At 70.1% G+C, this 56,435-nt stretch carries 48 protein-coding genes (1 of these 48 running past the window's edge); 21 read left to right on the top strand and 27 right to left on the bottom strand.

Annotation, left to right across the window (positions count from 1 at the left end; all coding sequences use genetic code 11):
* Together OCT48_RS19535 and OCT48_RS19530 are read right to left on the bottom strand one after the other, a co-directional pair.
* Window positions 1-366, bottom strand: the 5' end (the start) of a protein-coding gene (locus tag OCT48_RS19535; RefSeq protein ID WP_318152500.1) for a cellulose binding domain-containing protein. 1,827 nt of this gene lie to the left of the window's left edge; only the first 366 of its 2,193 coding nucleotides appear in the window; it begins with the start codon at window positions 364-366; the stop codon falls past the left edge of the window.
* A 544-nt stretch (window positions 367-910) separates the two neighbouring features.
* The gene (locus tag OCT48_RS19530; RefSeq protein ID WP_318152499.1) at window positions 911-2,779 is read right to left on the bottom strand and encodes a cellulose binding domain-containing protein; all 1,869 of its coding nucleotides are present in this window, start codon (window positions 2,777-2,779) and stop codon (window positions 911-913) included.
* Between the two features lie 331 nt (window positions 2,780-3,110).
* Here OCT48_RS19530 and OCT48_RS12695 point away from each other — a divergent pair, with 331 nt between their 5' ends.
* Window positions 3,111-4,847, top strand: a complete 1,737-nt coding sequence (locus OCT48_RS12695) for a type I secretion system permease/ATPase (protein ID WP_263589502.1) — start codon at window positions 3,111-3,113, stop codon at window positions 4,845-4,847.
* Entirely contained in the window at window positions 4,844-6,166 is a 1,323-nt protein-coding gene (locus OCT48_RS12690; RefSeq protein WP_263589501.1) for an HlyD family type I secretion periplasmic adaptor subunit, read from the top strand. Before OCT48_RS12695 ends, OCT48_RS12690 begins: the two co-directional genes overlap by 4 nt.
* Before the next feature lie 12 nt (window positions 6,167-6,178).
* Here the strand turns inward: OCT48_RS12690 and OCT48_RS12685 are convergent, their stop codons facing one another.
* The 3 genes from OCT48_RS12685 to OCT48_RS12675 all read right to left on the bottom strand — a co-directional run bounded on the left by OCT48_RS12685 (window position 6,179) and on the right by OCT48_RS12675 (window position 10,420).
* Complete coding sequence (locus tag OCT48_RS12685) at window positions 6,179-7,201, bottom strand: lysylphosphatidylglycerol synthase transmembrane domain-containing protein (protein ID WP_263589500.1); 1,023 nt, start codon at window positions 7,199-7,201, stop codon at window positions 6,179-6,181.
* Entirely contained in the window at window positions 7,194-8,312 is a 1,119-nt protein-coding gene (locus tag OCT48_RS12680; RefSeq protein WP_263589499.1) for a glycosyltransferase, read from the bottom strand. The genes OCT48_RS12685 and OCT48_RS12680 overlap by 8 nt, the downstream gene beginning before the upstream one ends.
* 167 nt (window positions 8,313-8,479) lie before the next feature.
* Complete coding sequence (locus OCT48_RS12675) at window positions 8,480-10,420, bottom strand: exoribonuclease II (RefSeq protein ID WP_263589498.1); 1,941 nt, start codon at window positions 10,418-10,420, stop codon at window positions 8,480-8,482.
* Window positions 10,421-10,676: 256 nt separating this feature from the next.
* Between OCT48_RS12675 and OCT48_RS12670 the strand changes: the two genes are divergently transcribed.
* From OCT48_RS12670 to OCT48_RS12640, 7 genes are all read left to right on the top strand, one after another.
* Window positions 10,677-11,411 (top strand): GntR family transcriptional regulator, encoded by a 735-nt coding sequence (locus tag OCT48_RS12670; protein ID WP_263589497.1) that lies wholly within the window; start codon window positions 10,677-10,679, stop codon window positions 11,409-11,411.
* Window positions 11,412-11,422: 11 nt separating this feature from the next.
* Complete coding sequence (nagA, locus tag OCT48_RS12665; RefSeq protein ID WP_263589496.1) at window positions 11,423-12,541, top strand: N-acetylglucosamine-6-phosphate deacetylase; 1,119 nt, start codon at window positions 11,423-11,425, stop codon at window positions 12,539-12,541.
* Complete coding sequence (locus OCT48_RS12660) at window positions 12,525-13,544, top strand: SIS domain-containing protein (RefSeq protein ID WP_263589495.1); 1,020 nt, start codon at window positions 12,525-12,527, stop codon at window positions 13,542-13,544. The genes nagA and OCT48_RS12660 overlap by 17 nt, the downstream gene beginning before the upstream one ends.
* 333 nt (window positions 13,545-13,877) lie before the next feature.
* Window positions 13,878-16,415, top strand: a complete 2,538-nt coding sequence (gene ptsP / locus OCT48_RS12655) for a phosphoenolpyruvate--protein phosphotransferase (RefSeq protein WP_263589494.1) — start codon at window positions 13,878-13,880, stop codon at window positions 16,413-16,415.
* Window positions 16,412-18,109, top strand: a complete 1,698-nt coding sequence (gene nagE / locus OCT48_RS12650; RefSeq protein WP_263589493.1) for an N-acetylglucosamine-specific PTS transporter subunit IIBC — start codon at window positions 16,412-16,414, stop codon at window positions 18,107-18,109. Before ptsP ends, nagE begins: the two co-directional genes overlap by 4 nt.
* 350 nt (window positions 18,110-18,459) lie before the next feature.
* Complete coding sequence (locus tag OCT48_RS12645) at window positions 18,460-19,257, top strand: HAD family hydrolase (protein ID WP_263589492.1); 798 nt, start codon at window positions 18,460-18,462, stop codon at window positions 19,255-19,257.
* 193 nt (window positions 19,258-19,450) lie between these two features.
* Window positions 19,451-20,638, top strand: coding sequence for an AGE family epimerase/isomerase (locus OCT48_RS12640; protein ID WP_263589491.1), 1,188 nt, complete (start codon window positions 19,451-19,453; stop codon window positions 20,636-20,638).
* 11 nt (window positions 20,639-20,649) lie between these two features.
* Here the strand turns inward: OCT48_RS12640 and OCT48_RS12635 are convergent, their stop codons facing one another.
* The 7 genes from OCT48_RS12635 to OCT48_RS12605 all read right to left on the bottom strand — a co-directional run bounded on the left by OCT48_RS12635 (window position 20,650) and on the right by OCT48_RS12605 (window position 27,422).
* A complete protein-coding gene (locus OCT48_RS12635) occupies window positions 20,650-21,090 on the bottom strand; it encodes a universal stress protein (protein ID WP_263589490.1) in 441 nt (146 codons plus the stop codon).
* Between the two features lie 87 nt (window positions 21,091-21,177).
* Window positions 21,178-21,618 (bottom strand): universal stress protein, encoded by a 441-nt coding sequence (locus OCT48_RS12630; RefSeq protein WP_263589489.1) that lies wholly within the window; start codon window positions 21,616-21,618, stop codon window positions 21,178-21,180.
* A 73-nt stretch (window positions 21,619-21,691) separates the two neighbouring features.
* Complete coding sequence (locus tag OCT48_RS12625) at window positions 21,692-22,741, bottom strand: TIGR01620 family protein (protein WP_263589488.1); 1,050 nt, start codon at window positions 22,739-22,741, stop codon at window positions 21,692-21,694.
* Window positions 22,738-24,126: a YcjX family protein gene (locus OCT48_RS12620; protein WP_263589487.1), complete on the bottom strand. Its 1,389-nt coding sequence runs from the start codon at window positions 24,124-24,126 to the stop codon at window positions 22,738-22,740. Before OCT48_RS12620 ends, OCT48_RS12625 begins: the two co-directional genes overlap by 4 nt.
* A gap of 22 nt (window positions 24,127-24,148) precedes the next feature.
* Window positions 24,149-25,330, bottom strand: a complete 1,182-nt coding sequence (locus OCT48_RS12615) for an MFS transporter (RefSeq protein ID WP_263589486.1) — start codon at window positions 25,328-25,330, stop codon at window positions 24,149-24,151.
* A 142-nt stretch (window positions 25,331-25,472) separates the two neighbouring features.
* Window positions 25,473-27,068 (bottom strand): solute:sodium symporter family transporter, encoded by a 1,596-nt coding sequence (locus tag OCT48_RS12610; RefSeq protein ID WP_263589485.1) that lies wholly within the window; start codon window positions 27,066-27,068, stop codon window positions 25,473-25,475.
* A gap of 135 nt (window positions 27,069-27,203) precedes the next feature.
* Window positions 27,204-27,422 carry a hypothetical protein gene (locus tag OCT48_RS12605; RefSeq protein ID WP_263589484.1) on the bottom strand — a complete coding sequence of 73 codons (219 nt, stop codon included), beginning with the start codon at window positions 27,420-27,422 and terminating at the stop codon, window positions 27,204-27,206.
* A 106-nt stretch (window positions 27,423-27,528) separates the two neighbouring features.
* On the opposite strand from OCT48_RS12605, the gene OCT48_RS12600 reads away from it, so the two are divergent.
* From OCT48_RS12600 to OCT48_RS12590, 3 genes are all read left to right on the top strand, one after another.
* Entirely contained in the window at window positions 27,529-28,077 is a 549-nt protein-coding gene (locus OCT48_RS12600; RefSeq protein ID WP_263589483.1) for a DUF924 family protein, read from the top strand.
* 50 nt (window positions 28,078-28,127) lie between these two features.
* Window positions 28,128-28,370, top strand: coding sequence for a GlsB/YeaQ/YmgE family stress response membrane protein (locus tag OCT48_RS12595; RefSeq protein ID WP_263589482.1), 243 nt, complete (start codon window positions 28,128-28,130; stop codon window positions 28,368-28,370).
* Between the two features lie 92 nt (window positions 28,371-28,462).
* Entirely contained in the window at window positions 28,463-29,536 is a 1,074-nt protein-coding gene (locus tag OCT48_RS12590; RefSeq protein WP_263589481.1) for an ion channel, read from the top strand.
* Window positions 29,537-29,587: 51 nt separating this feature from the next.
* Here OCT48_RS12590 and gabT read toward each other — a convergent pair whose 3' ends face one another.
* Together gabT and OCT48_RS12580 are read right to left on the bottom strand one after the other, a co-directional pair.
* Window positions 29,588-30,886, bottom strand: coding sequence for a 4-aminobutyrate--2-oxoglutarate transaminase (gene gabT / locus OCT48_RS12585; RefSeq protein ID WP_263589480.1), 1,299 nt, complete (start codon window positions 30,884-30,886; stop codon window positions 29,588-29,590).
* 35 nt (window positions 30,887-30,921) lie between these two features.
* Complete coding sequence (locus tag OCT48_RS12580; protein WP_263589479.1) at window positions 30,922-32,367, bottom strand: NAD-dependent succinate-semialdehyde dehydrogenase; 1,446 nt, start codon at window positions 32,365-32,367, stop codon at window positions 30,922-30,924.
* A gap of 230 nt (window positions 32,368-32,597) precedes the next feature.
* Here OCT48_RS12580 and OCT48_RS12575 point away from each other — a divergent pair, with 230 nt between their 5' ends.
* Together OCT48_RS12575 and OCT48_RS12570 are read left to right on the top strand one after the other, a co-directional pair.
* Window positions 32,598-35,057: a DUF1266 domain-containing protein gene (locus tag OCT48_RS12575; RefSeq protein ID WP_263589478.1), complete on the top strand. Its 2,460-nt coding sequence runs from the start codon at window positions 32,598-32,600 to the stop codon at window positions 35,055-35,057.
* Window positions 35,058-35,161: 104 nt separating this feature from the next.
* Window positions 35,162-35,788, top strand: coding sequence for a C40 family peptidase (locus tag OCT48_RS12570; RefSeq protein WP_263589477.1), 627 nt, complete (start codon window positions 35,162-35,164; stop codon window positions 35,786-35,788).
* 10 nt (window positions 35,789-35,798) lie between these two features.
* Here OCT48_RS12570 and OCT48_RS12565 read toward each other — a convergent pair whose 3' ends face one another.
* Window positions 35,799-36,677, bottom strand: a complete 879-nt coding sequence (locus OCT48_RS12565) for a LysR family transcriptional regulator (protein WP_263589476.1) — start codon at window positions 36,675-36,677, stop codon at window positions 35,799-35,801.
* Between the two features lie 87 nt (window positions 36,678-36,764).
* Here OCT48_RS12565 and OCT48_RS12560 point away from each other — a divergent pair, with 87 nt between their 5' ends.
* Window positions 36,765-37,976 (top strand): MFS transporter, encoded by a 1,212-nt coding sequence (locus OCT48_RS12560; RefSeq protein WP_263589475.1) that lies wholly within the window; start codon window positions 36,765-36,767, stop codon window positions 37,974-37,976.
* Window positions 37,977-37,984: 8 nt separating this feature from the next.
* On the opposite strand, the gene msrA is transcribed toward OCT48_RS12560, so the two are convergent.
* Entirely contained in the window at window positions 37,985-38,602 is a 618-nt protein-coding gene (msrA, locus tag OCT48_RS12555) for a peptide-methionine (S)-S-oxide reductase MsrA (protein ID WP_263589474.1), read from the bottom strand.
* A 146-nt stretch (window positions 38,603-38,748) separates the two neighbouring features.
* Between msrA and OCT48_RS12550 the strand changes: the two genes are divergently transcribed.
* Window positions 38,749-40,947, top strand: a complete 2,199-nt coding sequence (locus tag OCT48_RS12550; protein WP_263589473.1) for an FAD-dependent oxidoreductase — start codon at window positions 38,749-38,751, stop codon at window positions 40,945-40,947.
* Window positions 40,947-41,597: a CDP-alcohol phosphatidyltransferase family protein gene (locus tag OCT48_RS12545; RefSeq protein WP_263589472.1), complete on the top strand. Its 651-nt coding sequence runs from the start codon at window positions 40,947-40,949 to the stop codon at window positions 41,595-41,597. The genes OCT48_RS12550 and OCT48_RS12545 overlap by 1 nt, the downstream gene beginning before the upstream one ends.
* 78 nt (window positions 41,598-41,675) lie before the next feature.
* Here the strand turns inward: OCT48_RS12545 and OCT48_RS12540 are convergent, their stop codons facing one another.
* Entirely contained in the window at window positions 41,676-42,158 is a 483-nt protein-coding gene (locus OCT48_RS12540) for an FKBP-type peptidyl-prolyl cis-trans isomerase (protein WP_263589471.1), read from the bottom strand.
* A gap of 208 nt (window positions 42,159-42,366) precedes the next feature.
* Between OCT48_RS12540 and OCT48_RS12535 the strand changes: the two genes are divergently transcribed.
* Window positions 42,367-42,648, top strand: coding sequence for a hypothetical protein (locus OCT48_RS12535; protein WP_263589470.1), 282 nt, complete (start codon window positions 42,367-42,369; stop codon window positions 42,646-42,648).
* Window positions 42,649-42,787: 139 nt separating this feature from the next.
* Here the strand turns inward: OCT48_RS12535 and OCT48_RS12530 are convergent, their stop codons facing one another.
* The 9 genes from OCT48_RS12530 to OCT48_RS12490 form a co-directional block, all read right to left on the bottom strand.
* On the bottom strand, window positions 42,788-43,255 hold the full coding sequence (locus tag OCT48_RS12530) for a glycine zipper 2TM domain-containing protein (protein WP_183381884.1): 468 nt from the start codon (window positions 43,253-43,255) through the stop codon (window positions 42,788-42,790).
* A 182-nt stretch (window positions 43,256-43,437) separates the two neighbouring features.
* Window positions 43,438-45,036 (bottom strand): isocitrate lyase, encoded by a 1,599-nt coding sequence (locus OCT48_RS12525; protein WP_263589469.1) that lies wholly within the window; start codon window positions 45,034-45,036, stop codon window positions 43,438-43,440.
* 383 nt (window positions 45,037-45,419) lie between these two features.
* On the bottom strand, window positions 45,420-45,851 hold the full coding sequence (locus OCT48_RS12520; RefSeq protein WP_263589468.1) for a GNAT family N-acetyltransferase: 432 nt from the start codon (window positions 45,849-45,851) through the stop codon (window positions 45,420-45,422).
* Between the two features lie 4 nt (window positions 45,852-45,855).
* Complete coding sequence (locus OCT48_RS12515) at window positions 45,856-47,031, bottom strand: cupin domain-containing protein (protein ID WP_263589467.1); 1,176 nt, start codon at window positions 47,029-47,031, stop codon at window positions 45,856-45,858.
* 305 nt (window positions 47,032-47,336) lie between these two features.
* Complete coding sequence (gene purB, locus OCT48_RS12510) at window positions 47,337-48,716, bottom strand: adenylosuccinate lyase (RefSeq protein WP_263589466.1); 1,380 nt, start codon at window positions 48,714-48,716, stop codon at window positions 47,337-47,339.
* A gap of 35 nt (window positions 48,717-48,751) precedes the next feature.
* Window positions 48,752-49,393: a high frequency lysogenization protein HflD gene (gene hflD, locus OCT48_RS12505; RefSeq protein ID WP_263589465.1), complete on the bottom strand. Its 642-nt coding sequence runs from the start codon at window positions 49,391-49,393 to the stop codon at window positions 48,752-48,754.
* Complete coding sequence (gene mnmA, locus OCT48_RS12500) at window positions 49,390-50,520, bottom strand: tRNA 2-thiouridine(34) synthase MnmA (protein ID WP_263589464.1); 1,131 nt, start codon at window positions 50,518-50,520, stop codon at window positions 49,390-49,392. The genes hflD and mnmA overlap by 4 nt, the downstream gene beginning before the upstream one ends.
* Window positions 50,521-50,718: 198 nt before the next feature.
* Window positions 50,719-51,168: an NUDIX domain-containing protein gene (locus OCT48_RS12495; RefSeq protein ID WP_263589463.1), complete on the bottom strand. Its 450-nt coding sequence runs from the start codon at window positions 51,166-51,168 to the stop codon at window positions 50,719-50,721.
* Entirely contained in the window at window positions 51,165-51,770 is a 606-nt protein-coding gene (locus OCT48_RS12490; protein WP_263589462.1) for a pseudouridine synthase, read from the bottom strand. Before OCT48_RS12490 ends, OCT48_RS12495 begins: the two co-directional genes overlap by 4 nt.
* A 118-nt stretch (window positions 51,771-51,888) precedes the next feature.
* On the opposite strand from OCT48_RS12490, the gene icd reads away from it, so the two are divergent.
* The 3 genes from icd to clpA all read left to right on the top strand — a co-directional run bounded on the left by icd (window position 51,889) and on the right by clpA (window position 56,099).
* Window positions 51,889-53,145, top strand: a complete 1,257-nt coding sequence (gene icd, locus OCT48_RS12485; protein ID WP_263589461.1) for an NADP-dependent isocitrate dehydrogenase — start codon at window positions 51,889-51,891, stop codon at window positions 53,143-53,145.
* Window positions 53,146-53,324: 179 nt separating this feature from the next.
* Window positions 53,325-53,687: an ATP-dependent Clp protease adapter ClpS gene (clpS, locus tag OCT48_RS12480; RefSeq protein ID WP_183381894.1), complete on the top strand. Its 363-nt coding sequence runs from the start codon at window positions 53,325-53,327 to the stop codon at window positions 53,685-53,687.
* Between the two features lie 135 nt (window positions 53,688-53,822).
* Complete coding sequence (clpA, locus tag OCT48_RS12475) at window positions 53,823-56,099, top strand: ATP-dependent Clp protease ATP-binding subunit ClpA (protein ID WP_183381895.1); 2,277 nt, start codon at window positions 53,823-53,825, stop codon at window positions 56,097-56,099.
* A 108-nt stretch (window positions 56,100-56,207) separates the two neighbouring features.
* On the opposite strand, the gene infA is transcribed toward clpA, so the two are convergent.
* On the bottom strand, window positions 56,208-56,426 hold the full coding sequence (gene infA, locus OCT48_RS12470) for a translation initiation factor IF-1 (RefSeq protein ID WP_013332816.1): 219 nt from the start codon (window positions 56,424-56,426) through the stop codon (window positions 56,208-56,210).
* Window positions 56,427-56,435: the final 9 nt, after the last annotated feature.

The following is a 56,435-nucleotide window of genomic DNA, read 5'->3' as shown; positions in this document are numbered from 1 at the left end:
GAAGGCGTCGTCATTGTCCTGCCAGAGGCGCAGGGTGTCGCCGGTCTGGAAGTCGTGGTCCCCCGCGAGCGTCAGCTGGCGGCTGCCCTCGCTGACGTCGGTGGCCAGCTCCCCCGTGCAGGTCTTCTCCGTCCCGTCGAGCCGAATGGCATAGTCGTTGCTCGACAGGGCCCGGTCACTGAAGGTCAGCACCGTCTCGCCGGCACCGGCGCCGACCAGGGAAACGTCGGAGCGCGAGATGAGCAGGGCATCGTCGAACTCGTAGTGGCCGGCGGCAAGGCGAAGGGTGGCTCCACTCGGCGCCTCGTCGATCAGGGTCTGCAGATCGTCGGCGGTGATCGAGGGATCGATATCGATGGTGGTCATGGGGATTGCCCTCCAAGAAGCGCCTTGAACATCGACACTGTGGTCGTGTCGAGCCAGGTGATGTGGCGGTCCGGGCCGTCATGGCCCTCACCGGACACGCGGTGGAGTGGCCGGCGCCGTGTCGCGTCTGATACCCACGACCGCCGTCCTTCTGCCGCCACGATGGCTGCGAATCCTAATTAGAGTTGTCGGTCAAGTAAAACGGCCTCGCGCCCCTTCCGATGGGCGGGCTTGCGGGCCTTTGAGGGCCATTTCCGGCGATGCCCCGTCATTGTTCTGTAAGGAATTGATGTGCGGGAGCTTTGGAGAGCCAATGAAATTACATTAGCGTTATTTCATAAAATAGTTTGTGTATCTATTGTAACAATAAAGCATGTTTTGTAGTGAAAAAGTATGAGTATCCCGGCTGTCGTCCCCGTCCGCTTTCCGATCGTGCCCGGCCTGGGGCGGGCGGGTCACCCCGACGACGCCATCGGGCGACAGGGAACGAAAAAGGGCACCCGGGGGTGCCCTTTCTTTACCTGCCCGTGCCGCACTGCCGGCCTCAGGCGGCCACTTCCTCGATGGCGGTGTTGCCCAGTCCGAGGACCTGCACGTCCAGGGTCTGACCCTCCGTATCGCTGGCCGTCATCGCGCCGGGCAGCGCGTCCTCGCCACTGGCCTTGAAGGCGAAACGCCAGGCTTCACCCGGGGCGAGGGTGTTGGCGTTGTCGTCCTGGACGCGATAGCCGTCGGTCCCTCCGGCGAGGTCGCCGTTCCACAGGGTGGCGATCTCGGCGGGCAGGTCGAAGCCCAGCTCGGGATCGACGATATCCTCATTGGAGACGTTCTCGACGAAGACCTCGGCGACATAGCCCGATGACCACTGGCTGGTGACGTTGCCGGTGACCAGCAGCTCGGCATCGTCGTCCAGCAGCGCCGGTGTCTCCCCGTCGCCGGCGAGGATCTCCTCGGCGTCGGGTGTCTCGAGGGCCGTGCCGGCGAAGGCGTTCCCCGAGGCCAGGTGCAGGGTGGTGCCGTCGCCGAAGACCGCGAACTCCATGTCGACCAGGGTGTCCTCGCTGCCCTGGCCGGTCACCACGATGCCGTCCTCGGTGAAGGCGATCTCGTGGGCGGACACGTCGCCCGTGTAGCGCGCGGTATCGACCCCCTGGCCACCGTCGAGCCGGTCGGTGCCGTCATACCAGTCATCGCCGGGCCCGCCCTGGAGGAGGTCGTTGCCCGCACCGCCCAGCAGCACGTCGTGTCCCAGGCCGCCATCCAGGTAGACACCGTCGTCCGAGCCCTGGATCTCGTCCTCGCGGCGCGAGCCGAGGACATAGTCGAAGGTCACCCGGTTGGCCTCGGCGTCGGTGGGAGCGCCGAAGCTCTCGCCGTCCTCGTTGACATACAGGGTCGGCGACAGCGCGTCGGCCTCCGGGTCTCGTTCCGAGCGCAGGACGCGGACGCTGTTGTCGTGATCCCGGCCGCCGTGGAAGTTGACGTCCCGGGTGGTGGACGCCACCTCGACGTCGTTGCCCACCGAGGACCGCCAGGAGGCGAAGACCAGGCCATGGCGCATGCCGCTGTCCTCGAGGCCGGTGAGCCGTCCGTCGTAGCTCTCGTGCAGCTCAAAGGCGTAGCCGTTGCCGCCGCTGCCCTTGTTGAAGGCGCCGTGGGCCTGCAGGTCGTCGGCCTGAAGGTCCATGGCCCGGGAGAAGCGGAAGGCCGTGGACGGGCCATCGTCGATTCGGATGTCCTCGAGGTCGCTGTTCACCGTCCCTTCCAGGTGCACCGCCCGATAGTCGGTCAGGTCGTCCTTGGTGTTCGAGAACTCGCCGGCGTCGGCCTCGCCGAGCTCGAAGTCGACGCTGAAGCCCTTCAGGCCGACGTTATCCACCGTCTCGAGTTTCTCCACCTCGGCCTGTCCCGACTGGAAATCGAAGCGGACGCCGCGATCGAGGGTGATCTCGTTGCCCTCGACGCCGGTGACCTTGGCCATGCTGGTACGCAGTTCCGCGTGCTCCACCTTGCGCCAGGAGCTGTCGCCGATCGCGTCGAGGAAGGCGTCGTCGTTGTCCTGCCAGACCCGGATGGTATCGCCGACGGCGAGCTCCTGGGTGCCGTCCAGCGTCAGGCGTCGTGCACCTTGCCCCGCGTCGGCGGCGAGTTCCCCGAGGTCGGTGTTCTCGCTGCCATCCAGGTGGATCGCGTGATCATCACTGCGCGACAGGGCCGTATCGGTGAACGTCAGTCGCGTGTCTCCGCTCCCCGCGCCTACCAGGGAGATATCGGAGCGGTCGATGGTGATGGCATTGTCGAATTCGAAGTCGCCGGCGGCGAGCTTCACGGTGGTGCCAGGGGCGGCATCCCGGATCAATGTCTGGAGTTCATCGGCGCTGGTGTCGGTATCAACCTCGATGATTGAGCTCATTCAAGGGCTCCTTTTTGTCTGAATTTGGCGACACTTTCTCTGGTCACTTTCACCCGTTTATCGCGGTTATTCCGACGATATATCGGCCCTGTGCCGTCGCCGATTGGAGACGATTTTGGCAGCTTGAAGATGGTCATGGTGCCAGGTAAGGTGCCGCACGTTCCATGATAAGACATGGCTTTTTTAGTGTTCTATATGGTGATGAAGGGCGTCAACGGCGTGGCGGGCAATGGCCAGGATCGCTCGCTTATGTCGACCGACCATCGGTTTATCTGAAGCAGGGAGGTGGGGAAGGGCTCCCGCGCGAGGGGCTGCATTCCGGATATGCGTTATGGCGTCTGACTCGAACACCACACCGCACCACGCGCTGACCGCCTGTCGGGGCTCCCTGCTCTGGGTGGCCGGGTTCAGCCTGTGTCTCAACCTGCTGATGCTGACGCCGGCCCTGTACATGCTCCAGGTCTACGACCGCGTGATCACCACCGGCAGCGAGGAGACCCTGCTGATGCTGACCCTGGTCGTGGTCTTCCTGTTCATGGTGGTCGGCGGCCTCGAATGGGTGCGGGCGGGCATCCTGGTGCGCCTCGGCAACCGCTTCGACGCCTGGGTCAGCGAGCCCCTGCATGCGGCGATGTTCCGGCGTGGCCTGCGCCACGCGGCGGGGCAATCCGCCTGGCCGCTGGACGACCTCGCGACCCTTCGCCAGGGACTGGCCGGGGGCGGGCTGCTGGCCTTCTTCGATGTCGTCTGGGTGCCGGTCTATCTCGGCCTGCTGTACCTGTTCGATCCCTGGTTCGGGGGCTTTGCCAGCCTCGCCGGTGTCATCCTGCTGGCGCTGGTGGTGGTCAGCGAGAAGGCCACTCGGGGGCTGCTGGACGAGGCGGGGCGCGAGCAGAGCGGGGCCCGGGAGCTGGCCGCCGGCAATCTGCGCAATGCCGAGGCCCTCGACGCCATGGGCATGCTGTCGAGTATCGCCGGACGCTGGCTGACGCGTCATCGGGGCGGCCTGTGGATGCAGTCACGGGCCAGCGACCGGGCCGCGATGCTCTCGAGCCTGACCCGGGCCCTGCGCCTGCTGCTGCAGTCGCTGATCCTGGGGCTGGGTGCCCTGCTGGTGCTCGAGGAGCGTATCACCCCGGGGATGATGATCGCCGGGTCGATCCTGCTGGGACGCGTGCTGTCCCCGGTGGATCAGCTGGTCGGCAGCTGGCGCGGTATCGTCGGGGCGCGGGCCGCCTACCGTCGCCTCGAGGCGCTGTTTCGCGAGCAGCCGCCGTCGCCCCCGGCCATGTCACTGCCCCGCCCCGAGGGCCGGCTGGCCCTGGAGAACGTCACGGCCGGGGCGCCGGGTGGGGCTCGCCCCATCGTGGCCGGCATCGACCTGCGCCTCGAGCCGGGCGAGCAGGTCGGCATCATCGGTCCCAGCGCCTCGGGCAAGTCGACCCTGGCGCGGCTGGTGCTGGGGGTCTGGCCGGCCTGGGACGGCTGCGTGCGCCTGGATGGGGCGGATATCGCGCGCTGGGATCGCGAGACGCTGGGGCCCCACCTCGGCTACCTGCCCCAGGACGTCGAGCTGTTCAGTGGCACCATCGGCGAGAACATCGCCCGCTTCGCTACGGTCGACAGCGACAAGGTCATCGAGGCCGCCCGTCGTGCCGGCGTGCACGAGATGATCCTGCGGCTTCCCGATGGCTATGACACCCGCATCGAGGCGAGTGGCGGCGTGCTCTCCGCCGGCCAGCGCCAGCGCATCGGCCTGGCCCGTGCGCTCTATGCCAAGCCCGCCCTGGTCGTCCTGGACGAGCCCAACAGCAATCTCGATCATCGCGGCGAGCAGGCCCTCGCCCAGGCCATGGGCGCCCTGCGGGAGGAGGGCGTCACCCTGCTGGTCATCAGCCACCGCACGGGGGTGCTGCGCCGGGTCGACCGCCTGCTGGTGCTGGAGAGCGGGCGGGTCCGGCTGTGCGGCCCGCGGGATCGCGTGCTGGCGCGGATGGCGGGCCGCGATGGCGAGGGAGGGGCTGGCAAGGTGGCCCGTCGTCGGACCAGCGATTCGGAGGCCCCATGAGTCATTCTTCCCCTGTCGCGTCCTCCCGGGTGCCGCCGGTCGGCGACCGGCTCCACCGTCGCCTGGGCCTGGCGCTGGTACTGGTCTGCCTGTTTGGCTTCGGCGGCTGGGCCGTGTCGGCCGAGTTGGCGGTCTCGGTCATCGCCCCGGGGCGGGTCATGGTCGCGTCCTCCAAGAAGACGGTGCAGCACCTCGAGGGGGGCATCGTCCGGCGTATCGAGGTCGAGGACGGCGACCGCGTCGAGGAAGGCCAGCCCCTGGTGGTGCTGGACGACACCCGGGTCGAGTCACGCCTGCAGATCGCCCGCTCGCAGTACCTGATCAATCGCGCCGCCGAGGTTCGCCTGATGGCCGAGCAGGCCGGGCAGGAGACGCTGCGTTTCCCCCCCGAACTGCGCGATCCCGAGGAGCCACGGCTCCAGCAGCTGACGGCCGTGCAGCGCGGCCTCTTCCATGCCCGCCGGGAGGCCCTCGACGGGGCCCTGGCCTCGCTGGACCAGCAGACCGAGCAGCTGCACCGGCGTATCGAGGGGCGCGAGTCGATGATCCGGGTCAGCCGCGAGCAGCTGGCCTCGCTGCGCGAGGATGCCGAGGCCTACCGCTCGCTGTTCAAGGATGGCCTGGGGGACAACCGTCGCCTGCGGGAGCTGGAGCGGGAGATCCTGCAGTATCAGGGCGAGATCGAACAGCACCGCACCGAGATGGCCCGCCTGCGCTCCCGGATCAGCGAGAACGACCTGCAGAAGCAGGTACGCATCCAGGAATTCCGTCAGGAGCTAGGGGGGCGCCTGCGCGAGACCCGGCGGGAGATCGCCGACGCCGAGGAGCGTTTGACGGCGCTGCGCGACCAGCGCCGCCGGACCTCCATCGCGGCCCCGGTGGCGGGGACGGTGGTGGGCCTGGCGGTGCACACCCGGGGGGCGGTGATCGAGCCGGGCACCACCATCCTGGAGATCGTCCCCCAGGGCGAGGCCTTCGTCGTCGAGGCGCGGGTCGCCGACAGCGACATCGACAATGTCTACCCGGGGCAGCCCGCGGAGATCCGCTTCAGTGCCTTCAACCGGGGGCGCTCGAGGGTGATCGAGGGGACCGTGCGGCGGGTCTCCGCCGACAGCTTCGAGGACGAGTCCACGGGGCGCCGCTTCTACAAGGTGCGTCTCCAGGTGAGCGAGGCGGAGCGCGAAGCGATGCCCGAGGCGATGCGCCTGATGGCCGGGATGCCGGCCGAGGTCCGCCTGCACACCGCCAGCCGGACGCTGGCCAGCTACCTGGCCAAGCCGGTCACCGACATGCTGGCGCGGGCCCTGCGCGCGGATTGAGCCGGGAGCGGGTCAGGCGGGACGCCGCGTGCTGGCCCGATCCCGCCGCCTCAGGGCCGTACCGACCATGGCCAGGAAGACCGGCGCCCCGGCCAGCAGGTAGACGTGATAGGTGACGAAGCGCCACACCACCACGGCGGCCCCCGCCGTGGCCGGGCCCACCCATGGCATCAGCAGCATGCCGGTGCCGAGTTCCGCCGCTCCCGCGCCCCCCGGCAGCAGGCTCAACTGGCCGGCGGCCATGGCCAGCATCTGCACCAGGAAGGTCCAGGCCCAGCCGACCTCGGCCCCGAGGCCGGCCAGGGCCAGGTAGAGCAGGCTGTAGCGCAACAGCCAGTGGCCGGCACAGCACAGCATGACCAGCGCCAGGGTATGGCGCGGCAGGCGCAGGGTGGCCAGCAGGGCGTGACGGAAGCGCAGCAGGCGTCGCGTCAGCCAGGGTCCCCGGTGACACGGCGCGCGACGCAGCGGCGCCCGACGCAACAACCCCGACAGGCGGTGGATCAGCAGTGCCAGGCCCGCCAGCAGCACGGCCAGGCCGGCGATGGCCGCCCCCAGCAGCCCCGGATGGGGCCAGCTCGCGGCCTGCCACAGCGATCCCGCGGCCAGCCCGACCAGGGCCAGCAGGAAGAACAGCAGGTCGCAGCACTGGTCGGCCATGAACACCGCCGAGCCCCGGGCGGGGGGCAGCCCGCGCCGGGCCAGCAGCACCAGCAGCGTCGCCGGGCCGCCACTGCCGCCGGGCGTGGCGCAGAGCGCGAACTCGCTGGCCATCACCATGCCCAGCGCCCGGCGCTGGCCCAGGCGCCCGGCCCGCCCGGCGAGCAGCAGGCGCAGGCGCAGGGCATTGAGGTTCCAGCCCAGCGCGACCATGCCCAGCATCAGGGCCAGCAGTGGGGCGGGGAAGACGCGCAGCGCCGTCAGGCTCTCGGGGCCGCCGATCAGCACGGGCACCACCAGCGCCAGGACCAGGGCCAGTGCCAGCCATCCCGCGCGCGCCCCGAGGCGCGTCGGCCGCGGGAACCCCTCAGCCATGCCGCGCCTGGCCGGCGGTCGCCACTGCCGGGGTCAGCTCACCATAGTGGTCCAGCAGGCCATCGATGACCGTGTCCCAGCGGAAGCGCCGCTCGACGTGGCGCCGGGCGTGGCGCCCGCTGGCCGCCACGTCGTTGAGGAACAGCTCCTCCACGGCGCGCGCCATGTCCTCCGCCGCGAGGGGCTCGCAGAGCCGCCCGGCGCCCAACGGCACGTTCTCGATCAGCGCCCCGGCCCGGGCCGCCACCACCGGCAGGCCACAGGCCATGGCCTCCAGTACCACCAGGCCGAAGGTTTCGCGGGTCCCGGCATGCAGCATGGCGTCGGCGCTGGCCAACGCCCGGGCCACTTCCCGCCGGTCGCAGTAGCGCGATACCACGCTGACGTTGTCGGGCACCCGGGCGGGCATGCCCGGACCCATCAGCAGCAGGTGGTAGGGCCGGCCCAGGCGCTGCATCACCCGTAGCAGCACGTCCACGTGCTTCTCCCGGGAGTTGCGTCCGGCGAAGACCAGCAACCGGGTGTTCTCGGCGAGCCCCAGCGAGGCCCGCCACGCCGGGTCGGCACGGTCGGGGTGGAAGGTCGTGAGGTCGACGCCCAGCGGCTGCACCCGCACCCGCTCGACGCCCCAGCCGGCGAGCCGTTCGGCCAGGGTTCGGCAGGGGGCCAGCACGCTGTCGAAGCGGCCGTAGAGATCGGCCACGTAGCGCTGCAGGCGGCGGCGCACGCCGGCGCCGAAGCGGTCGCCCATCAGCCGCGGCAGGTCGGAATGGTAGAAGCCCACCACCGGCACGCCCAGGGCCTGGCCGGCGTCCAGGGCCGCCCAGGCGGTGACGTAGGGGTCGCCGGCCTCGATCAGGTCGGGGGCGAGCCCGACCAGGGCCTCGCGCCAGGGGGCGCGACGCAGCGGGAAACGGTAGCCCTGGCCCAGCGGCAGCCGCAGGGCGGGCAAGGCAAGCATGTCGCCCAGGCTGTCGCGCTCGGCGCCGGGAACCAGCAGGCTGGTGCGCAGGCCGGGCCGGCTGGCGAGGCTTTGCTGCTTGGCCTGGAGGTAGGTGCGCACGCCGCCGCTCGAGGGGGCGTGGAACATGGTGACGTCGGCGATATGCAAGGGGTCCCTCCCGCGCGGGCCGGTGGTTCAGCCACCAGGCTACGCTCCCTTTGCGACAGTTCGACGACAGCCCGAACGCAAGACGGCGGCCCGCCGGCCGCCGTTCATGGAGTGACAAGCTGTCTCGGGGACAGGCCCCGAGGCTCGACTCGCCGGATGCTTCAGGTTCAGTCGACCGGGCGGCCGACCAGCGAGCGGGTCGCCTCGCGGGCCTCGGTCAGCGCGACCCGCAGGTGATCGCCGAGCTTGAAGCGCTCCTCGCCCTCGATCTGGATGCGGCCTTCCTTGTCGTCGATCACCACCTTGTCGCGGTCGCTGTGCATCAGCGGCGCCGGGATGAAGGCGGTGGCGCCGTTGGCGGTCAGGCGGACCCGCATGCCGCCGCGATTGATGGCGATGATCTCGGCATCGAAGGCCTCGCCGGCCTCGGCGGACGGGCTCAGGTAGCGCACATAGAGCCAGTCCTTGACGTCGCGCTCGGCCATGCGGTTGAGCCGCCGGCGTTCGGTGAGCTGCTCGGTGAGCGCCTGGCTGGCCTCGGCCGGGGCCTGTTCGCCCTTGAGTACCCGCTTGATCAGCCGGTGGTTGACCATGTCGCCGTACTTGCGGATCGGCGAGGTCCAGGTGGCGTAGGCCTCGAGGCCCAGGCCGAAGTGGGGGCCGGGGCGCGCGGACATGCTGGTGAAGCCCTGGAAGCGGCGCAGGCGCGCGTCCAGCCAGGCGTCATCGCGCCCCTCGAGCTCGCGCTTGAGCTCCCGGTAGCGGGGCAGCTCGGTGAGCGCCTCGGGGGCCACCGCGATGTCCTGGGCGGTGAGGAACTCGTGGGCGGCCTCGGCCTTCTCCGGCTCGAAGGCGCGGTGGACGTTGAAGATGCCGTGGCCCACGTGCTCGGCCAGCAGGTGCGCGCAGCAGGCGTTGGCCGCGATCATCGACTCCTCGATCATGCGGTTGGCGATGCGCCGCTCCTCGGTACGGATGTCCAGCACGTTGCCCGCCTCGTCCAGGTCGAAGACATAGTCGGGACGGTCCTTGAACACCAGGGCGTGCCGGGCCCGCCAGTCGGCCCTGGCCTCGGTGAGCGCGGCCAGGGCCTTGAGCTGCTCGCCGACGGCGTCGCTCGGCGCCCAGTCGCCCTGGCCCTCGAGCCAGTCGGAGACGCGGTCATAGACCAGCTTGGCATGCGAGCGGGCGGTGGCGGCGAAGAAGCGGTAGTCGCCGAGGCCGCCATCGGCCTCGATGTCCAGGCGGCAGGCCAGCACCGGGCGGTCCCGGTCCTCCCACAGCGAGCAGAGGTCGTCGGCCAGCTGCTCGGGCAGCATGGTCACGTTCTGGCCCGGCAGGTAGACGGTGAAGGCGCGGGTGCGGGCCTCCAGGTCGGCGGCGTGGCCTTCCTCCACATAGGCGGTGGGGTCGGCGATGGCCACGGTCAGGCGCCAGCCGCCCTCGGCGCGCGGCTCGATGCGCAGGGCATCGTCCATGTCCCGGGTCTTCTCGCCGTCGATGGTGAAGAAGGGCTCGGCGGTCAGGTCCTCGCGCTCGAGACCCTCGTCGCGCAGCGGCCAGTCATCGCCGGCATCGGGGCATTCCTGCTCCAGGGCATGGCGGGCCAGGGTCACGCGCCACGGCACGGCCGGGTCGTCGGTCTTGGCCACCAGCTCGTCGATCTGGGTGAAGAAGGCGCGGTCGTCGGGCTTGAGGGGATGGCGCACCAGTCGGGCCACCACCCAGTCGCCCTCGCCGATGCTCGCCTCGTCGAGGCTGCGCTTGATGCGCGCCTTGAGGACGTTGTTCACCGAGGGGTGGTCGGGGATCACCGCCAGGCGCCCGTCGCGCTTCTGCACGCGGGCGATGAAGCGTTCCATGCCGGTCTCGACCAGGGTGTCGGGCTCCACCGACGTCTTCTCGCCTTCCTCGTGGAGGACGGCCCCGACGCGGTCGCCGTGGAGGACCTGCTTCATGGCGGGGGGCGGCACGAAGTAGGACTCGCCGTCGTCGGTCTCGAGGAAACCGAAGCCGCGGTCGGTGGCCTTGATGACTCCCTCGACGCGGGGCGTGTTGTCGCGGATCTGTTGCTTGAGCTGAGCAAGCACCGAGTTGTTCTGCAGCATGGTCACGATCGATTGGCGGAGTAGGGGGGCCACTATACGGATTCCGCCAGCCTGCGCCAATCGGGGGACGCGCCCGTTTCGTCAGCCCCCGTCACCCCGTCACCCCGGCGCCCCGGGACGTCGCGGATGTCGATTCCGGCGATGGTCGGGCCGCGCCCGACGCTGCCCTTCGACCAAGGTCGAGGCTAATTGGTATTTGATTGGTATTTCATGTGGTCTATATTGGTATTGTCACGATCCTGGAAGAGGTTCCCCGATGGATGATCGCCTGCAGCAGCTGCGTCTCGACGCCACCCTCTCCACGCCGCTCTACCACCAGTTGGCCAGCCGGCTGGAGCAGGCCATCGAGGCCGGGGCCTGGCAGGCGGGGGAGGCGCTGCCCTCCGAGCGCGCCCTGGCCGAGACCCTGGACGTCTCGCGGATCACCGCCCGCAAGGCCCTGGACCGGCTGGCGGAGTTGGGCCTGATCCGCCGGACACGGGGCTCGGGCACCTTCATCACGCCGCGGCTCAACCAGCCGCTCACCCGCCTGGTCAGCTTCACCGAGATGCTCACCCAGCGCGGCTTCACGCCACGCTCGCACTGGCTGTCACGGCGCCTGGCCGCGCCCACCGCCGAGGAGAGCCTGCGCCTGGGGCTCGGCGGCGACGCCCGCGTCGCCCGGCTCAAGCGACTGCGCCTGGCCGATGGGGTGGTGATGGCGGTGGAGGAGAGCTGCCTGCCCGAGACGATCCTCGGCGATCCCGAGGCGGTGGAGGCCTCGCTCTACGCGACGCTCGAGGCCATCGGCCGGCCGATCGCCCGGGCCCTGCAGCATGTCAGCGCGGTCAATGCCGGCGTCGAGCTGGCGCGGCTGGCCGAGGTGCCCGAGGGCCAGGCGCTGCTCGAGGTCACCCGCCTGGGGTACCTGGCCGACGGCACCCCGGCGGAGCTGACCGTCACCTACTGCCGCACCGACTACTACGACTTCATCGTCGAGCTCACCCGTTAGACGGAGGCCCCATGCTCCACGGCAACATCCTCACTCCCGACGGCTGGCGGCACGGCGAGCTCAAGTGCCGCGACGGCCATATCACGGCGCTGCCCGATGCGCCGGTGGATCCCGCCGACAACGACGCGCCGTGCATCCTGCCCGGTTTCATCGACCTGCACGTCCACGGCGGCGGCGGGGCCGACGTCATGGAGGGCGGCGAGGCCCTGGCCACCGTGGCCCGCACCCACGCGCGCTTCGGCACCACCAGCCTGCTGGCGACCACCATGACCGCGCCGGACGCCGAGATCCGCCGCGTGCTCGGCGAGATCGGCGCCTACCTCGAGGCGCCCGAGGCGCTGGCCAGCCGGGTGCTGGGCGTCCACCTGGAGGGGCCCTACCTCAACCCCGGCAAGCTCGGCGCCCAGCCGTCCCATGCCCGGCCCGGGGGAATCGAGGAGGTCGAGGCCCTGAGTCGCCTGGCCCCGATCCGCCTGCTCACCCTGGCCCCGGAGCTGGCCGGCCACCACGCGTTGATCCGCTGGCTCAGCGACCGGGGCGTGCGGGTGCAGCTCGGCCACACCCTGGGCAGCTACGAGGACGGGGTGGCGGCACTGGAGCATGGCGCCTGCGGCTTCACCCACCTGTTCAACGCCATGACCGGGTTGCATCACCGCAAGCCCGGCATGGTCGGGGCGGCCCTGGCTCACGCCGAGTATGCCGAGCTGATCCCCGACCTGCTGCACGTGCATCCCGGCGCGATCCGCACCGCGCTGCGCTGCATCCCCCGGCTGTATGCCGTGACCGATTCCACCGCGGCGGCGGGCATGCCCGACGGCGAGTACCGCCTCGGCGAGCAGGCCGTCACCAAGTGCCTGGGCGGCGTGCGCCTGGCCGACGGCACCCTGGCCGGCAGCACCCTGACCATGGACCAGGCGCTGCGCAACCTGGTGAGCCTCGGCCTGACGCTGGCCGAGGCCTCCGACCGACTGTCGCGCTTCCCCGCCGACTTCCTGGGGCGGCAGGACATCGGGCGGCTGGCGCCGGGCGCGCGCGCCGACCTGGTGGTGCTGGACCCTGACCTCAACCTGCGGGCCGTGCATGTGGCAGGCCGACGCGTCGAAGGAGATTCCCATGTCACTGATGCTTGAAGAGGCACGCAATGCCCCGGAGCGAATCCGCGGCCAGCTGCAGCGCAACGCCGAGGCCCTGGCGGCCCTCGGTGCCCGCCTGCGCGAGGCGCCCCCCCACGGCGCCATGACCGTGGCCCGGGGCAGTTCCGACCATGCGGCGACCTATCTGGCCTATCTGGTCATGAAGCACCTGGGCATCCCGGTCGCCTCCCTGCCGCCGTCGCTCGCCACCCTGGCCGAGGCCCCCTGGCGGCTGGCCGGGCAGCTGGCGGTGGCGATTTCCCAGTCGGGGCAGAGCCCGGACCTGGTCGCCGCCCAGCGTGCCCTGGCCGGCGGCGGGGCCCGGACCCTGGCGCTGGTCAACACCCCCGAGTCGCCGCTGGGCGCGGCCAGCGACGACGAGCTGCCGCTCTACGCCGGCGAGGAGCGCAGCGTGGCGGCCACCAAGAGCTACCTGGCCACGCTGTCCGCCGCCGCCCAGCTGGTCGCCGGCTGGGGGCCCGACCGCGCCCTGGGCGAGGCCCTGGCGGGGCTGCCCGAACGCCTGACCCGGGCCGGGGAGCAGGACTGGTCGCCGGCCATCGAGGCGCTGGTCGGGGTCGAGCGGATGATGGTGATCGGCCGCGGCGCGGGCCTGGCGGTGGCCCAGGAGGCGGCCCTCAAGTTCAAGGAAACCTGTGCCATCCAGGCCGAGCCGTTCAGCGGCGCCGAGGTCCGCCACGGTCCCATGGCGCTGATCGAGGCCGGCTACCCGGTGCTGGTGTTCGCGCCGCCTGGCGCCGAGCAGGCGGGCCTGCTCGAGCTGGCCGACTGGCTGGAAGGCATCGGGGCGAGAGTGCTGCTGGCCGCCGATGCAGGCGTCGCCAAGCGCCGGCTGACCCTGACCGATGCCGGTCACGACGACCTGCAGCCGCTGTCGGTGATCCAGAGCTTCTACGGCATGGCGGCGGGGCTGGCCGAGGCCCGGGGCAGCGACCCGGACCGGCCGCGCCACCTGCGCAAGGTCACCCGCACCCTCTAGAAGTTCCTTTCCAAGTGCCGGCGATGATGAGCGCCGGGGGCAAGACGAAGCGAGGGGCTTTTGCCATGGACGAGGCGGAAGGAGAAGAACATCCAGCGAATGTTCTTCCCGCCGAGCGGGTTGGCCAGGATGGCCAACCCAGGTCCTGCAAGCGGCGCAGGATGCTTTAGTGCCGCAGGGCAAGAGTAGCGCCCAGGGAAGGGTTTACAGCGCCCTCGCGATGGTCCGGCACTCCGGGGCTTGGCGCCGGAAGAGCCCATCTCTCGTCGACTTGTTGAAAGAAGTCTTAAGCGTCTGTTGTGGACTCACAAAAACAACCTCATGGAGACTTCCATGCCTACCCCTTCCCTGACATTGCTGGCGCCGGTCGAGGGCGTCGTGCTGCCCCTGGCCGAGGTGCCAGACCCCGTCTTCGCCGAGCGGACCCTGGGCGAGGGCATCGCCCTGGATCCCCTGGGCGACACCCTGCATGCCCCCTGCGATGGCGAGGTGGTGCAGTGTGCCCGCACCCGCCATGCCCTGACCCTGCGCACCGCCGAGGGCGTCGAGCTGTTGCTGCACCTGGGCCTCGACACCGTGGCGCTGGACGGCGAGGGGATCGAGCTCTGGGTGGCGACCGGCGACCGGGTGACCACCGGCCAGCCGTTGTGCCGCTTCGATCCGGACCTCCTGGCCCGTCGGGCCACGGCCTTGATTACCCCCCTGGTGGTCACGGCCTCCTCCGGCTTTCGCCTGGCGCCGGCAAGCCTGGCCGCCGGCGCCCGGGTGGCACGGGGCGAGCCGCTGCTGACCCTGGTGGCCGAGGAAGGGCGCCCGACGCCGGCCGCGGCCGAGGGGCCGGACCGCTCCCGGGAGGTGCGCCTGGCGCTGGCCGCCGGCCTGCATGCGCGCCCGGCGGCCCGGCTGCGCGCCATCGCCCGCGACCGGGCGGTGACCCTGACGGTGACCTCCGCCGCCGGCCGCGCCGATGCCGACAGCCTGAGCGCGCTGATGAATCTGGGGCTCTGCGAGGGCGACCGCCTGACCCTGCAGGCCCGGGGCGACGCCGCCGAGGCGGCGCTGGACGCGGTCGAGGCCCTGCTGACCACCCCGGAGCGGGAGGCGTCGGCCCCCGCGCCGGCGGCACCGCCCCCGGTGGCAGGGGAGGGCCAGCTCGCCGGCCTGGTGGCGAGCGCCGGCCTGGCGGTCGGCCCCCTGGTGCCCGTGACGGCGTCTTTGCCCCGGGTGCCCCGGGACGGGGCGGGAGCCGAGGTGGAGGCGCCGCGGCTCGACCGCGCCCTGGCCCGGGTCGCCGACCATCTGGAGGCTGCCCGGCGGGCGGCCGAGGCGGCCGGCCAGGACGCCGAGGCGGAAGTCTTCGCCGCCCACCAGGCCTGGTTGGCGGACCCCGACCTGCGCGACGCCGCCGGGGCGCGCCTGGCGGCCGGCCGCAGTCCCGGCCAGGCCTGGCGTGAGGCCCTGGACGACGAGGCCGCGCGGCTGGCCGCCAGCGGCAATGCGCTGCTCGCCGGGCGGGTCGCCGACCTGCGCGACCTGCAGCGCCGGGTGATGGCCGAGTTCGCCGAAGCCGCGGAGGAGGGCGCCGACCTCCCCGAGGGCGCCATCCTGCTCGCCGACGACCTGACGCCCTCGCAGTTCGTGTCCCTCGCCGCCCGAGCCCCGGCGGGGCTCTGCCTCGCCGCGGGAGGCACCACCTCCCACGTGGCGATCCTGGCCCGGGCCCGCGGGATTCCCTGCCTGGTGGCCATGGGGGAGGCCCTGATGGGGCTGGCCGGCGAGCGTGCGGTACTCGACGCCGCGGCCGGCGTGCTGGAGCCGGCCCCCGATGCCGCGCGCCTGGCCCAGGTCGAGGCGGCCGTCGCCGAGCGCGCCGGTCGCGAGGCCCGGGAGCGGGAGGCCGCCCATGCCCCCGCCGTCACCCGGGACGGCCGCGAGGTGGAGGTGGGGGCCAACATCGGCTCCGCCGACGAGGCCCGGCTGGCCGCCGAGGCCGGCGCCGACGGCATCGGCCTGATGCGCAGCGAGTTCTTGTTCCTCGCCCGCGAGGCCGCCCCCGACGAGGAGGACCAGCATCGCGAGTACCAGACCGCGGTGGACGCCCTCGCCGGCAAGCCGGTGATCATCCGCACCCTGGATATCGGCGCCGACAAGCAGCTGCCCTACCTGCGCCTGCAGGCGGTCCCCAACCCCGCCCTCGGCGTGCGCGGGGCGCGCCTGTGGCAGAGCCATCCCGAGCTGCTCGATACCCAGCTGCGCGCCCTGCTGCGGGTCTCCGCCCCCGAACGGCTGCGCATCATGGTGCCGATGATCGCCGATGCCGGGGAGCTTGCCTGGGTGCGTGGCCGCCTCGAGGGCCTGGCCGAGTCCCTGGGCCTGACCCGGCTGCCGGCACTGGGCGCCATGATCGAGGTGCCGAGCGCGGCCCTCGGCGCCCGGCGGCTGGCCGTCGAGGCCGACTTCCTGTCCATCGGCACCAACGATCTCACCCAGTACACCCTGGCCATGGACCGCGAGGAGCCACGCCTGGCGGCGCGGGCCGACGTCCTCCATCCCGCCGTGCTGGCGCTGATCAAGGCCACCGTGGAAGGGGCCGCCGGGGCCTGTCCGGTGGGCGTCTGCGGTGCCGCCGCCGGCGATGACCTGGCGGGCCCGCTGCTGGTGGCCCTGGGCGTCGACGAGCTCTCCGTGGAGCCGGCCCGGGTGCCGTCGCTCAAGGCCGCCCTGCGCCGCCTGGACGCCGCCGCATTGGCCGAGACGCTCCCCGAGCTGCTGGCGCTCGACGACGCCGCGGCGGTGCGCCAGCGCCTGACGGCCTGGTTCGCCACGGACGCCACCATCCCAACGACACCCTGCGAGAGGATGCCCTCATGAGCACCACCCTCGGTTCCCGACTCATGGCCGGCCTGCAACATCTCGGCCGCTCCCTGATGCTGCCCATCGCCGTGCTGCCGGTCGCCGGCCTGCTGCTGCGCCTGGGCCAGCCGGACCTGCTCGACGTGCCCTTCATCGCCGAGGCGGGCAACGCCATCTTCGCCAACCTGGCGCTGATCTTCGCCATCGGCGTGGCGGTGGGCTTCGCCGACGACAACAACGGCGCCGCCGGGCTCGCCGGGGTGATCGGCTACCTGGTGCTGGAGGCGGTGCTGGCCTCCCTCAACCCCGAGATCGACATGGGGGTGCTGGCCGGGATCATCATCGGCAGCGTGGCGGGCCTGCTCTACAACCGCTACAAGGCCATCGCGCTGCCCGACTACCTGGCCTTCTTCGGCGGCCGGCGCTTCGTGCCCATCGCCACCGGGCTGGCCGCGGTGATGCTGGGAGTGGTCTTCGGCCTGGCCTGGCCGCCGGTGCAGCAGGGCATCGACGCCCTGGGCCAGTGGCTGATCGATGCCGGCGAGCTGGGGCTCTTCGTCTATGGCGCGCTGAACCGCCTGCTGATCGTCACCGGGCTGCATCACGTGCTCAACAGCCTGGTGTGGTTCGTGTTCGGCAGCTTCGAGGGGGCCAGCGGGGATCTCAACCGCTTCTTCGCCGGCGACCCCACGGCGGGAAGCTTCATGACCGGCTTCTTCCCGGTGATGATGTTCGGCCTGCCGGCGGCGGCCCTGGCCATGTACCACGCCGCGCCCCGGGGGCGGCGCGCCAGCGTGGGCGGCCTGCTGCTGTCGCTGGCGCTGACCGCCTTCCTCACCGGGGTGACCGAGCCCATCGAGTTCACCTTCATGTTCCTGGCGCCGCTGCTCTACCTGCTGCATGCGCTGCTCACTGGGGTGTCCATGGCGCTGATGCACTGGCTCGACGTCAAGCTGGGCTTCACCTTCTCCGCCGGGGCCTTCGACTACGCCCTGTCCTACGGGCTCTCGACCCACGGCTGGCGAATGATCCCGGTGGGCCTGGCCTACGCCGTCGTCTACTATGGCCTCTTCCGCTGGGCCATCACGCGCTTCGACCTGCCGACCCCGGGCCGCGAGCCGGCGAGCGAGGCCGCCGAGGCGACGCCCCAGCCTTCTGGCGAGCGGGGGCCGGCCTTCGTCGCCGCCCTGGGCGGGGCGGCCAACCTGGCCAGCGTCGGCGCCTGCACCACCCGGCTGCGCCTGGTGCTGGAGGATGCCACCGTCATCGACGAGCCCGCCCTCAAGGCCCTCGGGGCCCGCGGCATCCTGCGCCTGAGCGGTGGTGGTCTGCAGGTGATCCTCGGTCCCATCGCCGATGGCGTGGCCGACGAGATCCGCGCCGCCGTGACCGCCGAGGGCGTGACCGAGCCGAGCGACGCTTCGCCGGGCGACGCTGCCGAAACGGCCGTCGGCGCCGAGCCGGTACCAGTGCCGGATGCCGAGCGGGTCGGCCGTTGGCTCGAGGCGCTGGGCGGGGCGGACAACCTGCGTCGCCTGGAGGCCCTGGCCCACAGTCGGTTGCGCGTCGAGCTGGCCGACGAGGCTCGACTGGATGGCGCGGCCCTGGCGGCGCTGGGCTGCCAGGGGATCCAGGAGCTGGGCCGCGGCGTCCACCACCTGGTGGTCGGGCCCCAGGCGGGCGCCCTCGCGGCGGGCCTGGCCAAGGCCTGACGTCATCCCCCCCGGGCTACTGTAGTTCGTGTTTTCGCTCGGGGCTGATCCGTCGACAGGTCCCGGGGCGCCGGACCGACGAGGGGGCGCTGTGAACCCCTCCCTGGGCGCTACCGACGCCCTGCGGCGCTCTCGCATCCTGCTCCGCTTGCAGGACCGGTGCTGGCCATCCCTGGCCAGCCCGTTCGGAGCAGTGCTCCTCACCCCTGGCGTAGGCCCCCCTTCGACCTGTCCCCGGCGCCCCTCGACATGCCGAACTGAGATTGCCCTGGATGCCTCGCCCGGGTGGATGAGTCCGCCCGGGCGAAGCGGTAGACTGGGAGCACATACGCTTCCCGCACGGAGGGCCCATGGGGCCACACCTCATCGCCACCGACCTCGACGGCACCCTGCTCGGGGCGGACCACGCCCTGGCGGACGTCACCGTCGAGACCCTGCGGGCCCTGGCGGCCCGGGGCCACCATATCGCCCTGGCCTCGGGGCGCCACTACCGCGACATGCTGGCGTTTCGCGACCGCCTCGGTATCGCGGCCCATCTCGTCAGCACCAACGGCGCCTATACCCATGAACCCGACGGCACCCTGGTGGCCGCCCGCCACCTGCCCGCCGCGCTGGCCCGCACGCTGATCGCGCTGCCCCGGCCCGCCGGCGTGCGGCTCAACCTCTACCACGACCACGAGTGGGTGATCGACGCCGAGGCACCCGAGCTGCTGGCCCTGCACGCCCATACCGGCTTCGGCTACCGGGTCGTGCCGCCGGCGTCCCTGGACGGCGAGCGGGTGGGCAAGGTGCTGTATATCGGGGATCCCGAGACCCTGGACGGACTGGAGGCCGAGGCCCGCCGGCTGGCGGGGGAGACCCTGCATATCACCTATTCCACGGACAACTCCTTGGAGCTGATGGCCGCCGGGGTCAACAAGGGTACGGCCCTGGAGGCGCTGCTGGCGCGGCTCGACGTGCCGGCCGAGCGTTGCCTGGCCTTCGGCGACAACCTCAACGACACCGAGATGCTGGCCCTGGCGGGAGAGGCCCACATCACCGCCAACGGCCACCCGGCCCTGGATCACGCCGTCCCCGGGGCCCGGCGGATCGGCCATCACGACCAGGCCGCGGTGGCCCGGCTCCTGGCCGAGCGCTTCGCGCTCTGATCCCTTGCCACCTTGAGGGTACCGTCCGGCGCGGGTGGCCTCGCCATGCTGGGGCCACGCGGGGCGGACTGCCGGTGACCCGGGCCCTGCCGTGACCCGCCCCATGGCCGGGTAACACTTCGCAACGTCCCGGCATATTCCCGGGCCCGGCCGGTGGCGTAGGCTGGGAGTTTCCCCGACCCTCGGAGGCCCGATGAACGTCTACGACCCCGCCTTCCTCGACGCCCAGGTCCGCCGCACGATGGCCTTCTACCACCCGCGGGCCATCGACCCGCATGGCGGCTTCTTCCACTACCTGCTCGACGACGGCGAGATCCTCGACCGCCACCATCGTCACCTGGTCTCCAGCGCCCGCTACGTGGTCATCTATGCCCGCTTCGCCCGCCACGGTGGTGGCGAGGAGTATCGCCACTGGGCCCGCCACGGGCTGGCCTTCCTCGAGCGGGCCCACTTCCAGACCGCCACCCAGGGCTATGCCTGGACCCTGGACGGCGGGGTGGTCGAGGACGACACCCATCACTGCTATGGGCTGGCCTTCGTGCTGCTGGCCTATGCCGAGGCGCTGCGGGCCGGCATCGCCTCGGCCGGGGAGGGGCTCTATGCCACCCATCGCCTGCTGCAGAAACGCTTCTGGGAGCCGCGCTGGCAGCGCTTCGCCGACGAGGCCGACCGGCACTGGCGACTCGCCGAGTACCGCGGCCAGAACGCCAACATGCACGGCTGCGAGGCGCTGCTCGCCGCCTATGAGGCCACCGGCGACAGCGACTTTCTCGACCAGGCGATGGCCATCGCCCGGGCCATCATGGCGACCAATCGCGACCATCCCCATGGCTGGATCTGGGAGCACTACGATACCCAGTGGCGGCCCGACTGGGACTACAACCGCGACGACCCGGCGCACCTCTTCCGCCCCTGGGGCTACCAGGTCGGGCACCAGACCGAGTGGGCCAAGCTGCTGGTGATGCTCGATCGCCACCGGCCCGAGGCCTGGCTGGTGCCCACCGCCGAGCGGCTCTTCCTGTCCGGCGTGACCGCGGGCTGGGACCGCGAGCATGGCGGCCTGGTCTACGGCCTGGATCCGGCGGAGCGGGTCTGCGACGGCGACAAGTACTTCTGGGTGCAGGCCGAGAGCCTGGCGGCGGCGGCGCTGCTCGGCGCACGGACCGGCCGGGTCGTCTACTGGCGCTGGTACGAACGGCTCTGGGACTACAGCTGGCGCCACCTGATCGACCATCGTCATGGCGGCTGGTACCGCATCCTGACCCCGGACAACCGGCGCTACTCCGACGTGAAGAGCCCCGCGGGGAAGGTCGACTACCACACCATGGGGGCCTGCCATGACGTCATGGCGGCGCTGGCCCGGCACGATGTCTCGTCATAGCGCCAGGGCACTCAGTGCACGGTGATCACGCTGCACTCGGCGGCATGGCTGACCTTGTGGGAGACGCTGCCGGTGAGCAACCCGCGCAGGTCACTCAGCCCGCGGCTGCCCATGAGGATGGCATCGACGTCCCGGTCCTTGGCCACCTCGAGGATAGTGCGGGTGGGGTCGCCCTGACGGATCAGCATCTCGACATGGGGCGCACCCAGGTCGCGTGCCTCCTCGGCGGCCTTCTCGACCATCTGCTGCGCCTGGCGGGACCGCTCCTCCCGCGAGGCCTCGACCGCCTGGGTCCCCACGCCCCAGACCAGCGGCGGGTTGTGGGGCAGGGCCTCGGGGATGTGCAGCAGCAGCAGGAAGACCTCCTGGTGGCGTGCCAGCTGGCAGGCCAGCGAGAGGGCCTTGCGCGCGTGGGGGGAGCCATCGATGGGGACCAGGATGGAGCGGAACATGGCAGACACCTCCTTGGCACGGGGACACCCGCCACCTCAGCCTGGTGACTGCGGCCGGCGGGGTCACCAGGCCGTGACGAGCGGGGCTCAGTGGATGGTGATCACGCGGCACTCGGCGCCATGGCTGACCTTGTGGGAGACGCTGCCCACCACCAGGCCCTTGAAGTCGCCGAGCCCGCGGCTGCCCATGACGATGGCATCCACCCCGCGCTGCCTGGCCTGATCGAGGATGTTCAGGGCGGGATTGCCCTTGCCGATCACCGTCTCGACGTCCTTGACGCCCAGCGCCTGGGCCTCCTCGCTGGCCTTGTCGAGCAGCTCCCGGCCGACCGTCTCGCGCTTCTCGAGGGTAGCCTCCATGGGCACCGCGCCGAGCCCCCACACCAGCAGGGGTTCGTGCTCCAGGGCCTCGGGAACGTGCAGCAGGACGAGTTGGCCGTCTTCCTGGCGGGCCAGCTTGCAGGCCACACAGAGGGCCAGGCGCGAGTGTTCCGAGCCGTCGATGGGGACGAGGATGGACTGGAACATGGGGAAGCTCCTTGCGTGTCGGTTGGGGTATCCTCCAGCCTAGCCGTCCTTGGCCTCGCCGTGGTGACCTGCATCAAGCTCCGGACCGCTCCGGCGGGGTCTCGAGGCGGCGCAGCCGGCCCCACAGCTCCCGGCGCAGGTCGGCGAGCCGCGGCCGGTCCGCCTCGGCGAAGGCCAGGGGGCGGGTCAGCCGCTGGGCCCGCAGGCCCAGCCGGGCTCCGAGCAGGCCGACCCCCAGCCCCTGGCCGGCCCGGGTCGACAGCCGGCCGGCCAGGTTCAGTGACAGCAGCTCCATGCCCGCCTCGCCGGCCATCTCGCTGGCCCCGGCGAAGGCCATGTCGCGCAGCACCTGGCGCAACAGGCGAAGGCGTGCCGCATAGCCCAGCTCGAGCCCGTAGAGCCGGCAGAGCCGGTCGATGAGCGCCAGGTGGCGCCAGGCCACCAGCGCCATGTCCACCAGGGTCAGCGGGCTGACCGCCACCATCACCGCCGTCTCGCCGCTCATCCGCGAGATCAGCCGGCGGGCCTCGCGGTCCCGGGGCGCGAGCAGGTGATGGGCCAGCAGGACCTGGATGTCGCCGCCGTCATGATGGGCCTCCCGGGCCGCGAGAAACCCCCGCCAGTGGGGATGGTCGTCGTCCAGGGACAGGCGCCGGCGCAGGGCCTGTGCCGTGGCCATGGCCTGGCGCGGGGAGGCCTCGGGCAGGGCGGCCAGGGCCTCGCGCAGTCGCTCGTGCCGGCGAAGCCGGCGCAGTCGCCACAACTCCCGTCCCAGGGCGCCGGCCCCGACGCCGATGGCTCCCAGGCCTACCAGGCTCCAGCCGAGCCCCAGCCAGTCATCCGCGGCCAGTGTCGTCGGCAGGGACAGGACCAGCTCCGCCGTGCCGAGGCCGAGCCCCGCGACCAGCAGCGCCAGCAGGCCCCAGCGACGACGCCGGGGGGCGGCCAGACTCTCGCTCATGGCCTGTTCGGCCTGGCCCGCCGGCGCGTCTGTCACGCTCAGGGGACGGCTGTCGTGATCCGGGGCGAAGGCCTGGCCGGGGGCCGGGGGTTCGGGCGCCGGGCGGTCCTCCAGGGTGAAGCGTCGACCGGGGCGGGGGTCGGTGTCGCGGGGCGCGGTCATTGCAGCTTGTCTCCGATCAGCCAGTCCAGGGCGGCGTCCATGCGGATGTGCGGCAGGGCGCCAGCGTCCCGGGGCAACGGGCGGAAGGCGGTGAAGGTGAAGCCCTGGCGGGCCCAGAAGTCGGCGTCGGGCAGGCGGCTCGGCACCTCGCCGGGAAACAGCAGGGCCTCCTCGCCCGCCAGGGTGATCCCGCGCAGGGCCGGCTGCCGCTGGCCCTGGTGATGGACCTCGCGGGCCTCGGTGGCGCGGATGGCGGCCAGCGACAGGGCGCGCACCGGCACGTTGGCGAAGTGCAGGTCCTTGAGCGGCTCGGCCAGCAGGGTCTCGATCAGCCCGGTCATCCGCGGGTGCTGCTCCGGGGTGACATGATCCGCCTTGGTGGCGGCGATGGCCAGGCGGTCGATGCGCGGAGCGAACAGCCGCGACAGCAGGCTGCGCCGGCCATAGTCGAAGCTCTGCATCAGCCGGCCCAGCGCTCGGGACAGGTCCTCGAAGCGTTCCGGGCCGGCATTCAGCGCGCCGAGGATATCCACCAGGACGATCTGGCGGTCGAAGTGGCGGAAGTGGTCCCGGTAGAAGGGCCGCACGATATGCTGCTGGTAGTGGCGGAAGCGTCGCGCCAGGGTGGCATAGAGACTCTCCGGCGGCAGCTGGGCCAGCTGCGCGGGATCGGCGTCGGCGATGCCCGGCAGGGGGAAGAACTGCAGTACCGGGGCCCCCTCGAGCTCGCCGGGCAGCAGGAAGCGGCCCGGCTGGAGGTCCGAGAAGCCGGCCTCCCGGGCCGCCCTGAGCCCCGCGGCATAGCGCTCGGCGATCTCGGCCAGGCGGCCCTCGTCGACCTCCTGGGCCGGGTCCAGGGTCGCCACCTCCCGCTGCCAGTCGGCGAAGAGGGCCTCACGGGCGTCGCCATGGCCGGTCTGGGATCGGCACCAGCTCGGGTAGTCGTGGCCCAGCAGCGGCAGGTCGAGCAGCCACTCGCCGGGATAGTCGAACAGGTCCAGGGTCAGGCGGCGGGTCTCGCCGCCCATCAGCCCGGGCCGCCGTGGCCGGTAGCGCAGTACCAGGCGCAGCTCGCTGATGCCCCGGGTGGGCTCGGGCCAGCGGGGCGGGCGGTCGTCCAGGGCCGACATGGCCCGGTCGAAGGGGAAACGGGGCACGCCGAGGTCGTGCTGCTCGACACGCCGGGCCCCGAGCAGGCGGCCGTCCCGGGCCGCCGGCAGCAGGTCCAGGCGGGCCTCGAGGCCGGCATGGCGCAGCTGGTTGACCAGCGAGGTGAGGAAGGCGGTCTTGCCCGAGCGCGACAGGCCGGTCACCGCCAGGCGCAGCTGGCGGTCCCGGCCGCGCTCCAGCAGGTCGTGCAGTTCCCGTGTCAGGGGTTGGCGCATGGCGTGGCGTCCGTGTCGGCGATCAGTGGGGGGTGATCTGGGGGCCCTGGCGGCGCATCACAAGGTGCCGCCAGGCCAGGGCCAGGACCGGCAGCAGGCACAGCGGCAGCAACATTGCGTTCAGGCGGCCCCAGCCCAGCGCGGTGACGAGCGGGCCGGCGAGCAGGGCGGTCAGGGTCACGGTGGTGAAGACCAGGAACTCGTTGGCGGCCTGGGTGCGCGCCTTCTCGGCGGGGCGATAGGCCTCGGTGAGCAGCCCGGTGGCCGGCAGGAAGGTGAAGTTCCAGCCCAGGCCGAGCAGGATCAGGCCGGCATGGAAGCCCCCGAGGCCGGCCTCGAGGTGGGCCACCAGGGCGCTGGCGACGAGCAGGGCGCAGCCGGCGAGGATCATGCGGCCGGGGCCGAAGCGGGCGGTGAGCCGACCGGTGACGAAGGAGGGCAGGAACATCGCCACCACGTGCCACTGGATGGTGGTGGCCACATGATCGAAGGCCAGGCCCGCCGCGGACATCGCCAGGGGCGTGGCGGTCATCGCCAGGTTCATCACCCCGTAGCCGATCAGCGCCGCCGTCACCGCGACGATGAAGGTCGGCTGGCGCAGGATCTCGCCGAGGGGCCGGGCTTCGCCCCCGCCATGGGTGCGCTCCGGCGGGGGCAGGCGGATCAGCGACAGCACGACCAGGGCCAGCAGGTAGAGGCCGCCGAGCCCCAGGAAGCTGCCCAGGAAGGGGACCTCGGCCAGTTCCCGGCTGTGCCGGGCCAGCCAGGGGCCGAAGAAGGCGGCCAGCACCCCGCCGCCCATCACCAGGCCGATGGCGCGGTCGCGCAGGCTGGCCGGCGCCGCCTCCACCGCCGCGAAGCGGTAGAGCTGACCGAAGCCGATGCCGATGCCGATCAGCCAGGTGGCCACCAGGAAGAGCAGGAAGCGTTCGCCGCTCAGGGCCTGTACCGCCAGGCCCACCCCGGCCAGCCCCAGCAGGTTGCCGAGCATGAAGCCGCGGCGCCGGCCCAGTCGGGCCATGATCAGCGAGGCCGGGATGGTGGCGCACATCAGGCCCAGCCACTGGGTCGCCACCGGCGCGGTGGACCAGGCGGGAGCGGGCGCCAGGGCGGCGCCGATCAGCGGCGATACGGCGATCAGCAGGATGTTGCCGCTGATCAGCAGGGCCTGGCACAGCGACAGCAGGGACACGGCGAGGGGCATGGGGCCTCCATGGCAGGGGGAGGCTCATGCTGGGGCTCCCCGACGGCTCGACCTTGAATCTTCCCACCGTGTCGCGAAGGGCGCAAACGCGACGCCCTGCCAGGGGGCAGGGCGTCGCAGGGGTCGGTCGGGCGGGGCGCGGTCAGCCGGCGAAGGCGACGTAGATCGCGACCACCAGGATCAGCAGCACGATGCCGGCCGGCACCGCGCCCTTCCAGGGCGTCAGGTCGACCGCGCCGCTGTCCTCGTGCACCCAGGGGGTCTCGCGGGGACGCAGTCTGCCGATGATCAGCATCACCGCCACCAGCAGCGCGAACACCAGGGCCACGAAGTGGAACTCGTGCATCACCACCGGCAGCTTGTCGAAGGGCGGGATGAAGTAGCCGGCGAAGATCAACAGACAGCCGCCGATCAGCGCGATCTTGGCCGCCATGGGCGGGACGCGGCGGGTCAGCAGGCCCACCACCACCACGGCGAGGATGGGGATGAAGTAGATGGCGTTCATCTTCTGCAGGTAGCTGAACAGGCTCTCCTGGCCCGCCAGCAGCGGGGCGATGGTCATGGCCGCGATCGCCATGATCCAGCCGAAGACCTTGCTCGAGCGCACCACCTGCGCGTCGCTGGCCTCCTTGTTGAGCACGGCCTTGTAGAGCCCCAGGCTGAACAGGGTGGTGGTGGAGTTCAGGGCCGAGTTGAACGACGAGAGGATGGCGCCGACCATCACCGCGGCGAAGAAGCCGGTGAGCGGCGCGGGCAGCACGTTGAACACCAGGTGGCCGTAGGCCTCGTCGGCCACGACGCCCTGATCCGCATAGAGGTGGTAGGCGATGATGCCGGGCAGCACCAGGTACAGCGGCCCGAGCAGCTTGAAGAAGCCGGTCAGCAGCACGCCCTTCTGGCCCTCGGCCAGGGTCCTGGCGGCGAAGGTCCGCTGGATGATCTGCTGGTTGGTGGTCCAGTAGAAGACGTTGATCAGGAAGACGCCGGTGAACAGGGTGAAGAAGGGCACCTGCTGGTCGGCCCGGCCGATGGAGTCGAGCTTGTCGGGGTTGGTTGCCTTGAGGATTTCCCAGCCGGCGATGACGCCGTTGCCGTCGCTGATCGCCTGGAGGCCGAAGTAGACGATCACGAAGCCGCCGGTCAGCAGGCCCACGCCGTTCAGGGTGTCGGAGACGGCCACGGTGCGCAGGCCGCCGAACAGGGCGTAGACCGCGCCGATGAGGCCGACGACCCAGACCGTGAGCCACAGCAGGGCGGTATCGGACTGGATGCCGGTCAGGCCGTGCAGGTCGAGCATGCCCTGCAGGCCCATGGCGCCGGAATAGAGGATGATCGGCAGCAGGATCACCGCATAGGCGATCAGGAAGATCACGTTGCAGATCAGCTGGGTGCCCCTGTCGAAGCGGATCTCCAGCAGTTGCGGCAGGGTGGCGATACCGCTCCGCAAGAAGCGCGGCAGGAAGAACAGCGCCAGCGCCACCAGGGCGATGACCGCCACCACCTCCCAGGCCATCACGCTCAGGCCGTCGCTGAAGGCCGAGCCGTTGAGCCCCACCATCTGCTCGGTGGAGAGGTTGGTCATCAGCAGGGAGCCGGCGATCAAGGGGAAGGTCAGGCTGCGTCCGGCGAGGAACATGCCGCCGGTGCTGGTGTGATCGTCGCGGCGGGTGATGCGCCAGGTAATGAAGGCGACCAGTCCCGTGAAGAACAGGAAGGAAGCGAGGGTCAGGGCATGCATATCGGAAAAATCCTTACATTTGGCGAAGAATTGCGGCGTCGTCCAATGAAGCGGCTATAATTTAAGTAAGTTTACAACGTTGACGGGGCAGTCTAGTGGACTGCCCCGTGCACGCTATACGCCTTTCGTCTAGCATCAAGGGGGTGGGACAACCCCCGTGGGGACGGGTTCGACCAGTCCCAGCAGTTGCACCAGGACCGGCGAGGCGGCGATCAGGAAGCCGAGGACGGCGAGCAGGCGGCCAACCAGCCGATGCCGCTCGCGCTTCGCCAGGGTCAGGCCGGCGATGCAGACCACCAGGCCGACGATGTTGAGGGCGTAGCCGAGCATCTGGAGGAGTTGATAGGCGGTCATGGGTCTCTTCAGGCGGTGAGTGAAGGGCGTGTCGCGACTGCAAGGCCGGGGATGATACCAGTCGGGACCCGCATGGGGCCCGTCTCGACAGGGAGGCTGCGACGCCATGGCCGGCAGGCAGGCAAAGACGGTACTCGACTTCTGGTTCGGCGCGCTCGCCCCGGGCCAGTGGTTCCGCAAGGACCCCGAACTCGATGCCGAGATCGCCCGGCGCTTCGCCGCCACCCTGGCGGCGGCACGCCGGGGGGAGTTCTGGGCGTGGCGCCGCTCGCCCCGCGGTCGGCTGGCCGAGGTGCTCGTCCTCGACCAGTTCTCGCGCCATATCCATCGCGATACCGGCGAGGCCTTCGCCGCCGATCCAATGGCCCTGGTGCTGGCCCAGGAAGCGGTGGCCCGGGGCGACGATGCCGAACTCTCCGTCCACGAGCGGGCCTTCCTCTATATGCCCTACATGCACAGTGAATCGCTGGTCATCCACGAGGAGGCGCTACACCTGTTCGACCAGCCGGGCCTCGAGGACAGCCTGCGCTTCGCGCATCGGCATCGGGAGATCCTCTCTCGCTTCGGCCGCTATCCCCATCGCAACGCCATGCTGGGACGCCCTTCCACGCCGGAGGAGCTGGCCTTCCTGGAACGTCCGGGGTCTTCCTTCTGACCGCGAGTCCGGGCACCATCCAGGGATCACCAACCGGAAAGGAGAACGGCATGGGCATCATCGCCTGGTTGATCATCGGCGGCCTGGCAGGCTGGATCGCCGGCCATATCATGCGCGGCGGCGGCTTCGGCCTGCTGGGCAATATCGGGGTGGGGGTCGTCGGCGCAGTGGTCGGCGGTGGCCTCTTCAGCCTCCTCGGCCTCCAGGCCGGGGGCTTCATCGGCTCGCTGGTCACCGCCGTGGTGGGGGCCGTGGTGCTGCTCTGGGTGATCGCCAAGGTCAAGAAGGCCTGACGCGTCGTCGGCGACCCGCCCGCCGGGCGAGCGCGGGCGGGTCTCGCCGTTCACCGGCCATGGGTCGGTGAGGGCATCACCACGAGGATCGCATGTACCTACTCAAACGGATCAGCACGGCCCTGATGCGCGGCATCGCCGACATGGGCTGGGGGCTGCTCGGGCTGTTGCTGATCGCCTACCTGCTGCTCGCCTACGCGGGCCTGTCAGTCACCGGCGAGCAGGCGCTGGTCGCCTCCCCCACGGCCTTCCTCTACTACATGATCGTGACGGTCTCCACCGTGGGCTACGGCGACGCCTCGCCGGTGACCCCGGCCGGGCAGCTGATGGTCGCGCTCTTCATCATCCCGGCCGGGGTCGGGCTATTCGCTACCCTGCTCGGCAAGGCCTCGGCCTCCGTCATCTCCCAGTTCACCAGGCGCCTCTACGGAGAGCAATCGATCATGCAGCAGGATCACATCGTCATCGTCGGCTTCAACGCCTATACCGAATCGCTGGTCGCGCAGGTCCGTGAAGAGGCCCGGGAAGGGCAGCTGCTGGCGCTCTGCGTGGACGAGGCCGCGCCGGCCAAGAACCCCTTCCTCGAACAGGGGGTAGAGTACTTCCGGGCCGCCAGCCTGAGCGACGAGACCCTCTACGAGCGGGCCTCGGTCAAGGATGCCGCCCTGGTGGTGGTCGACGTGGAGGACGACAGCGAGACCAACCTGGTGTGCATGCACCTGGCGGCCATCGTCGCCGAGCGCTGCATCATCACTGCCTACGTGAAGAACCAGATGGTGGGGCGCCTGCTCGAGACCCATTGCCCCAAGGTCAACGTGATTCCCTCGCTCCACCAGAAGATGCTGGTGAAGGCCGCGATCGATCCGGGCAGCGAGGAGGTGCTGCGCCAGCTGGTCGATGTCGACCAGGCGCAGACCCAGTATTCGACCCGGCTCGACGGCGTGACGGGTCCGCTGCGGGTCGACCGGCTGGCCGGTCGGCTGCGCGCGCGCTGTCGTGCTGCGTTGATCGCCATTCGTCAGGCGGGGGAGCTGCATCCGACCCTGAACCCCGACGACGATGCCCTGGTGCACCCGGGGGACGAGGTCTTCTACATCGCGGGACGGCGCATCGGCGTGACGGAAATGGCCGAGCACCTGGCCGGCGGGGAGCCGGACGCGCCCTGAGCGCATCCGGCCGTGTGAGCCAGGCCCGGGGCGAGGCCCCGGGCACGGGGATCAGGCGCTGGCGGCGCTCTTGCTGCCCACCAGTTCCTCGAGGGACTCCTCGATGATGGCCAGGCCTTCCTCGAGGATCTCGTCCTCGATGGTGATCGGCATCAGGAAGCGGATGGTGTTGCCGTAGAGTCCGCAGGACAGCAGGATCAGCCCCTTCTCGCGGGCCTTCTTGCACAGGGCGCCGGCCAGGTCCGCATCCGGGGTGTGGTTGGCCTTGTCGGCGACCAGGTCGATGGCCGCCATGGCGCCCATGTTGCGGGCATTGTCGACGCAGGTGAAGTCCCGCTGCCACGTCGCGAAGCGCTGGGCCAGCTTGTCGCCCAGTGCCTGGCTCTTCTCGAGGATGCCTTCCTGCTCGAAGACCTCGAGAACCGCCAGGGTGGCGGCACAGGAGACCGGGCTGCCGGTGTAGGTGCCGCCCAGCGAGTTGCCGCCGGAGGCATCCATGTGCTTGTCGGTGCCCACCACGGCGGAGATCGGCATGCCGTCGGCCATGCTCTTGGCCATGGCGATGATGTCCGGTTCCACGCCGCTGTGCTCGATGGCGAACATCTTGCCGGTGCGCCCGAAGCCGGACTGCACCTCGTCGACGATCATCAGCATGCCGTGCTCGTCGCAGAGCTCGCGGATCGCCTTGAGGAAGCTGGCCGGCGCCGGGTAGAAGCCGCCCTCGCCGAGCACCGGCTCGAGCACGATCGCCGCGGTGTCCCTGGGGTTGGCATCGGTCTTCAGGGCCATCTTCAGGCCGCGCAGCGCCTCGTCCTCGCTGACGCCGTGGTAGGGCACCGGGTAGGGCGCGCGGAAGACGTTGCCCGGCATGCTGCCGAAGTCGGTGGCGTAGGGGGCGACCTTGCCGTTCATGGCCATGGTCATGAAGGTTCGGCCGTGGTAGCCGCCGTCGAAGCAGATGACGTTGTTCTTGCCGGTGGCCGCGCGGGCGACCTTGACCGCGTTCTCCAGGGCCTCGGCCCCGGAGTTGGCCAGCATCACCTTGGCATGGCCGCGCACCGGGGTGACCTGACTGAGCTTCTCGGCCACCTTCACGTAGCCCTCGTAGGGCATCACCGTCTGGCAGGTGTGCATCACGCGGTCGAGCTGGTCCTTGACCGCCTGGACCACCTTGGGATGGCGATGGCCGATGTTGAGCACCCCGATGCCGCCGGCGAAGTCGATGATGCGATTGCCGTCGGCATCCCAGATCAGGGCATTCTCGGCTCGGTCGGCAAACTGGGTGGCCGGGCTCGCGGCGCCGCTGGCGACATAGCGCTGCTTGAGCTCGTTGAGTTGGGCGTTGGTCATGAGTTGTCTCCAGTTGGGAAAAGCGTTGCGGGCGATTACAGGCCGCCGACACAGACGTATTTTAGTTCAGTGTACTCGTCCAGACCGTGGTGCGATCCCTCACGACCCAGGCCCGATTCCTTGACGCCGCCGAACGGCGCGAGTTCGGTGGAGAGGATGCCTTCGTTCACCGCCACCATGCCGTATTCCAGGCCCTCCATGACCCGCCAGATGCGCCGGTAGTCCCGGGCATAGAAGTAGGCGGCCAGGCCGAATTCGGTGGCATTGGCCATGGCCACGGCGTCCTCGTCCCGCTCGAAGCGGAACACCGGGGCCAGCGGGCCGAAGGTCTCCTCGCTGGCGACCCGCATGGTGTCGGTCACCTCGCCGATCACCGTGGGCTGGAAGAAGGTTCCGCCCAGGGCGTGGGGCTCGCCGCCGCAGACCAGGCGTCCGCCCTTGGCCAGGGCATCGGCGATATGGTCGCGGACCTTGTCCACGGCCGCGTGGTTGATCAGCGGGCCCTGGACCACGCCCTCGTCGAGACCGTTGCCCACCTGGAGCTCGGCCACCCGGGCCGCCAGCTTGTCGAGGAAGGCCTCGTAGACGCCGGCCTGGACCAGCAGGCGGTTGGTGCACACGCAGGTCTGGCCGGAATTGCGGAACTTCGAGGCCACGGCGCCTTCCACCGCGGCGTCCAGATCGGCATCATCGAAGACGATGAAGGGCGCGTTGCCGCCGAGCTCCATGGAGGCCTTCTTGACGGTGCCGGCGCACTGGGTCAGCAGCCGCTTGCCCACTGCGGTGGAGCCGGTGAAGGAAACCTTGCGCACCCGCGGGTCGGTGGTCAGCACCTCGCCGATCTCGGCGGGGCGCGAGGCCGTCACCACGTTGATGACCCCGGCGGGGAAGCCGGCGTCCTCGGCCAGCTTGGCCAGCGCCAGGGCGGTCAGTGGCGTGGCCTCGGCCGGCTTGATCACCACCGGGCAGCCGGCGGCCAGCGCCGGGGCGCACTTGCGGGTGATCATCGCCAGGGGGAAGTTCCAGGGGGTGATGGCCGCGACCACCCCGATCGGCTCGCGGAACACCAGGATGCGCTTGTCGGCGCCGTGACTGGGCAGGGTCTCGCCCGCCACGCGCTTGGCTTCCTCGGCGTAGAACTCGACGAAGCTGGCGCCGTAGGCCACCTCGCCCCGGGACTCGGCCAGGGGCTTGCCCTGCTCGCGGGTCATCAGCCGCGCCAGGGCGTCCTGGTGGGCCATGATGCGCTCGAACCAGCCGCGCAGCAGGGCGGCGCGCTGCTTGGCCGTCTGACGACGCCAGGCCGGCCAGGCGGCCTCGGCGGCGGCCACGGCCGCCCGGGCATCCTCGGCGGTGAGGTCGGGGACCTCGGCCAGGACCTCGCCGGTGGCCGGGTCGGTGACAGGGAAGCGGCGCTCGGCGTCGCGCCAGTGGCCGGCGACATAGGCCTTGTCGATCAACAGCTCGGATTCGGCGTTCATGGGCTCTCCGACTCGGGGTGGTCATGTTGTTTGACGAGTGTGCATTATTTAAAACAATACGCCAAGCCCGCTGTCCCGGCCTTTCGTCGTGAAGCGATCCGGGGCATCGGCGCGAGCCTGCGCTTTCCGTTACACTATGTCGCCGAATTATTGTGTGTGGCGCCCCTGGGCCGTAACGAAGCACGGTGGGCGCGTCCGTTACCCGATCCGGAAGTATGGCGAGGTGAGCCTTGGTCGATCCCTTGAATGCCTGGTGGGCCCAGCAGCTGGTGCTGTGTGACTGGGCCTTCGCGCCCGATCCCCTGACGCTGGAACCCGAGGTGGCCGTGGCCCGCCTGGGGGACCTGGGTGTCGTCGACCGCGGCGAACTGGGCTGGCGCCTGCTGGAGGCCCTGGGGATCGGCGATCCCGACCCGGCGCGGCTGCTGTCGGCGCTGGAGGTCACGGCGCTGGCCGGGGCGGCGGGGTGGCTCAGCGAATCCCGGGCCCGTGACTGGGCCCAACGCCTGGCCGAGGAGATCAGCGCCCACCACCCGGAACTGGACGACTGGCTCGCGGCCCTGTGCCGGGCGCGCAGCGTCGAAGGCTGGGTACGCGGCGATGACGGCTTCGGCGAGGCCTGTGATGCCCTGGCGACCCTCGAGCACGAGGGGGAGGGCGTGACCTGGGACATGCTGCGGGAGTGGCTGGTGGTCAATCGTCGCCCTCTCGTGCTCTGGCCGGAGGCCTCCGAGGAGCGGATCTGGCGCCTGCGCGCGGCCTTCTCCCCGGTGCTGGAGCTGCCGGCCTCGCCCCTCGACTGGCAGGGATTGGCGACCTGGCTGGCGGAGGACTGGCAGGTCACCGGTCGCGACGAGCTGATCCGGGTGCTGCTGTGGCTCGCCGCCCAGGGCGACCGGCAGGCCTGGGATCTCGATGCCACCCGTCTGCTGGCGGCCGGCGCCCCCGAGCGGCAGGCCTGGCTCGAGGGACTCGCGCCCCGGGAGGTCGCGGCGGGCCGCGTGCTGCTGGGATTCGTGGAGCGGGGCGAGCCCCTGGAGTGGGCCGCCTGGGACTGGCTGCGGCTGGTCGACCTGGCCTGGGCCGGCGGCTGCCTGGGTTGGCTCGACGAGACAGAGGCCCGCGATTTCGCGGCGCACGGGACGGATCTGGTGATGCGACGCTACAGCGACTGGTCGGCCCTGGCACGGGCCTACCAGCGTGGCCGCAGCCTCTTCGAGGCCCGCGACCTGCTCGGCGAGCTGGCCGCCGACTGGGCGCTGCTGCTGCAGTCCCCGGTGAGTCCCTGGAAGCCCCCCCTGCAGGGGCTGGTCGACGAGGCGACGCTGGAAGCCTCGCGGTCGGCCATGCGCGCCTGGCGCCGGGATCCCCGCCACTGGGTGCTGGCCCTGGCCGCGATACGCGAACCCGAACTGGCGGGGCGCCAGGGCATCGACCCGCCGCTGCCCCCGGCGCGCCGGGAGGATGCCCGGGGCTATCTCGCCGAGACGCTCGACCTGCATGCCGACGAGGGCGTCGAGGCCCTGTCCCGCTACTGGTTGCCGGCCCAGGCCCATCACCTCAACCAGCTGGCGGCGGATGCCGCCCATGGCGCCCTGCCGCCGGCCCAGACGTCCTTCGGCCACGCCGCCCCGGCCGACCTCGCCGACCGTGACGCCCTGGGGCGCGCCAGCCGCTATGCCGCGACCATCCACATGGCCGAGAAGTACGCCTTCCACCTGCAGATGGCCATGGACAGCGGGCTCTTCGATGGTGAGCGACTGGCGGCGCTGGCCGCCTCGCTGCACGGCTCGCTGTGCCGCTTCTACCCCGATGCCCGGCGCCTGCTGTCGGCCTGGGCCCACTGGGAGGCGCTGCTGCCCGAGCCCGACCAGCCCTCGCTGGTCGCCGAGATTCGCTGGCACCTGGACGACCCGGGCAGTCTCTTTCACTGGCTGGACTGGCGGCTCCGGGAGTGGCAGGAGCCCGGTCCCCGTCCGAACCTGACGCACTTCACCGCCATGGCCCTGGTGGGACCGCTCAACAGTGCCGCCTGGAGCCTCCCCCAGCCGGAGAGCGAGCGGGAGTGTGTCTCCATCCGCGAATGGGTCGACAGCCACTATGGCCTCCATGGCCCGGCCGAGCTCGGCGAGTTCCTCGACTACCTGCTGGAGGTCGGGGATCGCCAGGAGTACCAGATCAACTATGCCCCCTACACCCTCAACCAGACCCGCCTGCAGTCGGAGATCGTCATCCTGGAGTCCGGCGAGTGCGGCGAGGAGGAGCGCAACCACCTGTTGCGCCTGCAGCGCGTGCGTGACGACGAGGACGGCTGCAACGACCTGGACCTGGCCGCCTGGGACCTGGCCCAGGCGGTGGACCTGGCGATCGCCGGCCGTCAGCTGGGCTGGCTCGACGAGGGGGACTTCCTCGAACTGCTGGAACGCGCCCATGGCCTGGCCGCCCAGCACTATGGCGGCTGGGACGCGTATGCCCGGGGGCTCTACGCCGGCTTCTCCTTCTTCATGGGCGAGACGGCGGAGCGCGAGGCCTTCCTGGCCGGCTTCCGCCAGGCCCTGGTGAGCTGGCTGGTCGCCGCCCCGCCCCTGGCCGGTCCCTGGGCGAGCCTCGACTTTCCCGGGGCGCGGCCCCGGCACTGGGCGCCGATGCACGTGGACACCCTGCCCGGCGACGGCCGCCAGCTCCATTGAGGGGGGCTCGCCAGCGCGCCCCGGGATGGCTATCATGCGGCGATTGCCTGCCCGGCCGCGGGACCCGGTTGCGTGGAAGCGTGAAGAGAGGAGTGCAAGCAGGGATGCGAGGCCCGAGATCATGTCGTCACCTCCTGGCGGTGCTGTCACTGACCCTGCTGGCCGGCTGTGCCGCCTCGGGTGGCGGCCCCGAGCCCGTGGAGGACTATTTCGCCCGTGACCTGCCGGGGCTCGACCGCGGGCCGCGGATGTCGCCGGTCGACAACCCCATCCTCGCCGCCCGGGGGCTGCGCAACCCGCCGCCGGCGTTGATCCGGCGCGCCCTGCTGGCCCAGCACCGGCGCTGGCTGGGCACCCCCTATCGACTGGGCGGCACCACCCGGCGGGGCATCGACTGCTCGGCCCTGGTGCAGCACGTGTTCGCCGACACCTTCCGCCTCGAGCTGCCGCGCACGACCCTGCAGCAGGTGTACGAGGGCGAGCCGGTGGCTCGGGAAGCCTTGAGGCCGGGGGACCTGGTGTTCTTCCGTCCCCCCGGGGTGAATCGCCACGTCGGCATCTACGTCGGCGAGGGCCGCTTCCTGCACGCCTCCACCTCCCGCGGCGTCAAGCTCTCCTCCCTGGACAACCGCTACTGGCGACGCCATTACTGGCAGGCCCGCCGGCCGCTGGATACCGTGCACCTGGCGAGGCGCCTCGAGCCCCGGATGCTGGCCAGCGGCGAGGGGTGAGCCCGGCGCCTCAGCGGTTGGCCAGCACGAAGTCGACGAAGGCCTGCTCGGCACGGGACAGGTAGGCGCCCTCGGCCCAGGCCAGCGACAGGTCGAGCCAGGTGGGCGGGTCGAAGGATACCGCCGCCAGCTCCGGTTCCTCCACCACCCGGCGCAGGAAGGTGGTGATCCCGAAGCCCCGGCGGACGATCGCCTTGGTCAGCGGGATCAGGTTCGACTCGAAGGCGACGTCGGCCTCGGCGCCGCGCTCCCGGGCCAGGGCGTCGACGAATTCCCGGTGGAAGTAGCCGTCCTGGAAGAGCACCAGCGGCTCGGCGAAGAACGCCGCCGGCGGGATGCTCGTCCGGCCGGCGAAGGGGTGATCCCGGGGCACGCAGACCACCATCTCCTCCCGCACCAGGTGACGCCGTGTCAGGTGGCGGCTGGCCCCGTCGTCGATGACCACGCCGAGATCCAGCTCGCCGGCGGCGATCATCTGTTGCAGGCGGCGTGCCCCGGCCTCCACCACGGTGAGGCGAAGGCCGGGATAGCGCGACTTGAAGCCCATCAGCAGCGGCGGGAAATAGTAGGAGCCCAGCATCGAGGGGATGCCGATGCGCAGCTCCCCCTTGACCAGGTCGTGGAGCTCGCGCATCGCCAGATGGGCGGCCTCGGCCCGCTCGACCAGGGCCCGGGCATGGTCGACGAGGGCGTCACCCTCCGGGGTGAGGGTGATGCGTCGCTCATGGCGCTGGAACAGCGTCAGCCCCAGGCGGCGCTCGAGGTTGGCGATGGTCTGGCTGACCGCGGACTGGGCCACGTGCCGCTCGCGGGCGGCCGCGCTGAAGCCGCCCCGGTCCACCACTGCGAGGAAGACCTCGAGGGTCCGCAGGTCGAAGGGTAGGGTCATAAGCCGATCCGATGGATGCCATCACTATCTTCTGTTTGGCTTATCATTGTGCGCCGGTGATCATGCGCTGCCAACCCGGAGGTGACCATGATCGACGTCCACAGCCATGCCTGGTGGCGTGCCACCCTGGCGCTATGCCTCGGCTCCTTTCTCGTCTTCATCAATCTCTACGTGCCGCAGCCGCTGCTGCCGTCCCTGCGTGAGGCCCATGGCGTCTCCACCCTGGCGGCCAACCTGGTCATGGCGGTCTCCACCCTGGCCCTGGCGGCGTCCCTGCTGGTCTTCGGGCCCCTGTCGGATGCCATCGGCCGCGCCGGGATCATGCGCGTCACCCTGCTGCTGGCCGCGGCCCTGTCGCTGGGCCTGGCCCTGGCGCCGAGTTTCGAGGTCCTGCTGGTGCTGCGCGCCCTGCAGGGCTTCGTGCTGGGCGGGCTGCCGGCGGTGGCGATCGCCTGGATGGGTGACGAGTTCGAGCCTCCGGCACTGCTCCCGGCGGTGGGGCTCTATATCGGCGCCAACTCCCTGGGCGGCATCAGCGGGCGGGTGATTGGCGGCGTGGTCGCGGAGGCGGGCGGGGTGTCGCTGAGTTTCCTGGCGGTCGGCGGGTTGACCCTGGTGGGCGTGGCCCTGTTCTGGCGGCTGCTGCCCCCGGCGCGGCACTTCGCCCCGCAGCCCTTCCACCTCGGCGAGGCCGTCTCGGGCCTCGCCGCCCACCTGCGCAATCCCTGGCTCAGGGGCGCCTACCTGCTCGGCGGGCTGAACTTCCTGGTGTTCATCAACCAGTACAGCTATATCGCCTTCCGCCTGGCGGAGGCGCCCTTCGGGCTGGGGGCCCGCTGGCTGGGACTGCTGTTTCTCACCTATCTGGGGGGCACCCTGGGCTCGAGTCTCTCGGGCCGGCTGTCGCGCCGGCTGTCGCCGCCGGCCTGCATGGCCCTGGGCACCCTGGTACTGATGGGCGGGACCCTGATGACACTCGCCGGGTCGCTGGCACTCATCCTGGCCGGGCTGACGGTCAACGCCTTCGGCTTCTTCCTGGCTCATGCCATGGCGTCCAGCTGGGTGGGGCGCCAGGCGAGGCGGGCGCGCGGCAGCGCCTCGGCCCTCTACCTGGTGTTCTACTACACGGGGGCGAGCCTCGGCGGGCTCTGGCTCGAGCCGTTCTGGCGCAGCGCGGGCTGGCCGGGGGTGGTGCTGGGGTCCTGGCTGGTGCTGGGCCTGACGCTGTCGATCGCCCTGCGCCTGTGGCGCGACGAGCGGCGTGGCGGCGAGGGCCTGGCCGGCTGCGCGACCGACTGACCCGTGGCTCAGTGGCGACCGCTGGGTTCGGCCTCGTCGCCCCAGATCTCCTTGAGCCGCTCCGAGCGCCCGCAGGCCGACTTGTAGAAGTTGTAGCGCAGCGAGTTCTCCTCGTAGAAGTCCTGGTGGTAGTCCCCGGCCGGGTAGAAGGCCTCGAAATCGATGATCTCGGTGGCGATGTCCTGGTCGAAGCGTTCAGCCACGGCCTGGCGGCTGGCCTCGGCCTGCTCGCGCTGGGCGTCGTTCATGGGGAAGAGGGCGCTCCGGTAGGTGCGGCCCTCGTCGCAGAACTGGCGGTCCACGGCGAAGGGGTCGATGTTGCGCCAGAAGACATGGAGCAGGGTGGCGTAGTCGACCTCATCGGGGTCGTAGTCGACCTTGACCACCTCGATATGGCCGGTGCCCCCGGCGGAGACCTGCTCGTAGGTCGGGTCTTCCACGTGGCCCCCGCTGAAGCCGGAGGTGGTCTCGACCACGCCCTCGACCTTGTCGTAGGCCTGTTCCATGCACCAGAAGCAGCCGCCGGCGAAGACGGCGCTCGCGGTCTCGGCGGCCAGGGCAGGGGATGTCAGAGCGGCGATGAGCAGGATAGTACCCCACCGGCGGACAGTGGGCGTGCTGGTCATGGTGTTGCTCCCTGTCTGAAGGATGTAGATTCAATAGTCCGATGGAAGTGGGAATCCTTACAAGTCTGGATTGTAAGGATTCCGATGTCGCCGCGACCGAGAGCGTTGTCCTGACCAGCGACGGGGTTTCACAGGGAGTGACCGAATTGACCAAGCGACGCCTGATACTGCTCAGCCTCATTGTCCTCGCCTTCGCGGCGTTCTTCCTCAGCGGGGCCGACCAGTTGCTGACCCTGGACAACCTGAAGACCGAACAGGCCCGCTTCCAGGCCTGGCTGGCCGAGGACCCCTTCACGGTGGCCGGGGGCTTCTTCGTCATCTACGTGGTGATGGCGGCACTGTCGCTGCCCGGCGCGACCCTGCTGACCCTGCTCGGTGGCGCCCTGTTCGGCTTCGGCTGGGGACTGCTGCTCATCTCCTTCGCCAGCAGCCTGGGCGCCACCCTGGCGGCGCTGATCGCCCGGACCCTGGCCCAGGAGCCGCTGGAGCGGCGCTTCGCCACCCAGCTCGAGCGCATCAACGCCGGCATCCGCCGCGAGGGGGCCTTCTACCTCTTCACCCTGCGGCTGATCCCGCTGTTTCCGTTCTTCGTCATCAACCTGGTGATGGGCCTGACGCGCATGCCGCTGACCACCTTCTACTGGGTCAGCCAGCTGGGCATGCTGCCGGGCACGGCGGTCTACGTGAATGCCGGTCGCGAACTGGGCCAACTGGAGTCGCTGGCGGGCATCCTCTCGCCGGGGCTGATCGGTTCCTTCGTGCTGGTCGGGCTCTTTCCCTGGGGGGCAAGGGCCCTGGTGGGCATCGCCAAGCGTCGCCGGCTGGCCCGGCGCTTCGCCCGGCCGGCGCGCTTCGACCACGATATCGTGGTGATCGGCGGCGGCTCGGCGGGACTGGTGGCGAGCTACATCGCCGCCGCGGTCAAGGCGCGGGTGGCGCTGGTGGAGCGCGACCGGCTGGGCGGCGACTGCCTGAACACCGGCTGCGTGCCCTCCAAGGCGCTGATCCGCGCGGCCCGGGTCGTCCACGAGATCCGCGAGGCGCCGCGCTACGGGATCCGGGCGAGGGAGCCGGTGGTCGACTTCTCGGCGGTCATGGCGCATGTCCATGGCGCCATCCGCGAGGTCGAGCCCCACGACAGCCGGGAGCGCTACGAGGGCCTGGGGGTGGAGGTCATCGCGGGGCAGGCGCGCCTCGAGGATCCCTGGCGAGTGCGCATCCGGGAGGGCAGCTCCGAGCGGGTGCTGTCCACCCGGCACGTGATCATCGCCAGTGGTGCCCGGCCGCGGGTCCCGCCCCTGCCGGGCCTGGAGGGTATCGAGGTGCTGACCTCCGATAACCTGTGGCGGCTCGAGACCCTGCCCGGCCGGCTGCTGGTGCTCGGCGGCGGGCCGATCGGCTGCGAGCTCGGCCAGAGTTTCGCGCGCCTGGGCAGCCGCGTCACCCTGGTGGAGATGGGCGACCAGCTGCTGCCGCGAGAGGACCGGGACGTGGCCGCCGAGGTCGAGACCGGGCTGCTCGGGGCGGGCGTCGAGGTGCGCCTGGGATGCCGGGCGGTGCGCGTGGTGGCCGGGGCCGCGGGGCAGGGCCATGGGCTGGAGGTCGCCGGCGACGGGGCGGGCGAGGCCGGTTCGCTGACGCTGCCCTTCGATCGCCTGCTGGTGGCCGTGGGTCGCCAGGCCAACGTCGAGGGCCTGGGCCTGGAGGCGCTGGGGGTGGAGACGCGGCCCGACGGCACCCTGGCGGTGGACGGGGCCCTGCAGTCGGTGCTGCCCAACGTCTGGGCCTGTGGCGATGTCACCGGTCCCTACCAGCTGACCCATGCCAGTGCCCACCAGGCCTGGCATGCCACGGTCAACGCCCTGTTCGGCGAGCTAAGGCGCTTCCGGGTCAGCTACCGCGCCATGCCGGCGGTGACCTTCACCGACCCGGAGGTCGCCCGGGTCGGTCTCAACGAGCGCGAGGCCCTGGCGCGCGGCATCGCCTGCGAGGTTACGCGATACCCGCTCGCCGAGCTGGATCGCGCCATCGCCGACGGCCGCCGCGAGGGGTACGTCAAGGTGCTGACGGTGCCGGGCAAGGATCGCCTCCTGGGAGCCACCCTGGTCGGCGAGGGGGCGGGGGAGATGCTGGCCGAGTTCACCCTGGCCATGACCCACGGCATCGGGCTGAACAAGCTGCTCGGGACGATCCACCCCTATCCGACCCGCTCCGAGGCGGTCAAGGCCACCGCCGGCGCCTGGAAGAACGCCCACAAGCCCGAGCGGCTGCTGTCGCTGCTTGCACGCTACTTCACCTGGCGCCGGGGCGAGCGTCACCCATCGAATCGGGAAAGGGAGGCCTGATGCTCGATCGCTGGATCATGCCGTTGACCCAGAGACCCCTGTTGCGCCTGGCCCGTTGGCTGGCCGCCGCCGGCGTGCGGCCCGACCAGGTCACCCTGGTGGCCTTCCTGGTCGGCATGCTGGCATTGCCGCTGCTGGCCCGGGAGGCCTATGGCTGGGCGCTGGTGACGGTCCTGATCAATCGGCTCGGCGACGGCCTGGACGGGACCCTGGCACGGCTCACCCGGCGGGCCAGTGATGCCGGGGGGTTCCTGGACATCGGCCTCGACTTCGTCTTCTACGCCGCCGTGGTGCTGGGCTTCGCCCTGGCCGACCCGGCCGCCAATGCCCTGGCCGCGGCGGTGCTGCTGTTTGCCTTCATCGGCACCGGCACCTCCTTTCTGGCCTTCGCGATCATGGCCGCCCGGCACGGGCTGGACCGGCCGCACTTCCCGCAGAAGGCCTTCTACTACCTGCATGGTCTCACCGAGGGCACCGAGACGGTGCTCGCCCTGGTGGCCTTCTGCCTGTGGCCCGCCCATTTCCCGGTGCTGGCCGGTGTCTTCGCGGCGGCCTGTCTGGTCACCACCGCGATGCGCCTGTGGGGCGGCTACGCCACCCTCAAGGCCCTGCCGGGGAAGGCCGGCGTCGGCCGGCAAGGCTCGGCATGAAAAAAGGGGGCAGCCACCGGCTGCCCCCTTTGCGACGACGCGCGCGGCCGGGCCGCGGCGCTCTGCCATGACGAGCGATCAGTGCTCGTGATCGCCCTCGCCATGGACGTGACCGTGCTCGATCTCTTCCTGGCTGGCCTCGCGAACCTCGGCGATCTCGACGTCGAAGTTCAGGGTCTGGCCGGCCAGCGGATGGTTGCCGTCGACGGTGACGGTGTCGCCCTCGACCTGGGTCACGGTGACCATCAGCGGGCCGCCCTGGGTCTGGGCCTGGAACTGCATGCCCGGCTCCACGTTCTCGACGCCCTGGAAGGCATCGCGCGGAACTTCCTGCACCAGTTGCGGCTGGACTTCACCGTAGCCTTCCTCCGGTGCGACCTTGGCCTGGAGCTTGTCGCCTGCCGCACGACCTTCCATTTCCTTCTCGAGACCCGGAATGATGTTGCCGGCGCCGTGGAGATAGGTCAGCGGCTCGCGGCCTTCCGAGCTGTCCAGCACTTCACCTGCGTCGTTGGTCAGGGTGTAGTGGAAGGCGACAACGGAATTCTGCGCAATCTGCATTGATGAACCTTTGGTGAGTGCATGTAAGAGAACATGGTAACGTGGCATCCGGGGAGCTGTCAGGGGCGAGGGACATTTTTCAGGTTGAGAATGTGTATCCTGAGCGATATTCACGACTCGCGGCGTGGTTGCGTGGCCCTGCCGGCAGGGATACCCTTGCAGGATTCGACTTTCCCACCTGCCATCGATGTTCCTGCTGGAGACCGCCATGACCGTGACCCTGATCTGGCTGATCGCCTTCGCCGTGATCCTCTTCCTGTGCCTGTCCCGCTGGGAGGCCTCCGTCAGCGCGCTGTTGGGCAAACTGCTGCCCGCGGTGCTGCGTAGCGAGGATGACCGCTGGGTGTGGAGCCCGGCCATCGCCGTGCTGGGGGCCACTGCCATCGTGCGTCCGGTGGACATGCTGCTGACCCTGATCCTCATCGGCCTGATCACTTGGGTCGTCGTCAAGCTGGGCGGCTGGGCGATGAACAAGGTCGACCTGCACTGAGGTCGGCCTCCCGGCGGCCGGCGCCCCGGCGGCCGGCGTCCCGGTGATCGCTCGACAATGACAAAGGCCCGCGGAGTGATCCGCGGGCCCTTGTCGTCATGCCATCCGGGCAGTGCGCGACCCGGTCGGCGCGACCCGGTCAGTAGGGCACCACGCTCACGCTGGAGCCGCTGCCGACCAGCCGTACCCGCTGGCCGACCTGGAAGGCCTGGTCGGCCTTCTGTACCACGACCACGCTCTGGCCGTTGTCCTGGCGGACCTCGATCTCCCAGGCGGGGATGCGGTTGGTGGATTCCTCGATCTTGCTGCCGGCCACGGCGCCGCCCAGCGCGCCCGCCACGGTGGCGAGCTGGCGCCCCGAGCCGCCGCCGACCTGGTTGCCGAGCAGGCCACCGATGACCGCGCCACCGCCGCCGCCGAGCAGGCCCCCGGCTCGGCTGTCGGCCTGGATCTGCACCCGGCGCAGGGCGGTGATGGTGCCGAAGGTCACGCTCTGGGCGGCCTTGGCCTGGTTGCCGGTGTAGACGTTGCCCCCGTAGGGCGCCGTGTTGGCACAGCCGGCCAGGGTCAGGGTGCCCAGGACCAGGGCGGGAAGAAGACGTTTCATGCAGGAGCTCCTTGGCGTCACGGGCGCGCCCTCTGAGTGGGGCGCCCTTCCGGTGGTGCCACGAGTCTAGCGAGGTGAGCGGGATTGGCCAACCGGTCACCTCGTTACCCATCGCGTCCCGGAACGAAAAAGGGGAGGCCGGGCCTCCCCAAGGGTTCCAGTCTCGTCGTCTTCGACGCCGATCAGCCGAACTGGTTCATGGTATTGTCCTTGCCGCCGGCCTTGAGCGCCGCCTCGCCGTGGAAGAACTCCTTGTGGTCGTCACCGATGTTGGAGCCGGCCATGTCCTGGTGCTTGACGGTGGCGATGCCCTCGCGGATCTCGCGGCGCTGGACGCCCGCCACGTAGGCCAGCATGCCTTCCTCGCCGAAGTAGCCCTTGGCCAGGTTGTCGGTGGACAGGGCCGCGGTGTGGTAGGTCGGCAGGGTGATGAGGTGGTGGAAGATGCCGGCCTCGCGGGCGCCGTCGCGCTGGAAGTTGCGGGTCCACTCGTCGGCCAGCGCCGCCAGCTCGGTATCGTCGTACTCGGCGTTCATCAGGTCGGCGCGGTCGTAGGCGCTGAGGTCGCGGCCCTCCTGCTCCCAGGCGTCGAAGACCTGCTGGCGGAAGTTCAGGGTCCAGTTGAAGGACGGCGAGTTGTTGTAGACGAGCTTGGCGTCCGGGCAGACCTCGCGGATGCGGTTGACCATGCCGGCGATCTGGCCGACGTGGGGCTTCTCGGTCTCGATCCACAGCAGGTCGGCGCCGTTCTGCAGGCTGGTGATGCAGTCCAGCACCACCCGGTCCTCGCCGGTGCCCGGCTTGAACTGGTAGAGCCCGGAGGCCAGGCGCTTGACCTTGACCAGCTTGCCGTTCTGCTTGATGACCACGTCGCCGTTGTCGATGTCCGAGGCCGAGGTGATCTCGTCGCCGTCCAGGTAGCCGTTGTACTGGTCGCCCAGGTCGCCGGGCTCCTTGGTCACGGCGATCTTCTGGGTCAGGCCGGCCCCCAGCGAGTCGGTGCGGGCGACGATCACGCCATCCTCCACGCCGAGCTCCAGGAAGGCGTAGCGCACGGCATTGATCTTGGCGATGAAGTCCTCGTGGGGCACGGTGACCTTGCCGGCCTGGTGACCGCACTGCTTCTCGTCGGAGACCTGGTTCTCGAGCTGGATGCAGCAGGCCCCGGCCTCGATCATCTTCTTGGCCAGCAGGTAGGTGGCCTCCGCGTTGCCGAAGCCGGCGTCGATGTCGGCGATGATCGGCACCACATGGGTCTCGAAGTTGTCGATCCTGGCGATCAGCTCGTCGGCCTGGGCCTGGTCACCGGCGTTCCTGGCCGCTTCCAGGTCGCGGAACAGGTGGTTCAGCTCCCAGGTGTCGGCCTGGCGCAGGAAGGTGTAGAGCTCCTCGATCAGCGACGGCACGCTGGTCTTCTCGTGCATCGACTGGTCGGGCAGCGGGCCGAACTCGGAGCGCAGGGCGGCGACCATCCAGCCGGAGAGGTAGAGGTAGCGGCGCTTGGTGGTGCCGAAGTGCTTCTTGATGGAGATCAGCTTCTGCTGACCGATGAAGCCGTGCCAGCAGCCCAGCGACTGGGTGTACTGGGCGCTGTCGGCGTCGTAGGCGGCCATGTCGTCGCGCATGATCCTGGCGGTGTAGCGAGCGATGTCCAGGCCGGTCTGGAAGCGGTTCTGCAGCCGCAGGCGGGCCGCATGCTCGGGGTTGATGTTGTCCCACTTTCCGCGCTGGGCCTCGCGCAGCTGGGTCAGTGCCTGGAGTTCGTCTTTGAATGCTGCCATGGGGCCATCCTCTCGATCGCTGGGGTGTCTCGTCTCGACGGCGTCACCGGGGGGCGGCGTCGTCACCGCTGGAATCGCCTGCTGCACCATTCGGCATGGCCTTATGCTGCACCTGCGAAGTCCTGTTAGGTTCGTAGAGTTCCCAGGGCCTGTCTCTAGGGCCTTGGTCGAACCCGGGCGAGTGGGGGAGTGGGGCCGTGACTACAGGCGACCTGCCCTGGCCAGGCGGCTCCCTCACGCGTCTTGGGATCCACTATGGCCCGGCATGGCGGGCGTGAACAATTGATCCTTGGGGGCAGGCAGCGTTGTAGCCCGACTACAGGAAGGTCCGGAAATGGGCTTTTCTTGTAGTCGGGTTTCCCCGGGCGGGATGGTGGGAGGTCTCAGTCGCTCAGCCGACGGACCATGTTGCGATGCGGGATGCCGGCATCGAGAAAGACCTCGCCCTCGGCCCGAAAGCCCAGCCGCTCGTAGAAGGCGAGGGCATGGGTCTGGGCGGCGAGCTCCACTCGCTCGAAGCCCCGGCGGCGGGCGGCCTCGATGGCCGCCTCCATCAGGGCCACGCCGATGCCCAGGCCGCGGGCCGCTTCCAGCACGGCGACCCGGCCGATATGGCCATCGGGCAGCAGCCGGGCGGTGCCCACGGCGACGCCGTCGTGCCAGGCCAGGAAGTGCACGCAGCCCGGGTCGCGGCCATCCCACTCCTCGTCCCGGGGGACCCGTTGCTCCTCGATAAAGACCCGGCGGCGGATCTCGGAGGCGGCTTCGCCCAGGGTCTTCCAGTCACCGACCTCGATGCGTATGGCGGTGCTCATGGGCTCATTCCTCCTCGTCCCAGGGCCAGGCCAGGCTGCCGGCGTCGAGCAGGTGGGCGAGCACCTGGGGGGCCTCTTCATGGGCCAGCAGGCCGGCGTCGACGGGCCCGGCGTCGGCCAGGGCCCGGGCCAGGCCGACCGAGCAGGCCAGGCCGTCGCCATCGGCGAACAGCGTCGCCCGGTCGCCGCCCAGGGCGCGCCAGGCGAAGCGCGAGCCGGGGCTGCGCTCCAGCGGCTCGCCTGCCCGTAGTGCGGCGACAAGGGCGTCGGGGTCGGTGGGGGTCTCGGTCGGCACCAGCTGGTCGACGTACTTGGGCTGGGTCATCACCCGCCCGAACCACTGGGCCAGCTGATCCGGGTCGTCGAGGGTCTCGAGGATCAGCGCGCGCATGCGCGCCAGCGCCGCGTCGTCGAGCTCGGCCGGGTCGGCGGGCGGCGCCATGCCGGCGTCGGCGTAGCGCCGCGAGGCCGGTAGCTGTTCGCCGATGTAGTCGGCATAGGAGGTGATGGCCTCGTCGGCCGAGGGGGCGCGGAAGCCCACCGAAACGGTCATGCAGTCCGCGGACTGGCTGACACCGTGGTGGGCCCAGGCCGGGGGCAGGTAGAGCATGTCGCCGGGCTCGAGGATCCAGTCCTGGCCTGCCTCGACCTCGAAGCGCTCGAGGATGCGCAGGTCGAGGCCGTCGAGGATCGCGGCGTCGTCGGGCACCTGGCCGCCGAGCTGCCAGCGTCGCCGGCCGCTGGCCTGGAGCAGGAAGACGTCGTACTGGTCCACGTGGGGGCCGACGCTGCCGCCGGGCGGTGCATAGCTGACCATGATGTCGTCGAGCCGCCAGCGGGGCAGGAAGGTGAAGTGCTCGAGCAGCGCGGCCACCTCGGGCACGTAGTGGTCCACCGCCTGCACCAGCAGGGTCCAGTCGCGCTCCGGGAGCCGGGCGAAGGTGGCCTCATCGAAGGGGCCGTGGCTGACCTGCCAGGAACCCGCGGGGGCGTGCTCCTCGACCAGGCGGGCCTCGATGTTCTCCTCGCAGGCCAGGCCCGCCAGCTCGTCGGGCTCGAGGGGACTCTCGAAGTCGGGGAAGGCGCCGCGGATCAGCAGCGGCTTGCGCTGCCAGTGCTCGCGCAGGAAGTCGGTGGCGGTTAGGCCGCCGAGCAATTGTAGCGGGGTATCGGAGGGCATGGGGACCACCTCGTATTGAAGCAGAAGCCTTGGTGGCTTGGAGTCGTGGCTTCGAGCCGCGGCTATCCCGGCGACAGGCCTGTGCGAGGGCGCTGTAAATACCTCCCTGTACGCTACCGATTCCCTGCGGCGCTCTCGCCTCCCGCTCCGCTTGCAGGGCCGGTGCTGGCCATCCATGGCCAGCCCGTTCGGAGCAGTGCTCCTCACCCCTGGAATCGGACCCTCTTCAGGCCTGTCCCCGGCGCCGCTTACCCTTCTGGCGCTCGGCGCTCGGCGCTCGGCGCTCGGCGCTCGGCGCTCGGCGCTTACAGCTTGCGAGCTTGCTCGCTGGCGTTGCCGATGTAGGTGGCCGGGGTCAGTGCCTTGAGCTCGTCCTTGACCTCGGCCGGCAGCTCCAGGGTGTCGATAAAGGCGGCGAAGCCGGCCTGGTCGATGCGCTTGCCGCGGGTCAGCTCCTTGAGCTTCTCGTAGGGCTTCTCGATACCGTAGCGGCGCATCACCGTCTGGATCGGCTCGGCCAGCACCTCCCAGCTGTTGTCGAGGTCCTCGGCCAGGCGCGCCGGATTGGCCTCGAGCTTGCCGATACCCTTCAGCGAGGCCTGGTAGGCGATCATGCCGTAGGCCAGGCCGACGCCGAGGTTGCGCAGCACCGTGGAGTCGGTCAGGTCGCGCTGCCAGCGGGAGATCGGCAGCTTCTCGGCCAGGTGGCCGAGCACGGCGTTGGCGAGCCCCAGGTTGCCCTCGGAGTTCTCGAAGTCGATCGGGTTCACCTTGTGGGGCATGGTGGAGGAGCCGATCTCGCCGGCCACGGTGCGCTGCTTGAAGTAGCCCAGCGAGATGTAGCCCCAGACGTCGCGGTCGAAGTCGATCAGCACGGTGTTGAAGCGGCAGATGGCGTCGAACAGCTCGGCGATGTAGTCGTGGGGCTCGATCTGGGTGGTATAGGGGTTGAAGGTCAGGCCCAGGCCCTCGACGAAGGTGCGGGCATTGGCCTCCCAGTCGACCTCCGGGTAGGTCGCCAGGTGGGCATTGTAGTTGCCCACGGCACCGTTGATCTTGCCGAGGATCTCCACGGCCTCGATCTGCCGGAGCTGGCGGCGCAGGCGGTAGGCGACGTTGGCCATCTCCTTGCCCAGGGTGGTGGGGCTCGCCGTCTGGCCGTGGGTGCGCGAGAGCATCGGCTGGGCGGCCTGTTCCTCGGCCAGGCGGGCCACCTCGTCGGCCACCTGGTGCATCATCGGCAGCAGGGTACCGAGGCCCTCCCGCAGCATCAGGCCGTGGGACAGGTTGTTGATGTCCTCGCTGGTACAGGCGAAGTGCACGAACTCGGTGATGGCGTGCAGCTCCGGCTGGTCGGCGATGCGCTCCTTGATGAAGTACTCCACCGCCTTGACGTCATGGTTGGTGGTGCGCTCGATCTCCTTGATGCGCTCGGCATCGGCCAACGAGAAGTCGCGCACCAGGGCGTCCAGGGCCGCGGTGGCCTCGGCGGAGAGCGGCGGCACCTCGGTGATCTGGGGGTGGCCGGCGAGGCGCTGCAGCCAGCGGGCCTCGACGGTGACCCGGGCACGGATCAGCCCGAACTCGCTGAAGTGCTCGCGCAGGGCCTCGGCCTTGCTGCCGTAGCGGCCGTCGACGGGGGAAAGGGCGGTGAGGGCGGTCAAGGGGAGAGACGTGGGCTGCATGGGCTCGTGTTCCGGATGGGCGTGAAGGGAAAGGTTCAGTTCAGGGTGTCGAGGGTCTTCTTGAGGGTGCCGCGCTGGAAGACCAGCTTCCAGCGGCGCCCCCCCTGCTGGTGCCAGAGCAGGGCGAAGCGGATGCCGGCGAGCAGGCAGGCGCGGACCCGCTCGGGCATCATGCGACTCTGCAGCAGCGAGGGGTCGCCCTGGACGACGATGCGTGTCTTGAAGGTCGAGATCGTCTCCTGGTAGGCCTCGCCGAGGCTGGCGATGACGTTCTCGTGGGTCTCGCCGAAGTGCTCGGCCTGGCCCTGGATGCGCGTGAGGCGTCGGCCCAGCTCGTCCATCATGTCGTCGTTGCCGCGCAGCTTGCTCATCAGCATCAGCAGCGAGAAGCCGTAGCGCATCACCACCGGGTTCGCCTGGCGTCGCCCCAGCACGCTCTCGAGGACCTCGAGTCCGCGGCGCAGGTTGTTGGGATGGCCGCCGTAGATGGCCTCGAAGCTCGACGGCTGGGTGTCCAGGGTGGCATGGATCAGGGTGTCCCAGGCGCGCTGGTCGACCTGGCCGGTGCGGGCCAGCTCGTCGACCAGGCTGGCGGCCTGGAAGACGCCGGCCAGCGCCAGGGTCTGGCGGGCCGCCGGGGTTTCCGGGGCGCGGTGGATCGGCGTGGTGCCGTTCATCGGCGGGCCTCCGGGGCGTTCCAGGTGTCACGGATCACGCCGCCGCCCAGGCAGACGTCTCCGTCATAGAGCACCAGCGACTGGCCCGGCGTCACCGCCCGCTGGGCGGCGTCGAAGCGGACCTCGACGCCGCCGTCGGCGTTGGCCCGCATGTGGCAGGGCACGTCGGCCTGGCGGTAGCGGGTCTTGGCGGTGAGGCGTCCCTCGCGGGCCGGTGGCTCGCCGGCCACCCAGTCCATGGCCTCGGTGGCCAGGCTGTCGGTGTAGAGCAGGGGGTGATGCTTGCCCTGGACGGCGATCAGCACGTTGCGCTCGAGGTCCTTGCCGGCCACGTACCAGGGCGCGTCCGGGTAGTCGGTCAGGCCGCCGATGCCGAGCCCCTGGCGCTGGCCCAGGGTGTAGTACATCAGCCCCATATGCTCGCCGATGACGTCGCCGTCCGGGGTCTCGATGGTGCCGGGCTGGGCCGGCAGGTACTGCTGCAGGAAGTCGCGGAAGCGGCGCTCGCCGATGAAGCAGATGCCGGTCGAATCCTTCTTGCTGGCCGTCACCAGGTCGTGGCGCTCGGCGAGGGCGCGGACCTCGGGCTTCTCCAGTTCGCCCACCGGGAAGAGGGTGCGGGCGATGGCGGCCTCGGGGACGGCGTGCAGGAAGTAGCTCTGGTCCTTGTTGGCATCGAGCCCCTTGAGCAGCCGTGGACGGTCGTCGCCATCGAGACGGCCGCGCCCCTGCCCTTGACGAACGTAATGGCCGGTGGCGATCCGCTCGGCGCCGAGCATCTCGGCGTACTCGAGGAACACCTTGAACTTGATCTCGCGATTGCAAAGGATGTCCGGGTTCGGGGTACGACCGGCCCGGTACTCGGCGAGGAAGTGCTCGAAGACGTTGTCCCAGTACTCGGCGGCGAAGTTCGCGGTGTGCAGGGGGATGCCGAGCCTGGCGCATACGGCCTCGGCGTCCGCCAGGTCGGCCTTGGCGGTGCAGTACTCGGTACCGTCGTCCTCGTCCCAGTTCTTCATGAACAGGCCTTCGACCTCGTAGCCCTGCTCGAGCAGCAGCAGGGCGGATACGGAGGAGTCGACACCGCCGGACATGCCGACGATGACCTTGCCTTGGGTGGCTGTCATGGCGTTCTCGGATTGGATGGGTCGCAAATGGGGCGAGATTATACCTGACTGGAGCTTGAAGCTCGAAGCCTGAAGCGGGAAGAAGACCCTTGATCCGATCTTTGGAGGCAACATGCTGTGTTTAGCTTCCAGCTTCCAGCTTCCAGCTTCCAGCTTCCAGCTTCCAGCTTCCAGCTTCCAGTTTCGCGCGAAGCGCGGCTAGCGCTCGTGCAGCACGTCCATGGGAAAGGTGCGCCCGGCCAGGGCGTCACGCAGCCGGCGCATCACCAGGGGGCTGCGCAGTCGGCCTTCCCGCTCCAGGGCCTCCAGCTCCTCGAGGGTCAGCCAGTGCACGGCGTGGATCGCCGGGTCGAGGGCGTTGCCGAGGTGGGCCAGGGCCATGCCGAAGAAGGCGTGGCTGTGGAAGGTCTTGCCGTCCGGGGCCTGGAAGACATAGAGGCCCAGGTAGTCGGTGATACCGACCTGCCAGGCGGTCTCCTCGCGGAGTTCGCGCAGGGCGGCGTCGCGGATGCGCTCGCCGGGCTCCAGGTGGCCGGCGGGCTGGTTGAACAGGGTGTGGGGGCCACCGCGGTCCTCCTCCACCATCAGGTAGCGGCCGGCGCGCTCCACCACGGTGGCGACGGTGACGAAGGGGTGCCAGCGGCTCATGGGCGTCTCCTCGGCGGGCCGCGGCGCTGGGCCGGCGGCTTGGGGGCGTGCAGGGTCTCACGGCGCCACTCGCCGGGCGCCAGCCCATCCAGCCGCCAGGGACCGATGGCCACCCGCACCAGGCGCAGGGTGGGAAAGCCGACGTGGGCGGTCATGCGCCGCACCTGGCGATTGCGGCCCTCGGCGATGGTCAGCTCGAGCCAGGTGGTGAGCGGGTGGCGCCGGGGGTCCAGCGGCGGGTCCCGCTCCGGCAGGCCACTCGCGTCGAGGCGACGGACCCTGGCCGGCCGGGTGAGGCCGTCCTTGAGCTCGACCCCGTCTCGCAGCGCCCGCAGGGCCGCCTCGTCGGGCTCGCCCTCCACCTGGACGCGATAGGTCTTGGGCTGCTTGTGGCGCGGATGGGCGATGCGATGGATCAGCTCGCCGTCATCGGAGAGCAACAGCAGGCCCTCCGAGTCGTGGTCCAGGCGCCCGGCGGGATAGATGCCCGGCACGTCGATGACGTCGGCCAGGGTCGCCCGACGCTCGCCCGTCGCCGCGGCACGGTCGGTGAACTGGGAGAGCATGCGGTAGGGCTTGTGCAGGAGATAGAGGGCGCTCATTCGACCAACGTCTTGCTACCATGGATTGTCGACAAATACGGGGTCAAGCCTACTCCGAGCCGTGGGGTGAATGCTATACTCCGCGCTCCACTGAACAGACCAGACAGGGGAGTTCTCAATGGGGTTTCAGAAAATTGTCGTTCCCGAAGGCGGCACCAAGATCACCGTCAACACCGACAACACCCTGAACGTGCCGAATGAGCCGATCATCCCGTTCATCGAGGGTGACGGTATCGGGATCGACGTGACGCCGGCCATGAAGATCGCCATCGATGCCGCCGTGCAGAAGGCCTACAACGGCGAGCGCAGGATCCACTGGATGGAGGTCTACGCCGGCGAGAAGGCCACCCAGGTCTACGACGCCGACACCTGGCTGCCGGAAGAGACCCTCGAAGCGGTCAAGGACTACGTGGTCTCCATCAAGGGCCCGCTGACCACCCCGGTGGGCGGTGGCATCCGCTCCCTGAACGTCGCCCTGCGCCAGAAGCTCGACCTCTACGTGTGCCAGCGCCCGGTGCGCTGGTTCGAGGGCGTGCCGAGCCCGGTGAAGAAGCCCGGTGACGTGGACATGGTGATCTTCCGCGAGAACTCCGAGGACATCTATGCCGGCGTCGAGTGGAAGGCCGGTACCCCGGAAGCCGACAAGGTGATCAAGTTCCTGCGCGAGGAAATGGGCGTCACCAACATCCGCTTCCCCGAGATGTGCGGCATCGGCGTCAAGCCGGTTTCCGAGGAAGGCACCAAGCGCCTGGTGCGTCAGGCCATCCAGTACGCGGTGGACAACGACCGCGCCTCGGTGACCCTGGTGCACAAGGGCAACATCATGAAGTTCACCGAGGGGGCCTTCAAGGACTGGGGCTACGAGATCGCCAAGGACGAGTTCGGCGCCGAGCTGCTCGACGGCGGCCCCTGGATGACCTTCAAGAACCCCAGGACCGGCAAGGACATCGTGGTCAAGGACGTGATCGCCGACGCCATGCTGCAGCAGATCCTGCTGCGTCCGGCCGAGTACGACGTCATCGCCACCCTGAACCTCAACGGCGACTACATCTCCGACGCCCTGGCCGCGGAAGTCGGCGGCATCGGCATCGCGCCGGGTGCCAACCTGTCCGACGCCGTGGCCATGTTCGAGGCGACCCACGGCACCGCGCCCAAGTACGCCGGTCAGGACAAGGTCAACCCGGGATCGCTGATCCTCTCCGCCGAGATGATGCTGCGCCACATGGGCTGGGTCGAGGCCGCCGACCTGGTGCTCAAGGGCATGGAGAAGGCCATCTCCAAGGGCGAGGTCACCTATGACTTCCATCGCCAGATGGAAAACGCCACCCTGTTCAAGTGCTCCGAGTTCGGCCAGGCCGTCGCCGATAACATGTAACGTCCGGCGCCGCGACCTGGGCCCCCGTTCGCCTGGCGGACGGGGGCCCTTTTGCGTGCTGGCCGCCACGGCGTGAACCCTGTCGCGCCAGAGGCGTCCAATCACGGTTGAGACGCTCCGCGGTGCTCGGCTTGTCGATATCGATAGTGATGCTTATGTTCAAGAGAAAGGAGGAGGGCATGGTGGACCGTCTCGCTGTGCCCCGAGCCGGGATGACGCGTCCCTCGGGGCCTGAGGAGGAAGGCGACGACGACCTGGCGGTCCAGGCGTCGGAGCCGGAGCTGGCGCAGCCGCCGATGTACAAGGTGGTGCTGCACAACGATGACTTCACGCCCATGGAGTTCGTCGTGGAGGTCCTGCAGAGCTTCTTCAACATGGACAACGAGACCGCGGTGCAGGTGATGCTGGCCGTGCATACCCAGGGCAAGGCCACCTGTGGCGTCTTCACCCGCGACATCGCGGAAACCAAGAGCCATCAAGTCAATCAATATGCGCGAGAGTGCCAGCATCCGTTGCTGTGCGACATCGAGGCAACGGATTGACCGTCGGCATGGTCGAAGGGAGGACCGGCGTGCGTTGGCGGGGTGACTTGCAACGCCGTCGTTTGTACCCGATGTTGATGATGCCGGACCGAGTTAGATCCGACGCAAGCCCTAAGCGGCGAGAAGGGGACTGCCATGCTGAGCAAAGAACTTGAACTGACCCTGAACACGGCCTTCACCGTGGCGCGTTCGAAGCGTCACGAGTTCATGACCGTGGAGCACCTGCTGCTGGCGCTGCTCGACAATGCCTCGGCGGCCGACGTGCTGCGTGCCTGTGGGGCCAACCTCGACAAGCTGCGGTCCGACCTGCAGGATTTCATCAATTCCACCACGCCGCTGATTCCCGAGGACCAGGGCGACCGCGAGACCCAGCCGACCCTGGGCTTCCAGCGCGTGTTGCAGCGTGCCGTCTTCCACGTGCAGTCCTCCGGCAAGAGCGAGGTCACCGGGGCCAACGTGCTGGTGGCGATCTTCTCCGAGCAGGAGAGCCAGGCCGTCTACTTCCTCAAGCAGCAGAACGTGGCCCGGGTGGACGCCGTCAACTACATCGCCCACGGCATCTCCAAGGTGTCCGGTCATGGCCAGAGCCCCAGTTCCCCGTCTCCCGAGGCGGAGGATGCCGAGGAGGCGGGCGGCGAGCCCGGTGGCAATCCGCTCACCGGCTACGCCACCAACCTCAACGAGCAGGCGCGGATGGGCAAGATCGATCCGCTGATCGGGCGTGACCACGAGCTCGAGCGGGTGGTGCAGATCCTCGCCCGGCGGCGCAAGAACAACCCCCTGCTGGTCGGCGAGGCCGGCGTCGGCAAGACCGCCATCGCCGAGGGGCTGGCCAAGCGCGTCGTCGAGGAGGACGTGCCCGAGGTGATCGGCGACGCCGTCGTCTACTCGCTGGACATGGGCGCGCTGCTGGCCGGCACCAAGTACCGCGGTGACTTCGAGAAGCGTCTCAAGAGCCTGCTGGCCGAACTGCGCAAGCAGCCCAATGCCATCCTGTTCATCGACGAGATCCACACGGTGATCGGCGCCGGGGCGGCCTCCGGCGGGGTGATGGACGCCTCCAACCTGCTCAAGCCGCTGCTGTCCTCCGGCGAACTGCGCTGCATCGGTTCCACCACCTTCCACGAGTTCCGCGGCATCTTCGAGAAGGACCGGGCGCTCGCCCGTCGCTTCCAGAAGGTCGATGTCATGGCGCCCTCGGTGGAGGACACCATCCGCATCCTCAAGGGGCTGCGCTCGCGCTTCGAGGAGCACCACCGCCTCAAGTACACCGATGCGGCCCTCGAGAGCGCCTCGCGGCTGGCGGATCGCTATATCAATGACCGCCACCTGCCCGACAAGGCCATCGACGTGATCGACGAGGCCGGGGCCCACCAGCGGCTGCTGCCGCCGGAGGTGCGGGTCGACACCATCGACGTCGACCAGGTCGAGGCGGTGGTCGCCTCCATCGCGCGGATCCCGCCGAAGAGCGTGTCCAGCTCCGATCGCAAGCTGCTGGCCAACATCGACCGCGACCTCAAGATGCTGGTGTTCGGCCAGGACGAGGCCATCGACAGCCTGGCGGCGGCCATCAAGCTGTCCCGGGCGGGCCTCAAGTCGCCGGACAAGCCGGTGGGCAGCTTCCTGTTCGCCGGTCCTACCGGGGTCGGCAAGACCGAGGTCGCCCGCCAGCTGGCCCATATCATGGGCATCGACCTGGTGCGCTTCGACATGTCCGAGTACATGGAACGCCACACCGTGTCGCGGCTGATCGGGGCCCCGCCGGGCTACGTCGGCTACGATCAGGGCGGCCTGCTGACCGAGGCGATCACCAAGCAGCCCCACTGCGTGCTGCTGCTCGACGAGGTCGAGAAGGCCCATCCGGAGGTCTTCAACCTGCTGCTGCAGGTGATGGACCATGGTCGCCTGACCGACAACAACGGCCGGGAGGCGGATTTCCGTCACGTGATCCTGATCATGACCTCCAATGCCGGGGTCGAGCAGGCCACGCGGCGGTCCATCGGCTTCCAGACCCAGGATCACTCCACCGATGCCATGGAGGTCATCCGCAAGACCTTCTCGCCGGAGTTCCGCAATCGCCTGGACGGCATCATCCAGTTCCATGCCCTGCCCACCGAGGTGGTGCGCAACGTGGTCGACAAGTTCCTGATCGAGCTCCAGGCGCAGTTGGACGAGAAGCGCGTGCAGCTCGACGTGGACGAGGCCGCCCGGGACTGGCTGGCCGAGAAGGGCTACGATCCGGACATGGGGGCCAGGCCCATGGCGCGGCTGATCCAGGAGAAGCTCAAGAAGCCGCTGGCCGAGCTGATCCTCTTCGGCGAGTTGGCCGAGCATGGCGGGGTGGTGCACGTCAGCGTCGAGGACGGCGAGCTGCACCTGGCCTCGGAGTCGGAGCTGGCCGACGCGCCCTGATCACGGCGCGTCAACCGCTCCCATGAACACAGCGCCCTGTCTGCGGACGGGGCGTTGTTCGTCTGGGGAGGCGCGATCGGTAGGGTGGGCCGGCGGGCCCGGTAGGGCTCAGCGGGAGCGGTAGACGATGCGACCCTTGGACAGGTCATAGGGAGTCAGCTCGACCTTGACCTTGTCACCGGTGAGGATCCGGATGTAGTTCTTGCGCATCTTGCCCGAGATGTGGGCGGTCACCACGTGGCCGTTCTCGAGTTCGACCCGGAACATGGTGTTGGGCAGCGTGTCGACGACGACGCCTTCCATTTCGATATGGTCTTCGCGTGCCATATAGGCGAT

This window comes from Halomonas sp. M4R1S46, assembly GCF_025725685.1.
Lineage (GTDB): Bacteria > Pseudomonadota > Gammaproteobacteria > Pseudomonadales > Halomonadaceae > Halomonas.
The sequence above is the reverse complement of the archived record's forward strand: the minus strand, read 5'-3'. Positions and strand labels throughout refer to the sequence as shown.

Coding starts and splice junctions, on each gene's coding strand:
- OCT48_RS12600 (WP_263589483.1), top strand. CDS start 27,529: ATGGCCGGCAGGCAGGCAAAGACGGTACTCGACTTCTGGTTCGGCGCG.
- OCT48_RS12535 (WP_263589470.1), top strand. CDS start 42,367: ATGACCGTGACCCTGATCTGGCTGATCGCCTTCGCCGTGATCCTCTTC.
- OCT48_RS19530 (WP_318152499.1), bottom strand. CDS start 2,779: ATGAGCTCAATCATCGAGGTTGATACCGACACCAGCGCCGATGAACTC.
- purB (WP_263589466.1), bottom strand. CDS start 48,716: ATGCAGCCCACGTCTCTCCCCTTGACCGCCCTCACCGCCCTTTCCCCC.
- OCT48_RS12540 (WP_263589471.1), bottom strand. CDS start 42,158: ATGCAGATTGCGCAGAATTCCGTTGTCGCCTTCCACTACACCCTGACC.
- OCT48_RS12610 (WP_263589485.1), bottom strand. CDS start 27,068: ATGCATGCCCTGACCCTCGCTTCCTTCCTGTTCTTCACGGGACTGGTC.
- OCT48_RS12520 (WP_263589468.1), bottom strand. CDS start 45,851: ATGAGCACCGCCATACGCATCGAGGTCGGTGACTGGAAGACCCTGGGC.
- OCT48_RS12625 (WP_263589488.1), bottom strand. CDS start 22,741: ATGACCGCGCCCCGCGACACCGACCCCCGCCCCGGTCGACGCTTCACC.
- OCT48_RS12530 (WP_183381884.1), bottom strand. CDS start 43,255: ATGAAACGTCTTCTTCCCGCCCTGGTCCTGGGCACCCTGACCCTGGCC.
- OCT48_RS12525 (WP_263589469.1), bottom strand. CDS start 45,036: ATGGCAGCATTCAAAGACGAACTCCAGGCACTGACCCAGCTGCGCGAG.
- OCT48_RS12695 (WP_263589502.1), top strand. CDS start 3,111: ATGGCGTCTGACTCGAACACCACACCGCACCACGCGCTGACCGCCTGT.
- OCT48_RS12670 (WP_263589497.1), top strand. CDS start 10,677: ATGGATGATCGCCTGCAGCAGCTGCGTCTCGACGCCACCCTCTCCACG.
- gabT (WP_263589480.1), bottom strand. CDS start 30,886: ATGACCAACGCCCAACTCAACGAGCTCAAGCAGCGCTATGTCGCCAGC.
- OCT48_RS12690 (WP_263589501.1), top strand. CDS start 4,844: ATGAGTCATTCTTCCCCTGTCGCGTCCTCCCGGGTGCCGCCGGTCGGC.
- OCT48_RS12590 (WP_263589481.1), top strand. CDS start 28,463: ATGTACCTACTCAAACGGATCAGCACGGCCCTGATGCGCGGCATCGCC.
- OCT48_RS12645 (WP_263589492.1), top strand. CDS start 18,460: ATGGGGCCACACCTCATCGCCACCGACCTCGACGGCACCCTGCTCGGG.
- nagE (WP_263589493.1), top strand. CDS start 16,412: ATGAGCACCACCCTCGGTTCCCGACTCATGGCCGGCCTGCAACATCTC.
- OCT48_RS12620 (WP_263589487.1), bottom strand. CDS start 24,126: ATGCGCCAACCCCTGACACGGGAACTGCACGACCTGCTGGAGCGCGGC.
- OCT48_RS12495 (WP_263589463.1), bottom strand. CDS start 51,168: ATGAGCCGCTGGCACCCCTTCGTCACCGTCGCCACCGTGGTGGAGCGC.
- OCT48_RS12615 (WP_263589486.1), bottom strand. CDS start 25,330: ATGCCCCTCGCCGTGTCCCTGCTGTCGCTGTGCCAGGCCCTGCTGATC.
- OCT48_RS12595 (WP_263589482.1), top strand. CDS start 28,128: ATGGGCATCATCGCCTGGTTGATCATCGGCGGCCTGGCAGGCTGGATC.
- OCT48_RS12605 (WP_263589484.1), bottom strand. CDS start 27,422: ATGACCGCCTATCAACTCCTCCAGATGCTCGGCTACGCCCTCAACATC.
- msrA (WP_263589474.1), bottom strand. CDS start 38,602: ATGACCAGCACGCCCACTGTCCGCCGGTGGGGTACTATCCTGCTCATC.
- OCT48_RS12570 (WP_263589477.1), top strand. CDS start 35,162: ATGCGAGGCCCGAGATCATGTCGTCACCTCCTGGCGGTGCTGTCACTG.
- OCT48_RS12640 (WP_263589491.1), top strand. CDS start 19,451: ATGAACGTCTACGACCCCGCCTTCCTCGACGCCCAGGTCCGCCGCACG.
- OCT48_RS12660 (WP_263589495.1), top strand. CDS start 12,525: ATGTCACTGATGCTTGAAGAGGCACGCAATGCCCCGGAGCGAATCCGC.
- infA (WP_013332816.1), bottom strand. CDS start 56,426: ATGGCACGCGAAGACCATATCGAAATGGAAGGCGTCGTCGTCGACACG.
- hflD (WP_263589465.1), bottom strand. CDS start 49,393: ATGAACGGCACCACGCCGATCCACCGCGCCCCGGAAACCCCGGCGGCC.
- OCT48_RS12545 (WP_263589472.1), top strand. CDS start 40,947: ATGCTCGATCGCTGGATCATGCCGTTGACCCAGAGACCCCTGTTGCGC.
- OCT48_RS12685 (WP_263589500.1), bottom strand. CDS start 7,201: ATGGCTGAGGGGTTCCCGCGGCCGACGCGCCTCGGGGCGCGCGCGGGA.
- OCT48_RS12560 (WP_263589475.1), top strand. CDS start 36,765: ATGATCGACGTCCACAGCCATGCCTGGTGGCGTGCCACCCTGGCGCTA.
- OCT48_RS12630 (WP_263589489.1), bottom strand. CDS start 21,618: ATGTTCCAGTCCATCCTCGTCCCCATCGACGGCTCGGAACACTCGCGC.
- ptsP (WP_263589494.1), top strand. CDS start 13,878: ATGCCTACCCCTTCCCTGACATTGCTGGCGCCGGTCGAGGGCGTCGTG.
- mnmA (WP_263589464.1), bottom strand. CDS start 50,520: ATGACAGCCACCCAAGGCAAGGTCATCGTCGGCATGTCCGGCGGTGTC.
- clpS (WP_183381894.1), top strand. CDS start 53,325: ATGGTGGACCGTCTCGCTGTGCCCCGAGCCGGGATGACGCGTCCCTCG.
- OCT48_RS12580 (WP_263589479.1), bottom strand. CDS start 32,367: ATGAACGCCGAATCCGAGCTGTTGATCGACAAGGCCTATGTCGCCGGC.
- OCT48_RS12635 (WP_263589490.1), bottom strand. CDS start 21,090: ATGTTCCGCTCCATCCTGGTCCCCATCGATGGCTCCCCCCACGCGCGC.
- icd (WP_263589461.1), top strand. CDS start 51,889: ATGGGGTTTCAGAAAATTGTCGTTCCCGAAGGCGGCACCAAGATCACC.
- clpA (WP_183381895.1), top strand. CDS start 53,823: ATGCTGAGCAAAGAACTTGAACTGACCCTGAACACGGCCTTCACCGTG.
- OCT48_RS12565 (WP_263589476.1), bottom strand. CDS start 36,677: ATGACCCTACCCTTCGACCTGCGGACCCTCGAGGTCTTCCTCGCAGTG.
- OCT48_RS12675 (WP_263589498.1), bottom strand. CDS start 10,420: ATGCTGCAGAACAACTCGGTGCTTGCTCAGCTCAAGCAACAGATCCGC.
- OCT48_RS12490 (WP_263589462.1), bottom strand. CDS start 51,770: ATGAGCGCCCTCTATCTCCTGCACAAGCCCTACCGCATGCTCTCCCAG.
- nagA (WP_263589496.1), top strand. CDS start 11,423: ATGCTCCACGGCAACATCCTCACTCCCGACGGCTGGCGGCACGGCGAG.
- OCT48_RS12515 (WP_263589467.1), bottom strand. CDS start 47,031: ATGCCCTCCGATACCCCGCTACAATTGCTCGGCGGCCTAACCGCCACC.